This is a genomic window from Pseudomonas sp. NPDC087690 (genome assembly GCF_044743175.1).
Classification (GTDB): domain Bacteria; phylum Pseudomonadota; class Gammaproteobacteria; order Pseudomonadales; family Pseudomonadaceae; genus Aquipseudomonas.
The window spans coordinates 1-56,664 of record NZ_JBIUVX010000021.1 but is presented as its reverse complement, the minus strand read 5'-3'; the positions used below and the strand labels follow the sequence as shown (position 1 = coordinate 56,664).

General features: G+C 59.2%; 57 protein-coding genes and 1 pseudogene (1 of these 58 only partly in view). 12 read left to right on the top strand and 46 right to left on the bottom strand.

Translation table 11 applies throughout. The features are described from left to right. The 5 genes from mnmC to ACIPIZ_RS19135 form a co-directional block, all read left to right on the top strand. Positions 1-1,388, top strand: partial view of a bifunctional tRNA (5-methylaminomethyl-2-thiouridine)(34)-methyltransferase MnmD/FAD-dependent 5-carboxymethylaminomethyl-2-thiouridine(34) oxidoreductase MnmC gene (gene mnmC, locus ACIPIZ_RS19155; protein WP_401166725.1) — the 3' portion only. It extends 592 nt beyond the left edge of the window; the window shows 1,388 of its 1,980 coding nt (coding positions 593-1,980); its start codon lies beyond the left edge, outside the window; its stop codon occupies positions 1,386-1,388. A gap of 163 nt (positions 1,389-1,551) precedes the next feature. Then, positions 1,552-3,324 carry an N-acetylglutaminylglutamine amidotransferase gene (locus tag ACIPIZ_RS19150; protein WP_105705261.1) on the top strand — a complete coding sequence of 591 codons (1,773 nt, stop codon included), beginning with the start codon at positions 1,552-1,554 and terminating at the stop codon, positions 3,322-3,324. 3 nt (positions 3,325-3,327) lie between these two features. After that, positions 3,328-5,076 carry an N-acetylglutaminylglutamine synthetase gene (ngg, locus tag ACIPIZ_RS19145; RefSeq protein WP_401166722.1) on the top strand — a complete coding sequence of 583 codons (1,749 nt, stop codon included), beginning with the start codon at positions 3,328-3,330 and terminating at the stop codon, positions 5,074-5,076. Positions 5,077-5,243: 167 nt separating this feature from the next. Beyond that, positions 5,244-6,434: an osmoprotectant NAGGN system M42 family peptidase gene (locus ACIPIZ_RS19140; RefSeq protein WP_105705262.1), complete on the top strand. Its 1,191-nt coding sequence runs from the start codon at positions 5,244-5,246 to the stop codon at positions 6,432-6,434. Between the two features lie 201 nt (positions 6,435-6,635). Next, positions 6,636-6,863 (top strand): YheU family protein, encoded by a 228-nt coding sequence (locus tag ACIPIZ_RS19135; RefSeq protein WP_003192759.1) that lies wholly within the window; start codon positions 6,636-6,638, stop codon positions 6,861-6,863. Between the two features lie 6 nt (positions 6,864-6,869). Here ACIPIZ_RS19135 and csrA read toward each other — a convergent pair whose 3' ends face one another. From csrA to ACIPIZ_RS19120, 3 genes are all read right to left on the bottom strand, one after another. Further along, complete coding sequence (csrA, locus tag ACIPIZ_RS19130; RefSeq protein WP_401166718.1) at positions 6,870-7,055, bottom strand: carbon storage regulator CsrA; 186 nt, start codon at positions 7,053-7,055, stop codon at positions 6,870-6,872. Positions 7,056-7,202: 147 nt separating this feature from the next. After that, a complete protein-coding gene (locus ACIPIZ_RS19125; protein WP_064391467.1) occupies positions 7,203-7,535 on the bottom strand; it encodes a YnfA family protein in 333 nt (110 codons plus the stop codon). Positions 7,536-7,598: 63 nt separating this feature from the next. After that, complete coding sequence (locus ACIPIZ_RS19120) at positions 7,599-8,414, bottom strand: SDR family oxidoreductase (protein ID WP_105705264.1); 816 nt, start codon at positions 8,412-8,414, stop codon at positions 7,599-7,601. 324 nt (positions 8,415-8,738) lie between these two features. On the opposite strand from ACIPIZ_RS19120, the gene ACIPIZ_RS19115 reads away from it, so the two are divergent. Then, complete coding sequence (locus tag ACIPIZ_RS19115; RefSeq protein WP_169432680.1) at positions 8,739-8,897, top strand: DUF3309 family protein; 159 nt, start codon at positions 8,739-8,741, stop codon at positions 8,895-8,897. A 75-nt stretch (positions 8,898-8,972) separates the two neighbouring features. On the opposite strand, the gene ACIPIZ_RS19110 is transcribed toward ACIPIZ_RS19115, so the two are convergent. From ACIPIZ_RS19110 to ACIPIZ_RS19065, 10 genes are all read right to left on the bottom strand, one after another. Next, on the bottom strand, positions 8,973-11,066 hold the full coding sequence (locus tag ACIPIZ_RS19110; protein ID WP_064391469.1) for an LTA synthase family protein: 2,094 nt from the start codon (positions 11,064-11,066) through the stop codon (positions 8,973-8,975). 304 nt (positions 11,067-11,370) lie between these two features. Further along, a complete protein-coding gene (locus tag ACIPIZ_RS19105) occupies positions 11,371-11,976 on the bottom strand; it encodes an START domain-containing protein (protein ID WP_122661664.1) in 606 nt (201 codons plus the stop codon). A gap of 41 nt (positions 11,977-12,017) precedes the next feature. Next, complete coding sequence (locus ACIPIZ_RS19100) at positions 12,018-12,272, bottom strand: YkgJ family cysteine cluster protein (RefSeq protein ID WP_064391470.1); 255 nt, start codon at positions 12,270-12,272, stop codon at positions 12,018-12,020. A 166-nt stretch (positions 12,273-12,438) separates the two neighbouring features. Then, positions 12,439-12,915, bottom strand: a complete 477-nt coding sequence (locus tag ACIPIZ_RS19095) for a hypothetical protein (RefSeq protein WP_064391471.1) — start codon at positions 12,913-12,915, stop codon at positions 12,439-12,441. Positions 12,916-12,993: 78 nt separating this feature from the next. Further along, on the bottom strand, positions 12,994-14,433 hold the full coding sequence (locus tag ACIPIZ_RS19090) for a PLP-dependent aminotransferase family protein (RefSeq protein ID WP_064391472.1): 1,440 nt from the start codon (positions 14,431-14,433) through the stop codon (positions 12,994-12,996). Positions 14,434-14,723: 290 nt separating this feature from the next. Continuing rightward, entirely contained in the window at positions 14,724-15,536 is an 813-nt protein-coding gene (locus ACIPIZ_RS19085; RefSeq protein ID WP_064391473.1) for an OmpA family protein, read from the bottom strand. Continuing rightward, positions 15,533-15,889: a DUF4398 domain-containing protein gene (locus ACIPIZ_RS19080; RefSeq protein ID WP_082355479.1), complete on the bottom strand. Its 357-nt coding sequence runs from the start codon at positions 15,887-15,889 to the stop codon at positions 15,533-15,535. Before ACIPIZ_RS19080 ends, ACIPIZ_RS19085 begins: the two co-directional genes overlap by 4 nt. A 9-nt stretch (positions 15,890-15,898) precedes the next feature. Next, positions 15,899-16,720, bottom strand: a complete 822-nt coding sequence (locus tag ACIPIZ_RS19075) for an ABC transporter substrate-binding protein (protein ID WP_122853851.1) — start codon at positions 16,718-16,720, stop codon at positions 15,899-15,901. Positions 16,721-16,800: 80 nt separating this feature from the next. Beyond that, the gene (locus tag ACIPIZ_RS19070) at positions 16,801-17,730 is read right to left on the bottom strand and encodes an electron transfer flavoprotein subunit alpha/FixB family protein (protein WP_034155324.1); all 930 of its coding nucleotides are present in this window, start codon (positions 17,728-17,730) and stop codon (positions 16,801-16,803) included. Next, complete coding sequence (locus ACIPIZ_RS19065; protein ID WP_401166710.1) at positions 17,731-18,480, bottom strand: electron transfer flavoprotein subunit beta/FixA family protein; 750 nt, start codon at positions 18,478-18,480, stop codon at positions 17,731-17,733. Between the two features lie 551 nt (positions 18,481-19,031). Here ACIPIZ_RS19065 and ACIPIZ_RS19060 point away from each other — a divergent pair. Further along, entirely contained in the window at positions 19,032-20,696 is a 1,665-nt protein-coding gene (locus ACIPIZ_RS19060) for an electron transfer flavoprotein-ubiquinone oxidoreductase (protein WP_150648311.1), read from the top strand. 184 nt (positions 20,697-20,880) lie between these two features. Here ACIPIZ_RS19060 and ACIPIZ_RS19055 read toward each other — a convergent pair whose 3' ends face one another. Continuing rightward, positions 20,881-21,771, bottom strand: coding sequence for an AraC family transcriptional regulator (locus ACIPIZ_RS19055; protein WP_008085522.1), 891 nt, complete (start codon positions 21,769-21,771; stop codon positions 20,881-20,883). A gap of 191 nt (positions 21,772-21,962) precedes the next feature. Here ACIPIZ_RS19055 and ACIPIZ_RS19050 point away from each other — a divergent pair, with 191 nt between their 5' ends. Continuing rightward, complete coding sequence (locus ACIPIZ_RS19050) at positions 21,963-23,015, top strand: NAD(P)-dependent alcohol dehydrogenase (protein WP_105705269.1); 1,053 nt, start codon at positions 21,963-21,965, stop codon at positions 23,013-23,015. Here ACIPIZ_RS19050 and ACIPIZ_RS19045 read toward each other — a convergent pair. From ACIPIZ_RS19045 to ACIPIZ_RS18995, 11 genes are all read right to left on the bottom strand, one after another. Next, positions 23,012-23,815 carry an IclR family transcriptional regulator gene (locus tag ACIPIZ_RS19045; protein WP_007908330.1) on the bottom strand — a complete coding sequence of 268 codons (804 nt, stop codon included), beginning with the start codon at positions 23,813-23,815 and terminating at the stop codon, positions 23,012-23,014. The two genes, ACIPIZ_RS19050 and ACIPIZ_RS19045, sit on opposite strands and share 4 nt — an antisense overlap. A gap of 61 nt (positions 23,816-23,876) precedes the next feature. Continuing rightward, the gene (locus ACIPIZ_RS19040; RefSeq protein ID WP_064391478.1) at positions 23,877-25,187 is read right to left on the bottom strand and encodes an MFS transporter; all 1,311 of its coding nucleotides are present in this window, start codon (positions 25,185-25,187) and stop codon (positions 23,877-23,879) included. 174 nt (positions 25,188-25,361) lie between these two features. After that, a complete protein-coding gene (gene dgoD, locus ACIPIZ_RS19035; protein ID WP_064391479.1) occupies positions 25,362-26,510 on the bottom strand; it encodes a galactonate dehydratase in 1,149 nt (382 codons plus the stop codon). A gap of 46 nt (positions 26,511-26,556) precedes the next feature. Further along, positions 26,557-27,177: a 2-dehydro-3-deoxy-6-phosphogalactonate aldolase gene (locus ACIPIZ_RS19030; protein WP_105705270.1), complete on the bottom strand. Its 621-nt coding sequence runs from the start codon at positions 27,175-27,177 to the stop codon at positions 26,557-26,559. Between the two features lie 19 nt (positions 27,178-27,196). Next, positions 27,197-28,186, bottom strand: coding sequence for a 2-dehydro-3-deoxygalactonokinase (locus tag ACIPIZ_RS19025; RefSeq protein WP_401166705.1), 990 nt, complete (start codon positions 28,184-28,186; stop codon positions 27,197-27,199). A gap of 89 nt (positions 28,187-28,275) precedes the next feature. Continuing rightward, the gene (locus ACIPIZ_RS19020; protein ID WP_401166702.1) at positions 28,276-29,202 is read right to left on the bottom strand and encodes a hypothetical protein; all 927 of its coding nucleotides are present in this window, start codon (positions 29,200-29,202) and stop codon (positions 28,276-28,278) included. Between the two features lie 133 nt (positions 29,203-29,335). Next, positions 29,336-29,836, bottom strand: a complete 501-nt coding sequence (locus ACIPIZ_RS19015) for a hypothetical protein (RefSeq protein ID WP_236427530.1) — start codon at positions 29,834-29,836, stop codon at positions 29,336-29,338. A 3-nt stretch (positions 29,837-29,839) separates the two neighbouring features. Continuing rightward, the gene (locus ACIPIZ_RS19010) at positions 29,840-30,577 is read right to left on the bottom strand and encodes an alpha/beta hydrolase (protein ID WP_122853845.1); all 738 of its coding nucleotides are present in this window, start codon (positions 30,575-30,577) and stop codon (positions 29,840-29,842) included. Positions 30,578-30,582: 5 nt separating this feature from the next. After that, positions 30,583-31,077, bottom strand: coding sequence for a PAAR domain-containing protein (locus ACIPIZ_RS19005; protein WP_401166699.1), 495 nt, complete (start codon positions 31,075-31,077; stop codon positions 30,583-30,585). After that, positions 31,074-31,736 (bottom strand): hypothetical protein, encoded by a 663-nt coding sequence (locus ACIPIZ_RS19000; RefSeq protein ID WP_401166697.1) that lies wholly within the window; start codon positions 31,734-31,736, stop codon positions 31,074-31,076. The genes ACIPIZ_RS19005 and ACIPIZ_RS19000 overlap by 4 nt, the downstream gene beginning before the upstream one ends. A 159-nt stretch (positions 31,737-31,895) precedes the next feature. Beyond that, positions 31,896-32,375, bottom strand: coding sequence for a GNAT family N-acetyltransferase (locus ACIPIZ_RS18995; RefSeq protein WP_038364457.1), 480 nt, complete (start codon positions 32,373-32,375; stop codon positions 31,896-31,898). Positions 32,376-32,600: 225 nt separating this feature from the next. On the opposite strand from ACIPIZ_RS18995, the gene ACIPIZ_RS18990 reads away from it, so the two are divergent. From ACIPIZ_RS18990 to ACIPIZ_RS18975, 4 genes are all read left to right on the top strand, one after another. Beyond that, the gene (locus ACIPIZ_RS18990; RefSeq protein WP_401166694.1) at positions 32,601-33,254 is read left to right on the top strand and encodes an HD domain-containing protein; all 654 of its coding nucleotides are present in this window, start codon (positions 32,601-32,603) and stop codon (positions 33,252-33,254) included. A gap of 110 nt (positions 33,255-33,364) precedes the next feature. Then, the gene (locus ACIPIZ_RS18985) at positions 33,365-34,561 is read left to right on the top strand and encodes an MFS transporter (protein ID WP_401166691.1); all 1,197 of its coding nucleotides are present in this window, start codon (positions 33,365-33,367) and stop codon (positions 34,559-34,561) included. Between the two features lie 82 nt (positions 34,562-34,643). Continuing rightward, positions 34,644-34,985, top strand: a complete 342-nt coding sequence (locus ACIPIZ_RS18980) for a hypothetical protein (protein WP_007908306.1) — start codon at positions 34,644-34,646, stop codon at positions 34,983-34,985. Positions 34,986-35,029: 44 nt separating this feature from the next. Then, positions 35,030-35,284: a hypothetical protein gene (locus ACIPIZ_RS18975; protein WP_092279308.1), complete on the top strand. Its 255-nt coding sequence runs from the start codon at positions 35,030-35,032 to the stop codon at positions 35,282-35,284. Positions 35,285-35,468: 184 nt separating this feature from the next. Here ACIPIZ_RS18975 and ACIPIZ_RS18970 read toward each other — a convergent pair whose 3' ends face one another. The 21 genes and pseudogenes from ACIPIZ_RS18970 to fabF all read right to left on the bottom strand — a co-directional run bounded on the left by ACIPIZ_RS18970 (position 35,469) and on the right by fabF (position 56,502). Beyond that, complete coding sequence (locus ACIPIZ_RS18970; protein ID WP_401166687.1) at positions 35,469-36,398, bottom strand: PfkB family carbohydrate kinase; 930 nt, start codon at positions 36,396-36,398, stop codon at positions 35,469-35,471. Next, a complete protein-coding gene (locus ACIPIZ_RS18965; RefSeq protein WP_038364464.1) occupies positions 36,391-37,857 on the bottom strand; it encodes a cytosine permease in 1,467 nt (488 codons plus the stop codon). Before ACIPIZ_RS18965 ends, ACIPIZ_RS18970 begins: the two co-directional genes overlap by 8 nt. 227 nt (positions 37,858-38,084) lie before the next feature. Beyond that, a complete protein-coding gene (locus ACIPIZ_RS18960; RefSeq protein WP_064391492.1) occupies positions 38,085-39,083 on the bottom strand; it encodes an ADP-ribosylglycohydrolase family protein in 999 nt (332 codons plus the stop codon). Continuing rightward, the gene (locus tag ACIPIZ_RS18955; RefSeq protein WP_122661675.1) at positions 39,080-39,793 is read right to left on the bottom strand and encodes a GntR family transcriptional regulator; all 714 of its coding nucleotides are present in this window, start codon (positions 39,791-39,793) and stop codon (positions 39,080-39,082) included. The genes ACIPIZ_RS18960 and ACIPIZ_RS18955 overlap by 4 nt, the downstream gene beginning before the upstream one ends. 435 nt (positions 39,794-40,228) lie before the next feature. Beyond that, positions 40,229-41,197 carry an L-arabinose ABC transporter permease AraH gene (gene araH / locus ACIPIZ_RS18950; RefSeq protein ID WP_026000669.1) on the bottom strand — a complete coding sequence of 323 codons (969 nt, stop codon included), beginning with the start codon at positions 41,195-41,197 and terminating at the stop codon, positions 40,229-40,231. Positions 41,198-41,209: 12 nt separating this feature from the next. Then, on the bottom strand, positions 41,210-42,757 hold the full coding sequence (gene araG, locus ACIPIZ_RS18945) for an L-arabinose ABC transporter ATP-binding protein AraG (protein WP_105705282.1): 1,548 nt from the start codon (positions 42,755-42,757) through the stop codon (positions 41,210-41,212). A gap of 53 nt (positions 42,758-42,810) precedes the next feature. Beyond that, complete coding sequence (locus tag ACIPIZ_RS18940) at positions 42,811-43,815, bottom strand: substrate-binding domain-containing protein (protein WP_064120360.1); 1,005 nt, start codon at positions 43,813-43,815, stop codon at positions 42,811-42,813. A gap of 134 nt (positions 43,816-43,949) precedes the next feature. After that, positions 43,950-44,768 (bottom strand): SDR family oxidoreductase, encoded by an 819-nt coding sequence (locus ACIPIZ_RS18935; RefSeq protein ID WP_105705284.1) that lies wholly within the window; start codon positions 44,766-44,768, stop codon positions 43,950-43,952. A 271-nt stretch (positions 44,769-45,039) separates the two neighbouring features. Next, complete coding sequence (locus tag ACIPIZ_RS18930) at positions 45,040-45,915, bottom strand: SMP-30/gluconolactonase/LRE family protein (protein WP_150648316.1); 876 nt, start codon at positions 45,913-45,915, stop codon at positions 45,040-45,042. Between the two features lie 131 nt (positions 45,916-46,046). Beyond that, the gene (locus ACIPIZ_RS18925; protein ID WP_064391498.1) at positions 46,047-46,763 is read right to left on the bottom strand and encodes a FadR/GntR family transcriptional regulator; all 717 of its coding nucleotides are present in this window, start codon (positions 46,761-46,763) and stop codon (positions 46,047-46,049) included. Between the two features lie 136 nt (positions 46,764-46,899). Beyond that, positions 46,900-47,460, bottom strand: coding sequence for a DUF1285 domain-containing protein (locus ACIPIZ_RS18920; protein WP_122661677.1), 561 nt, complete (start codon positions 47,458-47,460; stop codon positions 46,900-46,902). A gap of 15 nt (positions 47,461-47,475) precedes the next feature. Further along, positions 47,476-48,081, bottom strand: coding sequence for a DUF4823 domain-containing protein (locus ACIPIZ_RS18915; protein ID WP_064120365.1), 606 nt, complete (start codon positions 48,079-48,081; stop codon positions 47,476-47,478). A gap of 168 nt (positions 48,082-48,249) precedes the next feature. Further along, complete coding sequence (locus ACIPIZ_RS18910) at positions 48,250-49,218, bottom strand: GTP 3',8-cyclase MoaA (protein WP_064391500.1); 969 nt, start codon at positions 49,216-49,218, stop codon at positions 48,250-48,252. Positions 49,219-49,355: 137 nt separating this feature from the next. Next, complete coding sequence (locus ACIPIZ_RS18905) at positions 49,356-49,994, bottom strand: TetR/AcrR family transcriptional regulator (protein WP_016986022.1); 639 nt, start codon at positions 49,992-49,994, stop codon at positions 49,356-49,358. 454 nt (positions 49,995-50,448) lie between these two features. Then, a complete protein-coding gene (locus ACIPIZ_RS18900) occupies positions 50,449-51,240 on the bottom strand; it encodes a TatD family hydrolase (RefSeq protein WP_122853838.1) in 792 nt (263 codons plus the stop codon). A 14-nt stretch (positions 51,241-51,254) separates the two neighbouring features. Next, positions 51,255-51,611 carry a PilZ domain-containing protein gene (locus tag ACIPIZ_RS18895; protein ID WP_064391502.1) on the bottom strand — a complete coding sequence of 119 codons (357 nt, stop codon included), beginning with the start codon at positions 51,609-51,611 and terminating at the stop codon, positions 51,255-51,257. 40 nt (positions 51,612-51,651) lie between these two features. Then, on the bottom strand, positions 51,652-52,635 hold the full coding sequence (locus ACIPIZ_RS18890; protein WP_095048608.1) for a DNA polymerase III subunit delta': 984 nt from the start codon (positions 52,633-52,635) through the stop codon (positions 51,652-51,654). Next, positions 52,628-53,260, bottom strand: coding sequence for a dTMP kinase (gene tmk, locus ACIPIZ_RS18885; protein WP_401166674.1), 633 nt, complete (start codon positions 53,258-53,260; stop codon positions 52,628-52,630). The genes ACIPIZ_RS18890 and tmk overlap by 8 nt, the downstream gene beginning before the upstream one ends. Positions 53,261-53,279: 19 nt before the next feature. Next, complete coding sequence (gene mltG, locus ACIPIZ_RS18880) at positions 53,280-54,461, bottom strand: endolytic transglycosylase MltG (protein WP_105705292.1); 1,182 nt, start codon at positions 54,459-54,461, stop codon at positions 53,280-53,282. Between the two features lie 3 nt (positions 54,462-54,464). Further along, positions 54,465-55,280, bottom strand: coding sequence for an aminodeoxychorismate lyase (gene pabC, locus ACIPIZ_RS18875; protein ID WP_064391506.1), 816 nt, complete (start codon positions 55,278-55,280; stop codon positions 54,465-54,467). Then, positions 55,280-56,502: pseudogene (fabF, locus tag ACIPIZ_RS18870) on the bottom strand (beta-ketoacyl-ACP synthase II). The gene pabC and the pseudogene fabF overlap by 1 nt, the downstream one beginning before the upstream one ends. Positions 56,503-56,664 lie beyond the last annotated feature (162 nt).

Genomic DNA, 56,664 nt, shown 5'->3' with positions numbered 1-56,664 from the left:
TCAGCACGTTTACCAGTACCGGGTGGGTACGGCGCTTGCTCAACGCTGCCGGGTTCAAGATGAAACGCACGCCCGGCATCGGCCACAAGTGGGAAATCCTCCGTGGCGAGTTCCTTGGCTGGCCGCCGGAAGTCGCCCCACCCGTCCCTGAAAAGCCCTGGTTCGCCCGCCCTGCTGCCGTCAACGGTGAACGTCGGGCGCTGGTGATCGGCGCCGGTCTGGCCGGTTGCGCCACGGCATCCAGCCTGGCCGCACGCGGTTGGCAGGTGAGTCTGCTTGAACGTCACGCTCGCGTGGCGCAAGAAGCCTCGGGCAATCCACAGGGCGTGCTGTATCTGAAGTTGTCTGCGCATGGCACGGCGTTGTCGCAGTTGATCGTCAGCGGTTTCGGCTACACCCGCCGTCTGCTGGAAAGCCTGCAACGCGGCACGGACTGGGACGACTGCGGCGTGCTGCAACTGGCGTTCAATGCAAAGGAAGCCGAGCGTCACGCGCAATTGGCGGCGGCATTCCCGGAGGATTTGCTGCAATGGCTGGAGCAACCCGAGGCGCAAAACCGCGCCGGGGTCGGCCTGGCCCACGGTGGTTTGTACTACCCCGAAGGCGGCTGGGTGCATCCGCCCGCGTTGTGTCAGGCGCAAGCGGCGCAGGCGAATATCGAACTGCTCAGCCATCAAGAAGCGCTGGAGCTACGCAAGATCGATGACCAGTGGCAAGCGTTCGACGGCGAGCGCTTGCTCGCCAGCGCTGCTGTGGTGGTGCTGGCCGGCGCTGCCGAGATCAAGCGTTTTGCGCAAAGTGCCGAATTGCCGCTCAAACGCATTCGCGGGCAAATCACCTGCCTCGCCGAAACGCCGCAAAGTCAGGCGTTGACTACGGTGGTTTGCGCCGAAGGCTACGTCGCCCCTGCGCGTTTGGGCGAACATACCCTCGGTGCCAGTTTTGACTTCAACAACGATGATCTGAATCCGACCACTGCTGAACACGTGGGCAATCTGGCGATGCTCGAAGAGATCTCTACCGATCTCGTCACGCGCCTGCACATCAGCGAACAGCTGGTCGAAGATCTTCAGGGCCGCGCAGCCTTCCGTTGCACCAGCCCGGATTATCTGCCGATCGTTGGCCCTCTCGCTGACCGCGAAGCGTTTCTCGAGGTGTACGCGGCACTGAGCAAAGATGCCCGTCTGGTTCCGGACATTGCCTGCCCATGGCTTGATGGTCTGTACGTCAACAGCGGTCACGGCTCGCGCGGCCTGATCACCGCGCCACTGTCGGGTGAATTGCTAGCCGCCTGGCTCGATAACGAACCGTTGCCGCTACCAAGAAGTGTCGCCGAAGCCTGCCATCCGAACCGCTTTGCCTTGCGCCGCCTGATTCGCGGCAAATGACTGGATACCACGGGCGCCGCAACGGTGCCCCGCCGGTCTGACGCCGTCACTTATAACTTATCGTTCTAAAACTCCCACAACCGCACCGGGTCAGTTTCTGAGTAGCGGCCATGTCGGCCGCTGAAGAAACACCCTCCCCAACGGAAAAACCGGTAAGGACTTTATGTGCGGATTAGCTGGCGAGTTACGTTTTGATCAACAACCTGCAGACCTTGCAGCCATCGAGCGAATCACCCATCACCTGGCGCCTCGCGGCCCCGACGCGTGGGGCTTTCATGCCCAAGGGCCGATTGCCCTGGGCCATCGTCGCCTGAAAATCATGGACCTGTCGGACGGCTCGGCGCAGCCGATGATCGACAGCCAACTGGGCCTGTCGCTGGCCTTCAACGGCGCGATCTACAACTTCCCGGAATTGCGCGCTGAGCTCGAAGCGCTGGGCTATGCCTTCTACTCCGGTGGCGACACCGAGGTGCTGCTCAAGGGTTACCACGCCTGGGGCGAAGCGCTGCTGCCGAAACTCAACGGCATGTTTGCGTTTGCCATTTGGGAGCGCGACGCCAAGCGTCTGTTCATTGCCCGCGACCGTCTCGGCGTCAAGCCGCTGTACCTGTCGCGCACCGGTCAGCGCTTGCGTTTTGCTTCGGCCCTGCCGGCGCTGCTCAAGGGTGGCGACATCAACCCGATCCTCGATCCGGTGGCGCTTAACCATTACCTGAATTTCCACGCCGTGGTGCCTGCTCCACGCACTTTGTTGGCGGGCATTGAAAAGTTGCCGCCAGCCACCTGGATGCGCGTTGAAGCCGATGGCACCACCGAACAGAAAACCTGGTGGACCCTGCCCTACGGCCCACACGACGATGAGAAAAATCTGACCCTGGAAGACTGGGTCGATCGCGTCCTCGACAGCACCCGCGAGGCGGTGGCGATTCGTCAACGTGCGGCAGTCGATGTTGGCGTGCTGCTGTCCGGCGGTGTCGATTCGAGCATGCTGGTCGGGCTGTTGCGTGAAGTCGGCGTCGAGAACCTCTCGACCTTTTCCATCGGTTTCCAGGATGCCGGCGGTGAGCGCGGCGACGAGTTCCAGTATTCGGATCTGATCGCCAAACACTACGGCACCCAGCACCATCAATTGCGCATCGACGAAAAAGAAATCATCGAGCAACTGCCCGCCGCGTTCCGCGCGATGAGCGAGCCGATGGTCAGCCATGACTGCATCGCCTTCTATCTGCTGTCCCGTGAAGTGGCCAAGCACTGCAAGGTGGTGCAGAGCGGCCAAGGCGCGGATGAGCTGTTCGCCGGTTATCACTGGTACCCGCAAGTCGACGGCGCGGCCGATCCTTACGCGGCCTATCGCAACGCGTTTTTCGACCGCAGTTACGACGACTACGCCGCCACCGTGCAACCGCAATGGCTGACCGAGAATGATGCTGCCGGCGACTTCGTCAAGGAACATTTCGCCCAGCCCGGCGCCGATGCCGCCGTGGACAAAGCGCTGCGTCTGGACAGCACGGTGATGCTGGTCGACGACCCGGTCAAACGTGTCGACAACATGACCATGGCCTGGGGTTTGGAAGCGCGTACGCCGTTTCTCGATTATCGACTGGTCGAACTGTCGGCACGTGTACCGGGCCAATTCAAGCTGCCCGATGGCGGCAAGCAAGTCTTGAAAGAAGCTGCACGCCGAGTGATTCCGAGCGAAGTGATCGACCGCAAAAAAGGCTATTTCCCGGTGCCCGGCCTCAAGCACTTGCAGGGCGATACGCTGAACTGGGTGCGCGAACTGCTGCTCGATCCGAGTCAGGATCGCGGCCTGTTCAACCCGGCCATGCTCGACAAATTGCTGACTGATCCGCAAGGCCAACTGACGCCGTTGCGCGGTTCGAAACTGTGGCAACTGGCGGCCCTGAACCTGTGGCTCAGTGAACAAGGAATCTGATCGATGAAACCCCACGCCACGGCCATTAACCAACGGCTGATACGCGGCCAGACGCCGTCCTACGAACGCTTGCAGGCGCGCCTGGCCGAAGATGGCAGCACCCTCGCTGCCGACCCGATTGCCGTGCATTGCGGCTGGGGCCGGTTGCTGATCGGCCACACCTTTCCCGATCCGGCCTCGCTGGCGCAGGAGTTGCTCAACGAGCAACCGGGCGAGCGTGATATTGCTTTGTACGTCGCCGCGCCGCAGCAGATTCTAGGGCTGGAACCGACGCAACTGTTCCTTGATCCATCCGATACCTTGCGCCTGTGGTTCAGCGATTACCGCCAAGCCACCCGGGTGTTTCGCGGCTTCCGTATTCGCCGCGCGCAGAGCGAGGCGGACTGGCAGGCGATCAATCAGCTGTATTCGGCACGCGGCATGTTGCCGATCGATGCCACGCTGCTGACCCCGCATCATCAGGGCGGCCCGGTGTACTGGCTGGCCGAGGACGAGGACAGCGGCGCGGTGATTGGCAGCGTCATGGGCCTGAATCATCACAAAGCATTCAACGATCCGGAGAATGGCAGCAGCCTCTGGTGCCTGGCGGTCGATCCGCAGTGCTCGCGTCCGGGCGTCGGTGAAGTGTTGGTGCGGCACTTGGTCGAACACTTCATGAGTCGCGGTTTGAGCTATCTGGATCTGTCGGTACTGCACGACAACCGTCAGGCGAAAAGCCTCTACGCCAAGCTTGGTTTTCGCAACCTCTCGACCTTCGCGATCAAGCGCAAGAACGGCATCAATCAGCCGCTGTTTCTCGGCCCCGGCCCGGAGGCGCAGTTCAATCCGTATGCGCGGATCATCGTTGAAGAAGCCCATCGGCGTGGCATTGATGTGCAGGTCGATGACGCCGATGCCGGGCTGTTCACCCTCAGCCATGGCGGCCGCCGCGTGCGTTGCCGCGAATCGTTGAGCGACCTGACCAGCGCGATCAGCATGAGCCTGTGTCAGGACAAAAGCCTGACGCACAAGGTGCTGAAAGCGGCCGGTCTGAATCTGCCGTCTCAGCAATTGGCGGGCAATGCCGACGACAATCTGGCCTTTCTCGATGAGCATCAACGCGTGGTGGTCAAGCCGCTCGACGGTGAACAGGGCCAAGGCGTGGCGGTGGATTTGCAGAGCATCGAAGAGGTGCAGCAGGCGATCGAAGCGGCGAAGTCATTCGACAGCCGCGTGCTGTTGGAGAGCTTCCACGAAGGCCTTGATCTGCGGATTCTGGTGATCGGTTTTGAAGTGGTCGCGGCAGCGATTCGCAAACCAGCAGAAGTGGTCGGCGATGGTCAGCATTCGATCGGCGCATTGATCGAAGCCCAGAGTCGGCGACGGCAAGCGGCCACCAGCGGTGAGAGCAAGATTCCGCTGGATCACGAAACCCAGCGCACTTTGCATGCCGCCGGGTATGACTACAGCAGTGTTTTGCCGGCGGGCGAGCATCTGTTTGTACGCCGTACGGCGAATCTGCACACCGGCGGCACACTGGAGGATGTCACGGCAATTCTGCATCCGACCCTGGTCGATGCGGCGGTGCGTGCGGCGCGGGCGCTGGACATACCGATGGTCGGTCTCGACTTGATGGTGCCGGCGGCGGATCAACCGGAGTACGTATTCATCGAGGCCAACGAACGCGCCGGGCTGGCCAACCATGAGCCGCAGCCAACGGCGGAGCGGTTTGTCGATTTGTTGTTTCCGCACAGTCAGCCGGCCATTTCTTGATCCTCTAGTGACTGGGCTGACGCCATCGCTGGCAAGCCAGCTCCCACAGGTTTCGCGGTGTACACAACACCTGTGGGAGCTGGCTTGCCAGCGATGCGGCCCGATCAGGCAATACAAAACGATCTCTCATCGAAACCATCGGTGTGCTCAACCCATCAGGAGTTTCCATGACCACGCAAATCCCCGAACCGGATCTCAACTACCTGCAAAAAGTCCTCCTGGAAATGCTCGCCATTCCCAGCCCTACCGGCTTCACCGACACCATCGTGCGCTACGTCGCCGAGCGTCTGGAAGAACTCGGCATCCCGTTCGAAATGACCCGGCGCGGCACCATTCGCGCCACGCTCAAGGGCAAGAAGAACAGCCCTGACCGCGCGGTTTCGGCGCACCTGGATACCATCGGCGCCGCCGTGCGCGCGGTGAAAGACAACGGTCGTCTGACCCTCGCCCCCGTCGGTTGCTGGTCGAGCCGTTTTGCCGAGGGCAGCCGCGTCAGCCTGTTTACCGACAACGGCGTGATTCGCGGCAGTGTGTTGCCACTGATGGCCTCCGGGCATGCCTTCAACACTGCAGTCGATGAAATGCCGATCAGTTGGGATCACGTCGAACTGCGTCTGGACGCCTACTGCGCGACCAAGGCCGATTGTGATTCGCTGGGCATCAGCGTCGGTGACGTGGTGGCCTTCGATCCGCTGCCGGAGTTCACCGAAAGCGGCCATATCAGCGCTCGACACCTCGATGACAAGGCTGGCGTTGCTGCGCTTCTGGCCTCACTGAAAGCCATCGTCGACAGCGGCCAGGAACTGATGATCGATTGCCATCCGCTGTTCACCATCACTGAAGAAACTGGCAGCGGCGCGGCGGCGGCATTGCCGTGGGATGTCAGCGAATTTGTCGGCATCGACATTGCGCCGGTCGCGCCGGGGCAACACTCCAGCGAACACGCGGTGAGTGTGGCGATGCAGGATTCCGGCGGGCCGTATGACTATCACCTGTCGCGGCATTTGCTGCGCCTGGCCAGTGAAAATGAATTGCCGGTGCGCCGCGATCTGTTTCGCTACTACTTCAGCGACGCGCATTCGGCTGTGACCGCCGGGCACGATATTCGTACGGCGCTGCTCGCCTTTGGCTGCGATGCAACCCATGGTTATGAGCGCACGCACATCGACAGTCTGGCGGCGTTGAGTCGACTGTTGGGCGCTTACATTTTGAGTCCGCCGGTGTTTGCCAGCGATGCGGCGCCGGCGAATGCATCGCTGGATCGCTTCAGTCATCAGATCGAACACGACACGCAGATGGAAAGCGATACACGGGTGCCGTCGGTGGACAGTCTGGTGGGGCAGCGTTCCGACAGTTAAATTTTTGTAGGCATAAGCATCGACTTCGCGAGCAGGTCGAATCGTCGCACCGTCGCTCCCACATTCGGAATGCGTTCCCATGTGGGAGCGACGGTGCGACGATTCGACCTGCTCGCGAATGGGCCGGCCCATCCAACACAAAACTGGCAGGCAAACAGCAATCGCCGTAGCATCCCGACATTGATTTGACCGAGGTGCCCCATGCTCATCCCCTACGACGCTCTTGAAGTCGACACCCTCACCCGCCTCATCGAAGATTTCGTCACCCGCGACGGCACCGACAACGGCGATGACACGCCGCTGGAAACCCGCGTGCTGCGCGTGCGCCAGGCATTGACCAAGGGGCAGGCGTTGATCGTCTTCGATCCGGAAAGCGAACAGTGCCAACTGATGCTCAAGCACGACGTACCCAAGCATCTGTTCGACTGAAAACCCTCAGCGGGCCTTCTCGGTGGCCTGCTTGCGCTTGATCCGGTCATAGACTTCTGCGCGATGCACATTGACCTTTTGCGGCGCTTCGACGCCAAAGCGCACGCTGGCACCGTTCACCGACAGTACGCGCAGGGTGATGTCGTCACCGATTGAAATCAACTCACCGACAACACGGCTGAGTACAAGCATGAGGGTCATCCTCCAGGGTTAGCGAACCCTGAAGATGCGCGGCTTGCGGCGGCTGTTCAATGCACGCCGGGCAAATCAGTAATGCCCTACACCGGCCTGCGCAACATCCTTCAGACCTTTCCTGCAAATCGTTAAACAACCTTCGACTCAAGCGGCGGAAAACCGTGGACCGAACAGAATCACGCTGGCGCCGATCACGCACAACGCCATGCCGATCCAGTCTGACCCCAGAGGCCGAACGCGCTCGACCACCGCCAGCCAGCCAACCGAAGCAACAATGTAGATGCCGCCGTAAGCGGCATAGGCGCGACCGGCATAGCCCGCTTCGACACGCGTCAACAACAGCGCAAACAAGGTCAGACTGAGCAGCGCCGGGATCACCCACAATGCACTTTTGCCCTGGCGCAGCCACATGTAAAAAGCGAAACAACCGGCGATTTCAAACAACGCCGCGAGGAAAAACCACAAGTAATTGAGCATTGACGCGTCTCGACAGGGTGACCATTGCGGCCACCCTAACGACGCCGTCTGCAATGGGCAAGGTCAGCCGTTGTTCTGTTTGGCCTTGGCGCGCATTTTCTCCGCCATCGAAGTCATCTCGTTATAGAGCAGTTGCGGGTTCTTCTGCTTGATCGCCCAGGCCATGCGTCCTTGTTCGTGCGGCAGGATCATGAACTCGCCGGCAGCGACTTGCTGGTAGATGTAGTCAGCGATGTCCGCTGCGGTAATCGGCGAGCTTTCCAGCAACTTGCCGACCGCCGCTTTCATTGCCGGAGTAGGGCCACGGAACGAGTCGAGCAAGTTGGTCTGGAAGAACGACGGGCACACCACATGCACGCCGACTTCCTGTTGCGCCAGTTCGATCAACAGACTTTCCGAAAGCGCCACTACGCCAGCCTTGGCCACGTTGTAGTTGCTCATCGCCGGGCCCTGCATCAGCGCCGCCATCGAGGCAATGTTGATGATCTTGCCTTTGCTTTGTTCCAGCAACGGCAGGAAGGCTTTGCAGCCCTTGACCACGCCCATCAGGTTGATCGCGATCTGCCAGTCCCAGTCTTCCAGCGACAGTTCACTGAAGAACCCGCCCGACGCCACACCGGCGTTGTTGACGATGATGTCGATGCCACCGAGTTTCTCTTCGCAGGCCTGAGCGAACGCAGTCAGTTGGCTGTAATCACGCACATCGCAACGCTGGATGAAGCCGTCGCCACCAGCCTCACGAACTGATTTGAGGGTTTCCTGCAGACCGGGCTCGCTGACGTCGGATAGCGCCAGTTGCCAGCCTTCGCGCGCCCAGCGCAGCGCGATTTCGCGACCCAGGCCTGAGCCCGCGCCAGTGATCATCATGCGATTTTGCATAGCAGAGAGCCTTGTTGTTCCGGGGAAGATGCGCGGAGTGTAGCGAAGGTTGTGCGCGCGCCCACGCTCCATCAAGTTGCTGAATGCAAGATCAAAAGATCGCCGCCTTCGGCAGCTCCTACATGGATTCGTGTAGGTGCTGTCGAGTGAAACGAGGCTGCGATCTTTTCGCTACAAAGGAAATAAGCGAGTGATCCAAATACATTAAAAAAACATTGAATTTTCTTTCACTCGCACCAGTCGGAATTTGTAAGCCGTCTGGAATTACTTAGTCTCCAGTCGCCCCTTGAACACCAAGACTTCTCGAACTCTCTCAACAAGGAAATCGACATGGGCACAATTCTAATCATTATCCTGATCCTGTTGCTGATCGGTGGTCTGCCGGTCTTCCCGCACTCCAGAAGTTGGGGTTATGGTCCTTCGGGCATTATCGGCGTGGTATTAGTAGTGCTGCTAGTGCTGCTGTTACTCGGTCGGATATAACGATTCAAGCGCAAAAAAAAGAGGCCCTGTTCAGGGCCTCTTTTTTATTGCGTGGGTTTTACTGTCGCCAGGCGATCAATCCGGCTTGCCGTGGATCACACCAGCGGTGTTATCCATCAGGCTCTTGGTCGCCGTTTGCAGAAACGCTTCAAGCTTGAGTTTCAACTCGGCGGTGCGCGGTGCATTCGGTACCACTTCGGCGTGCGGATTGGCGCCCAACTGGTACTGCCACATCTTCGGCCCCATGTCCTTGTCTCTCGGCAATACCAGAATCTGGTCGGCCGTGACGATGGCGGTGGTCTGCTCGCTGCCCGACGGTTTGATCACACCGAAACCGGTGTCGCCTTCCGGCAGATTGAGCAAATCGCGGCCCCAGCACTGATGACGCACTTCGCCACCCAGGCGGCCCATGATAGTCGGCACGATGTCGATCTGCGTACCGACGGTGTGGTCGCGGGTACCGAACTTCTCCTGGATGCCCGGAGCGATCATCAGCATCGGCACGTTGAAGCGGCCCAGGTCCATTTCGGTGATCTGGCGCTCGTTGCCGAAGCCGTGGTCGCCGACGATGACGAACAGGGTTTCCTTGAAGTACGGCTCTTTGCGTGCCTTCTCGAAGAACTGACCCAGCGCCCAGTCGGAGTAGCGCATGGCGGTCAAGTGTTCGTTGAGGCTGCCACGGTCGGTGACGCGCTCAACCGGCAATGGCGTCGGCAAGGCGTATGGCGTGTGGTTGGACAGGGTTTGCAGCAGCGCGTAGAACGGCTTGCCGTTTTCGCGCGCCTTGAGCTCCTGCAGGCCACGGTCGAACATGTCTTGGTCAGACACGCCCCAGGTCGGATCGGAGAACACCGGGTTGACGAAGTCGTTACGGCCAACAAAGTTGGTCATGCCCTGGTTGCTGAAGAAGCCTGACTGGTTGTCCCAGGCGAAGTCGCCGTTGTAGACGTACACGTCGTCGTAGTCACGGGCGCTGAGCACCTGCGGCAGGCCGGATAGCTTGTGGCTGCCTTCCGGGGTCTGCATCAGGTATTCGAAACCTGGCAGGTTCGGGAAGCAGGCCATGGTCGCGAACATGCCCTGGTGAGTGTGCGTACCGTTGGAGAAGAAGCGGTCGAACAGCAGGCCTTCCTTGGACAGCTTGTCCAGGTATGGCGTGATGTTGCCTGGCGCGCCCAATGCACCGACCGAGTGACCGGCCATGCTTTCCATCAGGATCACCACGACGTTCTTGATCGGCAGGGTCTTGTCGGCCGGCGGCGTGTAATCACGGCGCACGGCGGCAATATCGGCATCCACCAGTTTGTCGTCCGGCATCAGCAACATGTCACGCACGACTTTCTGCGCTTGCTCCTGCGGCAACGTCGCTTTCCAGATATTGTCGCGATCCTCGCCCATGCGCGACTTGGCAGCCTCGATCAGCGACAGCGTAGCGTTGAGGCCGAGCTGGTTGGCGAAGTTGGAATCGGTGGTGTACACGTCACCCCAACGCATCGGCGGGCCTTGACGCAGGGTGCCACGGGCGGCGACCACGCAGATCAGCAGGCAGACCACGAACACCGCCAGACGGGTGTACCACGGCGCAACCTGACGGCTGCTGACGCTACCACCGCTGAAAGGTCCGCGCGGACGTGTGGCGCGGTCGGCACCTTTGAACGCCAGGGTCAGAATGACAGTGCCGATGACCCACGCCAGCAGGTAACGCACCACCGGAAAACCGTACCAGAGCATGCTCATCACGGTTTTCGGGTCTTCCTTCACGTACTGGAACACCAGACCGTTGAGGCGCTGGTGGAACTCGCGGTAGAAGTCCATCTCCATCAGGCCGAGGAACAGCGCGATGCTCGAGGCGATGGTCAGCCACAGGCGAAAGAAACCGCGTGCGGCCATGGCGCGGGCACTGAACAGCGCCAGCACCAGCGGAATGCACACATAGACCACCAGGCGCAGGTCGAAACGCAGGCCGTTGGCGAAGGCTTCGAGGAAGGTCGAAGCCGGGGTGTCGAGGATCATCTCGCGGTTGTAGACCAGCAGCGCGAGGCGCAGCACGGAAAACATCACCATCATGACCAGCGCACAAAGCAGCGTGTAGGCCAGATGCGATTTGACGGTCGGTTGCAGCAGGCGAGCAGAAGATCGCTGCTGATTCAGGGCGTCCGGGTTTGCCATGTCGTTTTAGGACCCATTGGAAGTTGAAGTTGCAAAATACAGCGGCGCCATGCCCTCTATTGGTCATTCCAGACCCCGGGGCTTGCGCGGTGCGCAAATGTTGCACGATCACCCGCGCCATTGCCATTGATTACTGCCGCGCTGCCAGACACTTTCATTTAAAGCGATGACAGCCGGAAAACAGCGCGGGCGAATTGTCTTGAACGCTTTGTGAAAATTTCGTTCAACGCATATCTGGAAACACAATATAGATACAAAACAAAACGCCCCGTATCGGTCGGGGCGTTTCTTAGAGCGCGTTTGATTACTTCTCGGCGCGTTCTTTCAGGGCTTTGAGGGTGTTGAACGGTGCGTCGACCACGAACTTGTTGGCAACCATCGCCGGCACGCTGCCACCGGGCTCGGTGTGCACCTGGTAGGTCACTTCAACCTGGTCGCCCTTGGGTACGAACTTCCAGAAGCCTTTGACCTGCTGCACGCGGACAAAGCCTTTTTCTTCAGGAACGTACGTCGGCAGACCTTTGAGGTTGCGGGTCAGGCTGCCGTCGGCGCCTTCGACGGTGGTGACTTCGATCACCGAGTCACGTGGAGTTACCGGCCAAGGCGTGTTGAACTGGGTGTAGGTCCAGCTCTGATCGCCTTCGTGTTTGAGCAGTTTCTGGGTCTTGCACTCGTGAATCCAGGCGCAGGCACCGGACACGTCTTCCTGCAGTGCGCGCAGTTTGGCAACGGTGGTCTTCATCAGTGCAACGCCCTGATAGGACTTGTAGTCCGAACCCGGTACTTCGCTCAGGGAGACTTTGATGCCGTCCTCGTTCTTGGCGACTTTCCAGTCTTCAGCCTGAGCGACGGACGTGGCCAGCACAGCGGTCAAACCACACAACACAGCGATACGATGCAGCGAACCCATAGTCTTATTCCTTATTGTTGAAGTTCCGTTCGTTTGACACATCACGCCGCCGTCATTTGCTCCCACCAGCCGATCAGCCTGATCGCCTCTTCCGAGCTGCTGCCGCAGGTTTCGACATCCGCGGTAAAACCCGAGCAAACTGTCGGGCGCTCGGGGCGGCCGAAAATGCTGCACAGGTTTTCGACCGAGAGTTGCACGCAACGTTCGCCGGCAGGTTTGCCATCGGGCATGCCGGGAATCGGCGAACTGATGGAAGGGGCAATGCAGCAAGCGCCACAGCCTTCACGGCATTTCATGACGGAAAAATCCTCGCGACGGGCGATGTGTTAAAGAGACGCCGAACAGAGTAACCGCTAAAACGGCTGTTTTAAATTGCCGGTACCGGGGTTTTTAGCGATAAGCGAATGTGACTGACCAGTCTGCGACAAAGCGTCTGCTGTGCGGGTCACAGACCGGTGGAATTTACTGCTTGAATTCGAAATCGAGTGCCGCGCCTTCGACTTCGCGACGCTCTTCGTTGCGCAGTTGCAACTGCATTTCGTTGCTGAGCAAGCGACCGTTGAGTTGGAAACCGCTGTTTTTCTCGCCAAACATCTGCGGCAGGATCGGCTCGCGCTTGGGCAATTCAACAGTGCCCTTGGGTTTCAATTCCTGAACCATATCCTTGGGCAGGCTCAAGTCGAGCCTGGCCGCTGGCAATCTGGTTTTCGCCACTTCGCTGGCGGGTTTTGACTTGGAAGCGATCGGTGCTCGCTTCTTCACCGCAGCGGCTTTTTTCTTCTGGGCCTTGTTGACCGGCGTCTTTTTCTGGCTGGTTGCCTGCTTCTTGGCTGTACTCGTGACGGCGGGCTTTTCCTGCACTGCGGCCGCCACAGCAGGCGCATGGCCGATCATCAGCAGGCACAGCAGAACTCCGGCGGCAGGAAAAATCGCTTTCATGGACCCAACGACACTAACGGCAGAGGGCCATATGCTCGCTTGTTGAGCGTCACAAGACAAGCATCAGCCGCCTCTCGTTCAGAATCCGCCTGCTGTTTCCTGACACAGTTGAGTGGCCAACAGACCCAGGGTCATCAGCGCCCTCTCCGCTTCGCGATTCCACGGAATCCCGCAATTGAGGCGTATACAGTGGTTGAACTGCTCGGTATTACTGAAGATAAGCCCCGGCGCAATGCTGATGCCCTGCTGCAAGGCGCGAACATGCAATTCCTGCGTATTGACCCGCCCAGGCAGACTCACCCAGAGGATGAAACCGCCCGTGGGCCGGGACATTTGCGTGCCTTCGGGGAAGTACTGCTGCACCGCCAATTGAAAGGCACTGAGGTTTTTCCGGTATTCCTGGCGGATGTACCGTAAATGCCGGTCATAACCACCGTTTTCCAGATAGGCGGCAATGGCCATTTGCGTCACGCTGCACGCCGAATGCGTACTGAAGGTCTGCAAGCGCTGGATTTCCTGCTGGTATTTGCCGGCGATCATCCAGCCGATGCGCACCCCTGGCGATAACGTTTTGGAAAAACTCGAGCAGTAGATAACCCGATCCAGTCGGTCATACGCCTTGAGCGCTTTGGTGCGACCCTGCTCGAACATCAACTCGCCATAGATGTCGTCTTCGACGATCTGGATATCGAAGTCCGAGGCCAGGCGCAGCAATTGCTTCTGGCGCTCTTCGGGCATGGTGCCGCCCAAGGGATTGCTCAGGCGCGTGGTCAGCACCAACGCTTTGATTGACCATTGATTGGCCGCCAGTTGCAGCGCCTCCAGGCTCATGCCGGTGGCGGGATCGCTGGGGATTTCGATGACTTTCAGGCCGAGCAGGTCAGCCAGTTGCAACAGACCATAATAAGTCGGTGATTCAGCCGCGATCAGATCGCCGGGCCGGGTCAGTACCCGCAACGACATCTGCAAGGCGTCGACGCAACCGTGGGTGATCACTACCTCCGACGGGTCGACGACTACGCCGGCATCGCGCATGCGGATCGCCACTTGCCGGCGCAGCGGTTCAAAACCGGGGCTGAACATGTAGCTGAAGGCGCGCGGGCTATGGAAACGGGTAACTTTGGCCAGTTGCTGATGCAGCGCCCGAACCGGCAGGTAATCGACGCTCGGCACCGCAGCGCCCAACGGGAATACACCTTCGCGGCGTGATTCGACCAGAACCTGTTGAATGATGCTGCTGCGGGTCACCAGACCGGGACGCTCAACCCGGGCGATGTCGGGCGTCGGCGCAGTCAACGCGGGTGTCTGGTGCACGTAATAACCGGACTGCGGACGCGCGCGAATCAGCCCCTGATCTTCAAGATTGGCGTACGCCTGCAACACCGTCGCATGGCTGACGTTGAGCTGCGAACTCATCTTGCGCACCGAAGGCACGCGCTCCCCCGGTTGATAGACACCACGGCGAATGTCTTCGGCCAGTTGCTGAGCAATACGTTGGTAGAGCAAGAGATTGGTCATGACGCAGCACTCGATTTCACGGGCATTTTATTCTTGTGTGAAACAATACCGGAACAGTTTAGAAGTGTACTGGGACAGTTACCACTTTAGTCGACCATACAGTGCGGTGTCTGCCCCTGACTGTACTGATTTGCGAGCTAATCGACAGACGTAAAAAAGCCGGCACTGCATGACAGTCCGGGCTTTGTAGGAGCTGTGTAGGAGCTGCCGAAGGCTGCGATCTTTTGATCTTCAAAAAGAAAAGTCAAAAGATCGCAGCCTTCGGCAGCTCCTACAGGGTTTTGCCTTGCTTAGCGGGCGGCGCCGAGCTGGCCTTTTTCGTCGGAGAAGACAATTTCCACCCGACGGTTCTGTGCGCGCCCACGCTCGGAAGCATTGACGTCTACCGGGTATTCATCGCCGTAACCTTCGACCTGAATGCGTTTGTCGTCGATCCCGAGATCCATCAGCACGTCCGCCACGGCTTGTGCGCGGTCGCGGGACAGTTTGAGGTTTTCCTGCTTGCCGCCGGTGCTGTCGGTGTAGCCCTCGATGCGCACCACGCGTTTCGGATTCAGTTGCAGGAACTGAACGATCTTCAGCACGACACGGTTGGCCGAGTTTTTCAGCTCCGCTTCACCGGTGTCGAACAACACGTCGCCGAGGGTCATCACCAGGCCCCGGTCGGTCTGCGTGGTGGCCAGTGCGACGATCTGTTCTTCCAGCCACTTGCCCTGCTGCTGCACGCTGAGCAGCTTGGACTCACGCAAAGCCAATTGCAGACGCTGGCGTTCCAGTTCGAGCTTGGCCGCGCGCTCTTCGTTGAGCACCTGATTGGTGTGTTCGCGGGCGATTTCGCTGTAGCGCTGGCTCAGATAGGCGTAGTGCACCACGTCCGAACCGCTGCCCCAATAGGTCGACAGGCGATCGGCGCGAGCCAGCGATTCTCCTGCACGAATCACGTCTTTCGGCGCGATGCGCAGCACGTTGGAGTCTTCTTTGACTTTCTGGAAGTCGGCGCCGGCTTCTTGCAGAGCGGATTCGCTGTGCTGTCCGGCGCAGCCGTACAGGCTGGCGCAACCGGCGAGAATCAGCGCGCCAACGACTTTGGATTTGAGGCTCATTGGGCATCTCCCAGTTGCTTGCGCAGTCGGACGATGCGGGTGTTGAGCACGTTCACCTGTTCTTCGCTTTTTTGCGTCAGCACTTTGGCTTCAGCCAGACGCGCATCCAGCTCAGCCTGTTCGGCACGCATACGCGCATTGCGGTAGGACTCGTCGGCCATGTTGCCTTTGGCACGGTCGTATTTGGTTTCGGCCAGTTTCATTTCCGGCACTTCATCAGCGGTGGCGCCGACAGCCTTGGCCTGGGTAATGGCCTGCTCGGTCAGGCGCATTTGTTCAACGGGTGCCGGATCGGTCGCGCAACCGGCCAGGGCCAGAACGGCCACAGCCGCGAAAAGAGGTCGAATACTCACTAAGAATCCCTACTGTTTTGGGGCACTGACAGGTTGTTGCGGCTGTTGCTGCTGCGCCTTCCAGCGCTCGATATTGCGTTGCAGCGCGGCTTCCGTCAGTCCGGACGCGGGCAATTCTGTCATCTTTTTGGCTAGCTGTCCGCGCAACCACGGATCGTTGCAGGCCGAGTTGTGAGAAACCGCAAGAAACAGCCCCGGCCGGTCGACGGGTTGTTCGAACGCCAACAGGTCATTGGCCATACCCAACGCCTGCGCGGCGGCCATGCCCGAATAGCGGCCGGCGAGTACATATTCCACTTCACCAAGGAGCAATTTCTGTAGCGCTTGGGTGAGGTTGGCTGTCTTGGTCAGGGTCAGATTCTGCTCGGCGAACGTGCCAAATGCCTGGGTCATGCGAGACTTTTCCGACAAGGCTCCGGCATGGCCGTGCAGGTCTTTGGCTTCGCTGTAGACCAGTGTCGAGCCTTTGCGCGTCCACACCAGATAGTCGTTTTCCAGCAACGGTGGATGGATGTAGTCGAGGGTTTCCAACTCGTTGAGGGTCAGCGGTGCGTCAGCCAGCATGTCCATACGCCCGCTGCGCACTTCATCGAGGGCTTGCGAGCGTTTACCGGCGTAGAGCAACTCGACTTTGATGCCGAGGTCTTTGCCGATTTGTTGCAACAGGTCGGCACTGGCGCCGATCAACTGCTTGGGATTTTGCGGATCCTGCCACAGATACGGTGGCGCATCCGGGCTACCAGTGACGATGAGGCGCTCGCACTTGCCGGCGGCCGCGGCCAAACCTGGCAACAGGGCCAATCCCAACAACCATCCGCAGCGCAAATCCATGGCGAAACGCTCCCACTCAAATCCGAGACAAAAAAAAGCCCGGCCAACAGGCCGGGCTCTTTATAAGTGAAGCCGCTGGATTAGACCAGCTTCTCCAGCTCAGGGACTGCTTCGAACAGATCCGCCACGAGACCGTAATCGGCCACCTGGAAGATCGGCGCCTCTTCGTCCTTGTTGATCGCAACGATCACTTTGGAGTCTTTCATACCGGCCAGGTGCTGGATCGCGCCGGAGATACCAACGGCGATGTACAGCTGTGGCGCAACGATCTTGCCGGTCTGACCGACCTGCATGTCGTTCGGTACGAAACCTGCGTCAACCGCAGCGCGCGAAGCACCGACGGCTGCGCCCAGCTTGTCGGCCAGGGCGTACAGGTGTTTGAAGTTGTCGCCGTTCTGCATGCCACGGCCGCCGGAAACGACGATCTTGGCAGCGGTCAGCTCTGGACGATCGGACTTGGCCAGCTCTTCGCCAACGAAGCTCGAAGTGCCAGCGTTGTGCGCAGCAGCGACTGCTTCAACGGCAGCCGAACCGCCTTCAGCAGCAACCGGGTCGAAACCGGTGGCACGCACGGTGATCACTTTGATCGCGGCGGTCGATTGCACGGTAGCGATAGCGTTACCGGCGTAGATCGGGCGCTTGAAGGTGTCAGCGCTTTCGACCGAGATGATCTCGGAGATCTGGTCAACGTCCAGCTGCGCAGCAACGCGCGGCAGGATGTTTTTGCCGTTGGAGGTGGCAGCAGCCAGGATGTGGCTGTAGCCAGCGCCAAGCTCTGCGACCAGCGGCGCAACGTTTTCCGGCAGCTGATGCGCGTAAGCCGCGTTATCAGCGTTCAGGACTTTGCTCACGCCAGCGATTTTCGCTGCGGCTTCAGCCACGGCGCCAGCGCCTTGGCCTGCAACCAGAACGTGGATGTCGCCGCCGATTTTGGCCGCAGCAGCCACGGTGTTCAGTGTGGCCGGGGCCAGCACTTTGTTGTCGTGTTCAGCAATAACCAAGATAGTCATTTAGATTACCTTCGCTTCGTTCTTGAGTTTTTCAACCAGTTCAGCCACGGACTTGACCTTGATGCCTGCGCTGCGTGCCGCCGGCGCTTCGACTTTCAGGGTCTTGTTGGTGGAGGCGGTGGAAACGCCCAAAGCGTCCGGAGTCAGCACTTCGAGAGGCTTCTTCTTGGCTTTCATGATGTTTGGCAGAGACGCGTAGCGTGGCTCGTTCAAACGCAGGTCGGTGGTGACGATTGCAGGCAGTTTCAGCGAAACGGTCTGCGCGCCGCCGTCGATTTCGCGAGTCACGGCAACGCTGTCACCGGAGACTTCGACTTTCGAAGCGAACGTGCCCTGACCGTAGCCGCTCAGTGCCGCGAGCATCTGGCCGGTCTGGTTGTTGTCGCTGTCGATGGCCTGTTTGCCAAGGATCACCAGCTGCGGCTGTTCCTTGTCGACCACAGTCTTGAGCAGCTTGGCCACGGCGAGCGAGGTCAGATCTTCAGCGGATTCGACGAGGATGGCACGGTCGGCACCCAGAGCCAGTGCGGTACGCAGCTGCTCCTGAGCGGTGGTCGGGCCGATGGAGACGACGACGATTTCAGTCGCAACACCTTTCTCTTTCAGGCGTACGGCTTCTTCCACTGCGATTTCGCAGAACGGGTTCATCGACATCTTGACGTTGGCGAGATCGACGCCGGAATTGTCCGCCTTGACGCGAACCTTGACGTTGTAATCCACAACGCGTTTGACAGCTACAAGAACCTTCATGGATTCCTCGTTACTCTCCGGTGAAAAGAAAGTCGCCTAGGCGAACCTGGCGGTTGATGCTCATCAGGCTAAAAGGGCACCTCTAAAAACGCCGACCGGGGTGCGAAGTGATTCCACGATGTGAAGGGGGTGCGACCGTTCGTCAGTGGTGACCGACAAGTCATTGATCCTCACGCTGTGTAAACTGCGCGCCAGACTGCGCTGCGCATCACCTTTTACTGCCTGTGCCCTGTCTTTAGACGTGCTCTTGAAACCACCAGTCTGCCTACGACGAGCGCAAAACCGCCCGTATCTTGACCGGAACGCCTATTCCGGTCAATACAGCAAAATGACCATTCATAAGCCGCGCTTCTTTGATTTCTCTGGTCTGGAGCCGATTCAAACAAACGTTTGTATTGGACGCTAGGAGTGGTGTAGATATAATGCGCCGCCTAGAGAGAAAGGTGGTTTGCCCATTATTACCCTTGACGTTAACGTAAAGGCAATAACGGATCGACACCGAACCTCCAAATTAGAAAAAAAACTGTTGAGCCTTGAGTAGGAGATAGCCTGTGGAACGCGAATACATGGAATTCGACGTGGTCATCGTCGGTGCCGGCCCCGCTGGCCTGTCCGCCGCCTGCCGTCTGAAGCAGAAGGCCGCCGAAGCCGGTAAGGAAATCAGCGTCTGCGTGGTCGAAAAAGGCTCCGAAGTCGGCGCACACATCCTCTCCGGCGCCGTGTTCGAACCACGCGCTCTGAATGAACTGTTCCCGGACTGGAAAGAACTTGGCGCGCCACTGAACACGCCTGTCACCCGCGACGATATTTTCGTGCTGAAAAACGCCGACAGCGCGCAGAAGATTCCTGACCTCTTTGTGCCCAAAACCATGCACAACGAAGGCAACTACATCATCTCCCTCGGCAACCTGTGCCGCTGGCTGGCCCAGCAAGCCGAAAACCTCGGTGTAGAAATCTACCCGGGCTTCGCCGCTCAGGAAGCGCTGATCGACGAGCAAGGCGTGGTGCGCGGGATCATCACCGGTGATCTGGGCGTCGACCGCGAAGGCAACCCGAAAGAAGGCCTGTACACCCCCGGCATGGAGCTGCGTGGCAAGTACACGCTGTTCGCCGAAGGCTGCCGTGGCCACATCGGCAAGCAACTGATCAAGCGCTACAACCTCGACAGCGATGCCGACGCTCAGCACTACGGCATCGGCCTGAAAGAAATCTGGGAAATCGACCCGGCCAAACACCAGCCAGGCCTGGTGGTGCACACTGCCGGTTGGCCGCTGGACATCATGGGCACCGAGAACACCGGCGGCTCGTTCCTCTATCACCTGGAAAACAACCAAGTGGTGGTCGGTCTGATCGTTGACCTGTCCTACAGCAACACTTACCTGTCGCCGTTCGACGAATTCCAGCGCCTCAAGCACCACCCGGTGCTGGCTCAGTACCTGGAAGGCGGCAAACGCATCAGCTACGGCGCCCGCGCAATCTGCAAAGGTGGCCTGAACTCGCTGCCGAAAATGGTCTTCAAGGGCGGCGCACTGATCGGTTGCGACCTCGGCACCCTGAACTTCGCCAAGATCAAAGGCAGCCACACCGCGATGAAGTCCGGCATGCTCGCCGCTGAATCGGTAGCTGACGCACTGTTCGCTGAAAAGGACGGCACTGAAGAACTGACCACTTATGTGGACGCGTTCAAGAAGAGCTGGCTCTACGACGAACTCTTCGCCAGCCGCAACTTCGGCCCGGCGATCCACAAGTTCGGCGCCATCGTCGGCGGCGGTTTCAACTGGCTGGACCAGAACATCTTCGGCGGCAAACTGCCGTTCACTCTGCACGACACCAAGCCGGATTACGCTTGCCTCAAGCTCGCGGCCGACTGCAAGAAGATCGACTACCCGAAACCGGACGGCAAACTCAGTTTCGACAAACTCAGCTCGGTGTTCATCTCCGGTACCAACCACGAAGAAGAACAGCCGTGCCACCTGAAGCTGACCGACCCAAGCATCCCGATCAGCAAAAACCTGCCGTTGTACGACGAACCGGCGCAGCGCTACTGCCCGGCCGGCGTGTACGAAGTGATTACCAAGGAAGACGGCGAGAAGCGCTTCCAGATCAACGCCCAGAACTGCGTGCACTGCAAGACCTGTGACATCAAGGACCCTTCGCAGAACATCACCTGGGTCACGCCGGAAGGCGCCGGCGGCCCGACTTATCCGAATATGTAAATCGAAACGCTGAACACCAAGGCTCCCGAAACGGGGGCCTTTTTGTTGCCCACGATTCCTGCAACACCACCGAACCAATGTAGGCCTTCGCCTGCTCGCGATAGCGGTGTTTCAGTCAGCATCATCGTCATCTGACACACCGCTGTCGCGAGCAGGCTCACTCCTACAGGAGATTATCGTCGCATCAGGCAGCGCGCTCATCACCCGGGCTGCGCTCGAAGTAGCGCTTGTATTCGCGGCTGAACTGCGACGTACTCTGATACCCGACCCGATGCGCCACCTGCGCCACGCCCAAGCCCTCCGCCACCAGCAACGTCTGCGCCTTCAACAACCGCAAACGCTTCAGATACTGCACCGGCGACAACAACGTACTGCGCTTGAAATGCTCATGAAAGGTCGACACGCTCATGTTCGCGCAACCGGCGAGCGTCTCGACATTCAATGGCTCGGTGTAATGCGCATGCAGATGACTGATCGACGCCGCCACCCGCGCAAACTGCCCCTGCTGCTCGACCAACGCGCGCAACACGTCGGCCTGCGGCCCGCGCAACGCGACAAACAACAATTCCCTTACCCGCGCCGGCCCGAGAATCTGGCATTCCAGCGGATCGTGCAGGCAGCTCAGCAAGCGCTCGACACAACCGCGCATGTCATCGTCGAGCACCACCGAAGTCATCGACTCCGGCGTCTGCGCCGGAATATGCCGCCCCGGCGCCAGGCCCATGGCCAGCACCAACTCACCGAGCAACACCCGATCTATCGCCACCGACACCCCGAGCAACGGCGCATCCGGCAAGGCAAACGTCTCGCACTCGAACGGCACCGGCAGCGCCTGAATCAGGTAATGCCCAGCGCCATACTCCATCGTGCGCGGCCCAAGGAATGCCAGTTTACTGCCCTGGGCGATGATCATCAGGCTCGGTTCATAAATGTGCGGGCCACGGGCAACGTCGCAACTGGCGCGCAACACTTGCACACCGGGCAACCCGGTCGGGGAATAACCATCGCGCAGCGCCAACGGCTCGATCAACGAAACCAGCCGGGCATTGGCATCAAGATGACGGGTTAATTGCATCAAAACTCTTCACTAAAAATGTGGCGGAGAAAGGGATAAAAGCATCATCGCAGATCCTTTTGCCAATACGACCGATCAAACCCGCATCCCGGAGGATTAGGCATGAGACCCGGAGGAATCGTCATGGCCGACCGGTCAGTCGGCGCCCAGAATGCGCCGCCTCACTTGTTCCTGCTTTTGCGAGGTTTCACATGTACACCGCCATCGGCTATGCCGCCCAATCGGCCACCACCCCCCTCGCCCCGATGAAGTTCGAACGTCGCAGCCCGCGCGCCGACGACGTCGCCATCGAAATCCTCTACTGCGGCGTCTGCCACTCCGATATCCACCAGGCCCGTAACGAATGGGGCATCGCTGTTTACCCGCTGATGCCCGGCCACGAGATCGTCGGAAAAGTCACCGCGATCGGTGCGAATGTCACTAAACACAAAGTAGGCGATCTGGTCGGGGTTGGCTGCATGGTCGACTCCTGCCGCACCTGCGAAGCCTGCCAGTCGAACCTTGAGCAATACTGCCTCGAAGGCCCGACCATGACGTACGCCACCCCGGATCGGGTCGATGGCAGCAACACCATGGGCGGTTATTCGGACAGCATCGTGGTCAGCGAACACTTTGTCGTGCGCATCCCGGAAAGACTCGCGTTGGCCAGCGCGGCACCGATTCTCTGCGCTGGCATCACCACCTACTCGCCGCTCAAGCACTACGGCGTCAAGGCCGGCGACAAGGTCGGAATCCTCGGCATGGGTGGCCTCGGCCACATGGGCATCAAGTTTGCCAAAGCCATGGGCGCTGAAGTGACGTTGTTTACCCGCTCAGCGAGCAAAGCTGAAGAAGGTCGTCGTCAGGGTGCCGATCACGTGATCGTTTCCACCGACGCCGAGCAGATGAAAGCTGCCGCGGGTTACTTCGACTTCCTGCTCGACACCATTCCAGTGCAGCACGATCTCAACCCGTACCTCGACACCCTGCGCTTCGATGGAGTGCACATTCTGGTTGGCCTGATCGAACCGATCGATCCGCCAGTGCACGCCGGCAAACTGGTGATGAGCCGTCGCGTATTGGCCGGTTCATTGATCGGTGGCGTCGCTGAAACCCAGGAAGTGCTGGACTTCTGCGCCGAGCACAACATCACCTGCGACATCGAAATGCTCGACATCCGCCAGATCAACGAGGCTTATGCGCGCATGATCGCCGGCGACGTGAAGTACCGTTTCGTGATCGACATGGCGACGCTCAAGGTTTAAATCTTCAGACCGAGCTCCGCCGAGAGCCGGGCTGTGACCCCTTTGATCAGGGGAATCAGCTCGGCCATTTTTTCCAGCGGCATGTATGGCACGGTGCTGGCGATACTGATCGCCGCCACGATGCCCTTGCTCGCATCGCGAATCGGCGCCGCCACACAGCGGATCGACGGTTCGTTGTCTTCCAGATCGAAGGCGTAGCCACCTGCGACGTACTCGGTCATGCGCTGCTCAAGCTGTTCCCACGATTGCTGGGGATGCTGCGGCCAGAACTGACTTTTCCCACCGGCCGGCAGACTGATGTCGTACAGACGCTGCCAATCTTTCGGCGAGTCATCGAGCATCAACGCCTTACCGATCCCGGTGCGCGCCAACGGCATGCGATGGCCGACCCGCGAGCGCATTTCCGGGCCATTGCGCCCCGGGTTCTTCAGCAGATACAGCACTTCATCGCCTTCACGAATCCCTAAGTGCACGGTGTCGCCGGTCAATGCCGACAATTCGTCCAGATACGGCCCGGCCAGGGTCACCAGCGGCAACTCTTCGCGCGCCTGGAAACCCAGTTCGATCAGCTTCGGCCCGAGCAGGTAACCGACTTGCGGCACCACGCGCAGGTAGCGTTCATCGACCAGACAACTGGCCAGACGATGGGTGGTGCTGCGAGTGGTGCCGATCAGCCGGGCAATCTCCTTGAGATCACGGGCGCCACTGGCCACCGCTTGCACCACACCCAAGCCACGCAACAGCGTCTGCGTGCCGGTGGGTGCGGCGTCCTTGGTTTTTTCCGGGGCGTCTTCCTGCATATCCAGCCTTTTACCGTTGAGCGAAGGAACGGGCGGCATTATGGTCGCCCGACGCAGACCACTACAACTCGATACGCTCGACCTTGCCGACCAGCAGCACGTAGGACAGTGCACCGATCAAGGCGAGCACCGCGATATAGGTGATCGCCGGCGCGAACGAATCGCCGCTGGCAAGGAAACCGATCACGATCGGCGTGGCAATTGCCGACAGGTTGCCGATGAAGTTGAACACCCCGCCGGTCAGGCCAAGCAAGCGTGCCGGCGCCAACGTCGAGACCAGCGACCAAGTGATCGAAGCCAGCCCGTTGCCGAAAAACGCCAGCGCCAGAAAGGCAATCACCAGCGGCGTCGACTCAACGAAGTTGGCGCCGATGATCGAGGTGGAAATCAGCAGCCCGCCAATGATCGGCAACTTGCGCGCAAAACCGACCGTGTAGCCGCGCCGAATCAGGAAGTCTGAAAAGAACCCCGAACACAGCACGCCGACGAACGCGGCGAGGAACGGCAGCGACGCCAGCAGGCCGGACTTGATGAAGTCCATGCCACGATATTTCACCAGATACGTCGGGAACCACGTGAGGAAAAACCACAGCGTCGAGTTCAGGCAGAACTGGCCGAGGTAGATGCCCCACAACTTGCGTTTGGTCAGCACGATGCCCAAGTCGGTCCAGCTGAATTTGGCTTTGACCTTGGCCGTTTCCTGCTGAATATCAACCAGACCACCGCCCTCGCGGATCAGATCGATTTCCGCTTCGTTGGCGCCTTTGAAATCCCGTGGTTCGCGATACACCGCGTACCAGATCGCCGCCCAGATGATGCCCACCGCGCCGGTCGCGACGAACACCATGTGCCAGCCGAATTCGTGTTGCAGCCAAGCCAGAACCGGGGTGAGGAATGCCAGACCGACGAACTGCCCTGACGTGTAGAAACCGATGGCCGTGGCGCGCTCGCGCTCGGGAAACCAGGTTGTCACCACGCGGCTGTTGATCGGGTAAGCCGGGGCTTCCAGCGCACCGACCGCCATCCGCAGCACAAACAACGCGATGAAACTGGCAGCGAAACCGAGCATCACCGTGGCCACAGACCACAACAACAAAGCGACGCTGTAAAGAATGCGCGGCGGCACGCGGTCGACCAGCCAGCCACCGGGGATCTGCATGGCGGCGTAGGTCCAGCCGAACGCAGAGAAAATCAGGCCGACGTGAATCGGATCGATGCCCAGCTCACTGGTCAGCGCTGGCGCGGCAATCGACAGGTTGCTGCGGTCGAGGTAGTTGATGACCACGGTGATAAACAGCAACACCATGATGAAAAACCGCTTGCGGCTGGGCGTGACTAAAGACGCCTGCCCGGTGAGGGTTTGCGGTTGCATGGGGAGAGCCTCTTTTTATGTTTATTGAGGTCGGCCTGAGGCCTGATCGTTCCCACGCTCCGCGTGGGAATGCAGCCAAGGACGCTCCGCGTCCCAAAAGCGGACGCAGAGCGTCCATTGAGGCGTTCCCACGCAGAGCGTGGGAACGATCTCATCGGGTGTGTCAGGCAGGACTCACCACTCGGCAAAGCTGCCATCGGCATGGCGCCAGATCGGGTTGCGCCAGCGATGCCCGACTGCCGCACGCTCGATCACGTATTCCTCGTTGATCTCGATGCCCAACCCCGGCCCGTTCGGAATCTTCACGAAGCCTTTGTCGTAATCGAACACCCGTGGATCTTTCACATAGTCGAGCAAGTCGTTGCTCTCGTTGTAATGGATGCCCAGGCTTTGCTCCTGGATAAACGCGTTGTAGCAAACGGCATCCAGTTGCAAACACGCCGCCAGCGCAATCGGCCCCAGCGGGCAATGCAGCGCCAGCGCGACGTCGTAGGCTTCGGCCATGTTGGCGATCTTGCGGGTTTCGGTGATACCACCGGCGTGGGAAGCGTCCGGCTGAATGATGTCGACGTAGCCTTCGCTCAACACCCGTTTAAAGTCCCAACGCGAAAACAGTCGCTCGCCGAGGGCAATCGGCGTGCTGGTCAACGGCGCCAACTCTTTCAACGCTTCGTAGTTTTCGCTCAACACCGGTTCTTCGATGAACATCAGTTTGTACGGGTCGAGCTCCTTCATCAGCACCTTGGCCATCGGCTTGTGCACGCGGCCATGGAAGTCGACGCCGATGCCGACGTTCGGCCCAACCGCATCACGCACGGCGGCAACGTTGGCCAGCGCCAGATCGACTTTTTCAAAGGTATCGAGGAATTGCAGCTCTTCGGTGCCGTTCATTTTCACCGCGGTGAAGCCACGGCTCACCGCCTCTTGCGCCGCACGCGCAGTGTCGGCCGGACGGTCGCCGCCGATCCACGAATACACGCGAATCTTGTCGCGCACCTGACCACCGAGCAGATCGCTCACCGACACCCCGAGGGCCTTGCCCTTGATGTCCCACAGTGCCTGATCGATACCGGCCAGCGCGCTCATGTGGATCGCGCCGCCACGGTAGAAACCGCCGCGATACAGCACCGTCCAGATGTCCTCGATGTTGCGTGGGTCTTTGCCGATCAGGTAGTCGGACAATTCTTCGACGGCAGCGGCAACGGTGTGCGCGCGCCCTTCAACCACAGGCTCGCCCCAACCGGTCACGCCCTCGTCGGTTTCGACCTTGAGGAAGCACCAGCGCGGCGGGACGATGAAGGTGGTGAGTTTGGTGATTTTCATCTTTTTGTCTCTCTTATAGATGCAGCGCACGCAGCGCCAAAAAGTCTTAGCGAAGGGCCTTCCACGCGGCCACGTAGGCCTTGGCATTCAACGCCACTTGCTGCGGCGTCATGCCCGGTTTGAACAGGCCGGAACCGAGACCGAAACCTTTCACGCCAGCGTCGATAAACGCCTGCATGTTGTCCGGAGTGATGCCGCCGACCGGCGCCAGCACCGTCCCGGCCGGCAACACCGCGAGCCAGGCTTTGACGACGGCCGGGCCCATCTGCTCGGCCGGGAACAGCTTGAGAATGTCCGCGCCCTCCTCCAGCGCCGCGAACGCTTCCGTGGGCGTGGCGACACCCGGCGACAGAAACAGCCCCGCCGCTTTCGCTGCGCGCAAGACCTTGGCGTCGCTGTGCGGCATGACGATCACTTGGCCACCGGCTTCCTTCACCAAACCGACCTGTTCCGGCGTCAACACCGTGCCGGCACCGATCAGGCAATCGGCGGGCAAGGTATTGCGCAGGATGCGGATACTTTCGTACGGCGAAGGGGAATTGAGCGGTACTTCGATGACGCGAAATCCGGCTGTATAAAGGACTTCTCCGACAGCGGCGGCTTCCTGCGGATGCAGGCCACGCAGAATCGCGATCAGACCGTTTTGCGCCAATGCTTGCTTGAGCATGTCAGGCCTCCAGTCAGGGTTAACGGGATGAGGAATCGATCAGTCCGGCGGCCAGCGCCAGTTGCCACAAACCACGCTCGGTGGCCTGTTCGGCCAGCGTTACGTTGGCGAAACCGCAGGCATCGAGCGCGCGGCTGTAGCGCGCACAGAGTTGCGCGTTACCGATGAGGATGATCGAAGGGAGATTCGGATTGTTGCGGCGACGCCGCTGAATCGTGGCCAGCGCCGCCAGTTCATGACCGATCATCAGGCCGGACAGATAATCCGCCTGCGCGGTCGGGCTGAGTTCGCCGGTCAGACCCAGGGTTCGGGCACTGAACAACGTCGACAGCACGCCGAGTTCGCCATCCGCCGACAGAGCAATCTGCACACCACGGTCAAACGCCTGAGCATCGAACGCCGCGCCTTGCTTCAGGGTCCGGCCGAGAATGCTGTGCTCGCTGAGCACGGCGAACACTTCGCCAGTCATGAACGTGTCGAAATGAGTGATGCAGCCATCGACCACGTCGACCCATTTCGAGTGGCTGCCCGGCAGGCCGATCAACAGATCGGCACCCGCCTCAATCGGCAGATTCTGCAGCACACCGAGCACTTGGGTTTCTTCGCCACGCATCACATTCGGCAGACGCGAACGCTGAATCACACCCGGCACGATATGCACGAGAGTGCCGCGCAGACTGACAACTGTTCGTAGGGAGTTTCCGAGATTGGCGACGTTCGCCGGCGTCTCGCAGTAGGCCGCTTCACGCCAGCCCTGTGCGCTGCCAACCATGCCGCAGGCAATCACCGGCAGATCCGGTTGCACGTCGAGCCAGTCGCCGCACGCCTCGTCGAAGGCCAGTTCAAAACCATCGGCGCATTCGCGACCGTTGATGATTCGCGGGGTCTTGGGCAACTGCATGATCCCGGACGACAGCGCGCGCTGCTCCAGCACCACACCACCCGCCGCGAGTTTGTAAGCACGTAATGAGGTCGTCCCCCAGTCGAGCGCGATCAATTGCGCCAGCATCGCTTCACCTGTTTTGTTTTTGGCAGTGAGTGCGACGGACTATAGCCCTCCCGGAAGGGAAATCTCAATATGTAATTTTACATCCCATATTATGGGACGGAATCAGTCCATTTTGTCCAGCGCTGAACGACATCCAGATTGTTGTCGATCAGGATCCTCACTGTTTCGTACTCGCTGGATCCCACCTCATGTGTGCGGCCCTTGTCGTCAGTTACTCCGGGCTCCCGGCGTCCGTCAGCGCGAATAATGGTGTACGCCGCGAAGGGCGCCGGGTTTTCCTCTGAACCTGAAACAACCTTCAGCTTCGTGTTGTTCGGCGCAAACGAGGCCAGCATGCCGGTATAGGGCACGTCGCTACAGAGTCCGAGGCTGTCAATCTGGTCATAGCCGAGCGTCAGGTCATAGCGCCAGCGCACGATGCACACTGAGGCAAAAGGCAGCAACGACCTTGGTTGGTCGGGCTGTTTGAGCGAAATACGCGCGGGTGCCACGCGCGGATGTTCTATTGCGGCAATGAACCGCGATGTGGGCATGTACATGACTTTCGAGTAATACGCCACGAACGGGAACGCGGTTATTACCACCTTGCACGAAATGTATTCCTGCGGTTTGAGGATCTGCACCAACTCAACCGGTCGGATGTGGTTACGGCCGTCATTGACAGCGTGATTCTCGACACTGATATTCGCGAACATCTCATAGCGACGATCGCCTTCGATCAAGCGCATGCCGCTGACGATTCCCGAGGCTTCCAGGACGATTTCATGTTCGATGGAAAAATCCGCATCGCCATTCAACGAGCAATGGATCCAGGTGCCAATCTGCCCTCGTCGCCCATGATCCTCATACAGGTCAATGAGGTTTCGGTCTGAGGTGAAACGCAGGTCGTAAGAGGAAGATATCTTGTGATTGATCGAGACAAACTCAAGCCTGGCGGGTGGGACATTGAGGTGCAGGCAAGATGAACACAATAAAAAACCGGCAATCAATAAAACCTTGTAGATTTTTCGATTCATTAGCGGTGTTCCTCCTGAATCACACACGGTTGCAACTGTTGAAATGAATATTCAAGATCACCCGCCCAATATAAAGCTTGATCCCGAAACAATAACTCGGCTTATTTATCCAAAGAACAAAACAACTGACTCATCACTCCAAGCCATCGATTTCTTTTAAAAAATCTGCGGAAGGAATACGCATAAATTTCGAAAAGTAGGTTTTATATTTTGTCGTATGCACTCTGAATGTACACACAACAAAATCATTCGCCATTAAAGCTCCGCGCAGCCCATTACCATCAAGAATACGCTCCTTACCCTGCACTTCTCCGGTCTCTTTAAAAATAACTCTGGCGATATACTTTCCTTTCGACGGTTTTTCACTCACCTCAACGATACCGTTGCCGTAGAGCTTCTGATAATGACCTATAGAAAAATCCAGATCAGCACCCAAGGTGCAAACCAGTTCCTCGCCAATTTTAGACTGGAACAACCCCAACAAATCGGTATGACTTGAGAAGCCAATGAAGAACGAACTTCCGCTCGAGCTAAGTGAAACCGCTCTGTAATCAAGAGTGGCAATTGGCCTGCCATGATTCGAGGAACATGAGCAACAAAACAATAGGGCAAGCGTCAACAAAAATCTATTCAAAGTCTATTTCTCCCTTAGATAGCCAAGTATAGAGTCTGCCAACAGCTGGCGAGCGGACTTACCCCCATCCAGTTTTTTATCGAACATGACATCGGCATCTGCGTGATTGACATCAACTCGGCCACTGACATCAGGACCTGAAGTTATTTCCCATTGTTCACCAAAGTCCGCGACAGTATCAGATATGTCTCGATTCTTGATTTTATCCGCACGGATATTTACCCAGAACCCCGCCTTTGGCTCAGGTTTTCGCCTGTAAATGGTTGAAATACCATATACGATCTTTCCCTGCCCCACGGGATCTATCGTTATCAGCATTTTGACCTTATAACCCTTATCGGTCAAAACACTGGAGAGGTGTGCGCCGTTCCAACCGCCCAAACTGTGTCCTATGATATAAACAGGCGTGGATTTATCAGGAACTTCAACCAATACATTTTTGGCCAGGTCCTCATCGGTCAGGAATTTATTATAAGCCAGTGCTTTCATGTCGCACTTCGACAAATAGCACAGCGCTGCAGCATCAGCCTCTACTTTAGTTCGAACATGACTCACGTTCCAGTTCGGCCCACTGAGGTAGTAACTTTCCTGGTCTCCCGCACCACCGACAAACAAAATGAAGACTTTCTTCATGCTGATCGCAATGATTTTGGCGCACTTATCTTCTGGCTTGGTTAATTCAACGCTCCCCGCGTCTCTTTTAGCCAAAGGTTCCAGGCTCGCCGCACTCTCTCCTGCCATATCAGTCACTCAACAAATAATTTAATAGTTTCAGGTAAATGCGAGCTGACGGTATGGGTAAATCCCGACGCATCGGTAACGCCATGTTCTTCACTGCCATCGCCGCGCTGAATCGTGTAGGGGTGATAGGGCACCGGCTCTCCGGTGTCCTCATTCACCACTTGCAACCTGTCCGTAAAATGCACCGGCATCGGCAACAACCCGCTAAACGCCGCCCCTCCACCACTCTGGCCAATGATCACCGTCCCCGAACCACCCACCACGACATTGCCGTGGCCGCCGGTGCTGTCGAGCGTCGCGGCATTCAAGCCGTTGATGAAAACGGTGCCGGAAACGGCCCCGGTAATCGGGCTGCCGCACGCCGATTTATCGGTCATGCGCGCGGCGGCGAGGCCGTCGAAGAAGACGTTCGGCGAACCGGAAACAATCGGGTTGGTGCCATGACCAGGTAATGGGCAGGCGGTCGGGTCGGTGACGCGTGCAGCGGGTTTACCACTCAATTCAAAGCTCCTTGCTTCAGAGGTTCCGGGGGCGGCTGATGAATATCGACATCGGTCGCGGCGAAGCGCCAGCGGTTGTCGACGGGGTCGAACAGGGCGTGGCAATGCTCACGGCTGTCGGGGGGGCTAGCGAATTGCAGATGTTGCCAGGCTTCGTTGACCTGCCATGCCAGCTCGGCAGGCGTCGCATCGTCGAGTTCGTTGAGCCAGGCGTTGTAGTGGCGCAAGTGATTGCGCTCGTAAGTCGATTGCAGCAAATCGGCCATTTGTGTGCCGAGGTCGAGATGATGCTGGGCCGTCCACTGGCCGATCTCGGAATAGACGTACCAGCCCATCGGCATCAACCCGCCGTCCTTGAGCAGCGAATGCCCGGCGGGGGCGACAAAACCGCAACAGACATGTAGTGTCAGCCAGCCTTGATGGGCGTCGATAAACGCCGTCGGATCGAAGGTGCGCAGCGCTATCACGCGGTAATCGGCGAGCCCGGTACTGCGCGTCATCAACTCGGCATCAAGGCGTGACACGAACGCACGAATGGCAGTGCCGCCCGTGCTGTTCGTCGTACAGAGAATGTCGACCGGTTGGCGCTGGGGGTTGTCGCTCGAGCCTGAGTTTTTCACCAGGCCATACAGACGCATTGTCGCCCGTAGTCCGCTCATCGCCGGTCACTCGTTGACGCAGCGAAGGCTCCACGGGCGTGGAGAAGTTGTGCCAGAGGCATTGCAGGTGTCGTCCGTGAGCGCGCAAAAATGGCGCGTAGAATGCCGGACTAGAGCGCTGGCGACAATCGAATTAGTACTGGATTGCCATCATTGTTTTCAGCCCTCGGCAAACTCGCGCAGGACCTGGCCATCCATGCGGTAGCGCACCCACTCTTCCTGCGGTTGCGCGCCGAGGGATTTGTAGAATTCGATCGCCGGCGTGTTCCAGTCCAGCACACTCCATTCGAAGCGGCCGCAGTCGTTGTCGCAGGCGATTTTCGCCAAGTGCCGCAGCAAGGTTTTGCCGGCGCCGCCACCGCGTTGCTCGGGGGTGATGTAGAGGTCTTCGAGGTACAGGCAGTTGCTGCCGAGCCAGGTCGAGTAGCTGAAGAAGAACACCGCGAAACCGATGGGCAGACCATCGCGCAGGCAGATCAAACCGTGGGCGGTGGCGCCTTCGCCGAACAGGCTGCGTTCGATGTCGGCAACGCTGGCGATGACTTCGTGGCGGGCCTTTTCGAAATCGGCGAGTTCAGTGATGAAGGCGAGGATTTGCGGGGCATCGCTGGGGGTCGCCGGGCGGATGTCGATCGTCATGGACGGGCCTTGTCAGAAAAGGAAAACGCCATACTAAGGCGGTGAGCGGCGCTCGTCACATGGCAAAACACACACTACCCTGCGCAATGTTGCAAACACTGCAGTTACCTGTGGGAGCGAGCCTGCTCGCGAATGCGGACTGTCAGTGACATTGCGGTGAATGATACTGCCTCTTCGCGAGCAGGCTCGCTCCCACAAGAACTGGGACAATCTGAAAGGATGCTTATGAACCTTGAGCTTTTTACACCCGTGGAGGCACTGGCAGCAGAGTTGCTGCCCCACGCTCTGGAACCGTCCGACGACGGCGCCCACGACCTCGCGCACCTTCAGCGGGTCTGGCACAACGTGCGTACGCTGCATACAGAAGAAGGCGGTGATCTGGAGGTTCTGCTCGCTGCGGTGCTCCTGCACGATTGCGTGGCTGTCGAGAAAAACTCGCCACTGCGCGCGCAAGCCTCGCGTCTGGCGGCAGAAAAGGCTTCATCGGTGCTCGCCGAAATGAATTGGCCCAGCGAAAAAATCACGGCCGTCGCCCACGCCATCGAAGCCCACAGTTTCTCCGCCAACATCACTCCGCGCACCCTCGAAGCGAAAATCGTCCAGGACGCCGACCGCCTCGACTCGCTGGGCATGCTCGGCGTCGCCCGTACGTTCTACATCGCCGGGCGCATGGGTTCGGCGCTGTACGACCCGCAGGATCCCGAAGCGAAACAGCGCGACTACGACGACAAACGTTTTTGCCTCGATCACTTCCAGACCAAACTGCTGCACCTCGCCAACGGTTTCCAGACCGCAGCCGGCCGGCGTCTGGCGCAAGTCCGTCATCAACGCCTGAAAGGTTTCATGGAACAATTCAAGGAAGAGATCGGCATCGCCTGAGGGTTACTCCGGCGCACAGCGATCCTGACGTCGCCAAGCTCAGACCTAATCCGCTCACTTGGCGTGGTAAACAGATGACGCTTAATTTTTTCCGGTCAAGGAACCGCGTCATGTCGCAAGCAACACCCACGGTATCGAGCAAGCTGTTCGGCCTGTTCTGCCTCGCCAGTTATCTGTTGTCGTTGTCCTACGGTTCGACATTTTTGCTGTCGCTGCTGATCGGTTCACGCGGCGGCAATGAACACGATGCCGGCAGTGTGATTTCGGCGGCGATGCTCAGTACGTTTGTCGCGGTGCTGGTGTCCGGGCATTTGTCGGACTGGCTCGGGGCGGCGCGTTCGATTGCAGTGTTCGGGCTGTTGCTGGTGGTGGCGAGCCTAGGTTTTGCGCTGACGCCGGGGTTCGGTCATTTACTGCTGTTTTTCGGTTTGTTGTTGGGATTGGGCTGGGGCGTTTTTTACACCTTGGGGCCGATTATCGTTGCCAGTCTGGTGACGCCGGCGCAGCGGGCCAAATATTTCGCCTTGCTGTCCGGCAGCATGATGACCGGCATCGGCAGCGGGCCATTACTGGGTCGTGCGGCGAGTGCATTGGGGTTGCCGGTGACCTCGGCATTTTATCTGGCGGCGCTGGCAAGCCTGATCGGGGTGCTGCTGTTCTGGCAGCTTGGCGCAAAACTGAAAAGTACCCAAGCCACAACCGCTGCAAGAATCACCTGGCAGACGACCACTCAAGTGCTCGGTTCACGCGCCCTGTTTCCGATCATCATGGTCGGTCTCGGCGGCTGCGTATTCGGTGGCCTGTCGAGTTTTCAGACAAGTTATGCCGCCGCCCTTTCGCTGGATTATTCGTTGTTCTTTCTCGGCTTCATGAGTGCCGCGATCAGCAGTCGGATGCTGATCTCGGGATATGTCGTCAAGCGTGATCCATTACGCGCATCGTGCCTGCTGTCGGGACTGATGCTGGGTTCGATTGTGCTGTTCGCGTTCGGTGTGCACAGCGGATTCAGCTATCTGTTGGCGGCGCTGATGCTCGGTGTCGGTTATGGCCTGACCTATTCGGTGATCAACGGCCTCGCCGCCAACGAAGCACCGGCCGGCACCACATCGCAGGCGTTGTTGCTGTTCAGTCTTTCGTACTTCATCGGTGTATTTGGTTTCCCGCTATTGGCCGGGAAAATCATCGTCGAGCATGGGATGGCAAGATTGCTGCTCACGGTATTGGCAGTGGCGCTGGCCAACTGGCTGATCACCCTTGGTCGCTTGCTCTGGCGCCGAATCAACGCCAAAACCGCAGCGACGATCTAGACCGTTCGTCGTTCATCAGGCACCAATCCAATCCGAGGGCAGACCAACGACAGGTAAGGATTCCAATCACTGGAGAAGCCCTATGATCCCGTCAAGGTTGACCGCTTTCGTATTCAGCGCCCTGCTCTGCCCTGCGGTTTTCGCCGCATCCGCCACCGCTGCGGGCACCGGCCCTACCGATCCGACCCCGCCACGCGCGCCCGCCATCAACAGTGCCCCCGGCATGAATACCGATGGTTCCGGTGTACCCCTGATCAATCAGCCTCCCGCCACCGGCACCGATCCGCGCACTCAGGGCAGTGACCCGGGTCGTCAGGGCGGCATGAACACTCCCGATGCCCCCGCCACGCCAGACAACGCGGGCCCCGGCGTCGGTTCCAAAACCACCACCGGTGGCTCCGGTTCCGAAGGCTCCGGTCAGTAGTTCGCCGACGCGAGCGTCCTGTTCACATCCACGAAGAGGTAACCATGAACGTCGATAAAAACCTGGAAAAAGAAGTCCTCACCCGCCTGCTGCATGCTCATCCGAGTGGTCTGGGCAAGGAGGTGCTGGACAATTACCGGGGCGAGAAGGTTGTGGCCAGCGCCCTCGCCGCTTTGCAGGATCGTGGACTGATTCACCACGGGCATGTGACCTGCAACGAGGCTGGCGAACATTCGTTGAACCTGCCGATCAAGCTCAGTGCAGCCGGCGTTGAGGCGGCGCGCAAGCTGGATAGCTGAGCGATATGATCGTGTGATCGTGTGATCGTGTGATCGTGTGATCGCTAATCATGCAGGAGCTGCAATTGGCTGCGATCTTTGCTTTTAGAAGATCAAAAGGTCGCAGCCTTCGGCAGCTCCTACATTGGATCTGAGGCGAACATAAATCCCCTGTGGGAGCGAGCCTGCTCGCGAAAGCGGTAGATCAGGCGCCGCCGGAATCGAGGATAAACGCATCCACCTCAGCCGCTCCCGGCGAGGTCGCCGGCCCCCAGCGCGTCACCGCAATAGCCGCTGCCGCATTCGCCCGACGCGCCGCTTCATGGGCAGACAAACCCTGCGCCAATCCGGCAATAAACACCCCGGCATGGGCATCACCGGCGCCATTGCTGTCCACGGCTTTCACGGCAAACCCCGGCACATGCCGACGCTCGTTGGCCTGTTGAATCCAGCAGCCTTGCGGCCCGTCACGCACAACCATCAGCACGTCGCTGGGCAGATGCTCAGCGAGACGATCAAGCGCGACCGCGATGTCTTCAGCACCGGTAAACCGCAGCGCTTCAACACCGTTGCTGGTCCACACATCAATGCGTGGCAGCAGCGCTTGCATCATCGGCGAGTCGGGCGATTCCACCAACGGGCCCGGATCGAAAACCACGTTGATCGAGTCCGGCAACGCCAGTGTCCAGTCGAGCAACGCTTGCGCTTTACCCTCGTGCAACAGGCTGTAGCCGCTGAGATAAACATAATCGCCCGCCTCAACCGCGACGCTGTTCAGATCCTCTTCGGTCACCTCACCTTCAGCGCCGATATAGGAAATGAAACTGCGCTCCGCCGACGCATCGGTCAGCGCCACACACAAACCGGTGTCTTTCTGCGCGGGTTCGGTGATGCCGATGTGAATCCCCTCGGCGTTCATCGCCTGGCGCGCCAGATCGCCGAAACGTCCGGTGCCATGCCGGCCAAGATAAACCACCGGCAAACCATTACGCACCGCCGCCGCCATCACATTGAACCCGCCGCCCGCTTCAAAACCGGCCGACTGCGCCAGCACGTCACCGCCAATCTGCGGCAGCTTATCCACGGCCATGACCAGGTCGATGATGACCTGGCCGGTGTGCAACATCTTAGGCATGAGCATTCTCGGTTTGCGCGGCGCGGCGATCTTTCGCCCCGCCGAGGACGAAGTAAATGCCACCAGCGACGACGAAGGTCACGATCCAGCCGAGGCCGTTGTGGCCCAGCCACGAGTCGGACAGGAAGCCCTTGAACCAGACGTTCTCGGCAGTGGTGCCGATGGTGGTGAAACTGAAGCCGAGGACGATGGCAATCGCCCACGCGCCGAATGCGCGCCATTCGATGCCGCCGCGATACCAGTAGGCACTGCTCGGGCTGACGTCGAGCAGGTCTGTCGGGCTGTAGTAGTGACGGTGAATCAGGTCGACCACAAAGATCCCGACCCATGCGGTGATCGGCACCGCCAGCAGCGAAATGAAAGTAATGAACGGCCCGTAGAAGCTGTCCGCAATCAGCATGAAGTAGATCGAGCCGGCGAAGATCGCGACGATATCGACCACTACCGCGTAGACGCGCTTGACCTTCAGGCCGAGGGTCAGCGTGGTCAGACCGGCGGAGTACACCGACAGGTTGTTCGACAGCAGCAGGCCACCGAATGCGGTGATCAGATAAGGCACCGCCATCCAGGTTGGCAGCATGTCGCGGATCGCCACGATCGGGTCAGTCGCCGACGCCAGGTCGTTGTTGCCCACCGAGAGCAAACCGCCGAGGGTGATCAACAGCACCAGCGGAATACCCGCACCAAACGCGGCAGACGCGACCAGACGCACAGCCTTGACGCTGCGATGCTGGTAGCGCGACATGTCGGCGCCAGCGTTGGCCCAACCGATACCGGTACCGGCGGCCATGGTGCCGATGCCGATGATCATTGCGCTCATCGGTGCGGGCGTGGCGTTGAACACCGCGCTCCAGTCGATGGTTGCGCAGAGGAAGCCACCAACAAGTATGTTCAGCGCGCCGAACACGTAGGTCGCCCACTTCTGGATCACCAGCAAGGTCGCGTGGCCGAGGCCGGACACCGACAGGGTCAGCAGCACAAAAATCGCGATGAAGATCAGCGTCAATACCGGTGCGCTTTTCGCTTCGACCGGTGAGCCGAACAGGATCGAACACAACGACAGCAGCACGAACGCGGCGGTGGTTGTATTGACGGTTTCCCAACCGAGACGCGACATCAGCGAGACCAGCGTCGGGCCGATATTGCCGCGCACGCCGAAGATCGCTCGCGACAAGGTCAGGCTCGGCGCACGACCACGGCGACCGGCAATCGAGATGATTCCGACTACCGCAAACGAACCGGCAGCGCCGATGATCGCGACGATGATTGCCTGCCAGATCGCCAGCCCGCGAAACGCCACCAGCGTGGCGCCCAGCGGCAGACCGAGGATGGAAATGTTGGCGGCGAACCAGACCCAGAACAGCTGCAGCGGGTGGCCGTTGCACTCGGCTTCCGGCACCGGTTCGATGCCGCGGGTTTCCAGTTGCCCGGCGCTTTGCCCGGCGTTTGATGAACTCATGAAGGTGCTCCTGTTTGCCTTTTTTGTGGTTGTGGCAATTGATGCAAAACGACAAGACATCGCGGCCGTCCTCGGCCTGTCTGTGCGATCCATTGCGGGTGAATATTCGATTATGCGGTGCGCCTATCGCTGGCAAGCCAGCTCCCACAGGGATCAGGGTGTACACAAATGTGTGTTCACAGCAAAAACCTGTGGGAGCTGGCTTGCCAGCGATGGCGTCAGTTCACTCAGCGCAAGGCCAACAGCCCCTGCACCAACGGTTCAAGCTGCAGATGATTAACGGCCTTCACCGTATCAATCATCTCGGCAGGCCAACTCTCAAGGCCCAGGCAGGCCCCAAGCATTGCACCGAGAATCGCCGCAATGGTGTCAGTGTCGCCGCCCAGACTGGCAGCCATGCACAGCGCATCAAACGCGCTCATTTCACCGACCGCGACTTGCTGCGCCAGTGCAAACGAGACCACCACCGATTCCTGCGACGCCACCGATGTGCCGATCACGTCGTAAAGCAAATCGGCGAGCAGGGCCTTGTCGCTATCGACGCTGATGCTGCGTGCCCAACTGATGCGTGACGCGATACGTCCACCGGCAACCCAGTGGCCGTGCTTTTCCGCTTGCTGAGCGATTTGCTGACCGAGGTTCAACGCCTCGCCCAGATCCATGCCGTTGATGCCCGCAGACACCACCGCCGCCACTGCCGCCGCGCTGGAAATCCCCAGCGTGGTGTTGTGAGTCACTTGGCAGGCCTGCACTACCGCCGCAATAAAACGCTCAGAGTCGGTCACGTCTGACGCAATTCCCACCGGGGTAATACGCATCGCCGCGCCGTTGGTGGTGCCATAGCGTCCGGCCTCTTCCGGCGAATGCCCGGCAAGGATCATTTCGATCGCGCGCTTGGTCGACGGCCCAAGCAAATCCTGCGAGCCCTTGGCCTGCATCTCGGCTTCCCACTCGATCAAACGTTGCGCGAGGATCGCCGGCTCGATGCGACCCTTGCCTTCGACCAGCAACTCGCCGACCAGGATTGCCTGTTCGGTGTCATCGGTGATCGAGCCTTTGGGCATGTTCGCGGCAATCGGTTGCAACGGACCGGCGTCCTGCAAATCAGTGATCTTGCCGAAGCGGGTCTGGATGGTTTCGCGGTTCAGCGATTGCGTCGGCATGCCCAGCGCATCACCGAGGGCCAGGCCATAAAACGCACCGAGGGCACGGTTGAGCGCGGTCATTTCGATTCTCCAAATTGCAGGTGCAGACGAAAATGCACCGGGTCGAGCAGGCTTTCGACCAGCTCCATGAAACGGTTCTGGCGGTCGTAGGTGGTGCGCAGGGCTTTGAGGAACACCGTGCCTTCCGGGCGTCCGAGCAGTTCAGCGTCGACGGCATTCAACGGTTCGGCGCCGATCCATTGATCACCGCGCTCGCCGATGTAGCCGTAAGCGGCCAGGGTGATGGTCAGGGAATTGTCGATCAGACCGACGCGCGGCAGGCTCTCCAGGCCGCCGGTAGCCGGCATCAAAGAACGTTCAAGGGACACCAGCGTGCCTTCGGTGGAACGGCGACGACGGTCGAGGGTGATGAATTGATCGGTGCCGAAACGCGCCATGAGATCGGGCCGGGTCACGGCTTCCAGACGCAACACTTCGGTATTGATCAGCGCCCCGCTGTCGGCCAGCGCCTGCGCCCAGCCACTGCGTTGGTCGAGGGCGACACCATCGAAGGTGACGATCGAGCCGACGCCGCTTTGCGTGGCGATGTAGTTCCGCCGTTTCAGTTCGGCCAGCGCTTCGCGCAGCGTGCCTCGGCTGACCTGGAATTCTTGAGCCAACTGATGCTCGCCGGGCAACAGAAAGCCGTCCTCCATGAGGCCGCTTTCGATGCGCCGGACGAGTTCGTCGACCACCCGTTGTTTCTTGTCAAATCGTACCTGTCTAATCATGTACAAATTGATACCCGAAACAAGCGTGGGCGGGCAAGGGATATTTAGGGAGAGTGACGAAAGGCGGGAGAATCAAAAGCCCCTCACCCTAGCCCTCTCCCAGAGGGAGAGGGGACTGAATGGGGGATATTTGGGATATACATCGACCTGAAAGTGCTTTACCGAATCCACAATCGACGAGGTCTTTCAGGTCGACGGATCACCTCGGTCGGCCCTTCCCCTCACCCTAGCCCTCTCCCAAAGGGAGAGGGGACTGAATGGGGGATATTTGGGAGATACATCGACCTGAAAGTGCTTCACCGAATCCACAATCGACCTGAAAGCGCCTTGCTGAATCCATAATCGACACAATCTTTCAGGTCGATGTATCACGCAAGACCACTCGGTCGGCCCCCTCTCCCCCAGGGAGAGGGCTGGGGTGAGGGGCTCTTGATTCTAGCGTTGCTTCAGTCGGTCAATCACCACAGCCAACAGAAGGATCGAACCACGAATCACATACTGATAAAACGTGTCGATATTCTTCAGGTTCATCGCATTCTCAATGATCGCCAAAATCAACACCCCGGCAATCACATGCCGAATCATGCCGATCCCGCCGCTCAACGACACCCCGCCCAGCACGCAAGCCGAGATCACCGTCAGTTCAAAACCCTGACCAATCATCGGCTGCCCGGAGGTCATCCGCGACGCCAGAATCACACCCGCCAGCGCACCGATCACACCGTGCACGGCAAAGATAATGATCTTGGTCCGGTCAACGTTGACGCCCGCGAGCAACGCCGCTTCCTGGTTGCCACCGATGGCCATGGTGTTACGCCCGTAGGTGGTGTAATTCAGCAGCCAGCCAAAAAACAGAAAGCAGACGATGGTGATCAGAATCGGCACCGGCACGCCGAACAACTGGCCATTGCCGAAAACGAAGAACGATTCCTGCGACACGCCCACCGCTTTGCCGTTGGCAAAAATGTACGCCAGACCGCGAACAATCTGCATGGTCGCCAACGTGGTGATCAATGCATTGACGCGCAACTTGGCAATCACAATCCCGTTGATCAGCCCGACAATCAGGCCCATCACCAACGCTGCACTGACACCGAGAAACACGCTGTTGGTGTCACGCATCACCACCGCCGCGACCACGCCGGCGCAGGCAATCACCGAGCCCACCGACAAGTCGAAGTGCCCCGATGCCAGGCAGTACAACATGGTGCACGCGGCAATCCCGGTGGTGGAAATCGCCAGACCCAGACCACGCATGTTCAGCGGCGAAAGGAAGTTGTCGATCAGCAGCGTACAGGCAACGAAAATGCCCACAGCCGCCAGCAGCATGACCCAGTCGTCGAGGAAGCGGCGCATGTCCAGCGGTTTGCGCTCTTTGGGCAGGGTTTCGTTTTGGGTTGTCATCATAGTCACCTCTCAGTTCGCCACGCCGTCAGCGCGGTGGCGCGGCAAAGCCAGTTGCAGCAGGTTGGATTCATTGGCCTGGTCGCGGCTGATTTCGCCGCGCAGGGCGCCTTCGCAGAGCACCAGAATGCGGTCGGAAATACCCATCACTTCCATCAGATCGCTGGACACCACGATCACCGAAATGCCGTCGGCGGCGAGGTTATGGATGATCTGGTAGATCTCGGCCTTGGCGCCGATGTCGATACCGCGCGTCGGCTCGTCGAGCAGCAAGACCTTCATCGGCATCGACAGCCAGCGACCGAGAATGGCCTTCTGCTGATTGCCACCGGAAAGGAATTTGATCTGCTGGCCGGCATGCGGGGTTTTCACTTTCAGGGCTTTGATCTGTTTGTCGGCATTGCCCTTTTCCCACAGACCGCGAATCAGGCAACCGAGCCCCGAATGAGCACCACGTGCGCTGATGTTGATGTTCTCGGCGACGCTGGCCAGCGGGATGATGCCTTCCTTCTTGCGATCCTCCGGACAGAGCAAAATGCCCGCCGCAATCGCATCACGCGGTGAGCGCAACTTCAGTTCGTGACCGCGCAGTTCGAGGCGTCCGGCGGTGTTGCGCTCAAGACCACTGAGCAGGCGGAACAGTTCGGTGCGCCCTGCCCCGACCAGTCCGAACAGGCCAAGAATTTCGCCTTTGTGCGCGTCGAAACTGATCGGCTCGCGCAGGCCCGGGCCGAGCAAGCCGTCGACCTTCAGCGCGACGGCGCCGCGCGGACGATGGCGGTAATCGTAGATGTCCTGAATGTCGCGCCCGACCATGCAGGTCACCAGTTGATCGTGGCTCAACTGGCTCATGTCGTCGAAGGTGCGCACGTAGCGACCGTCCTTGAATACCGTCACCGCGTCGCAAATGCGGAACACTTCTTCCATGCGGTGCGAGACGTAGAGCACGACTTTGCCCTCGTCACGCAGACGGCCGATGATCGCCATCAAACGGTCGATCTCGCGGGCCGAGAGGCTGCTGGTCGGTTCGTCGAAGGCAATCACATGGGCGCCGCGTGACAGCGCTTTGGCGATTTCGACCAATTGCCGCTGGCCGAGGGACAGGCGTCCGACCTTGGTCTGCGGATCGATTTCGTCGGCCAGGCCTTTCAGGCAATTCAAGGCTTGCTGGCGCAGCGTGCCGCGATTGATCAAACCGAAACTGGCCGGCAGATGGCCAAGAAAAAGGTTCTCGGCGACAGTCATTTCCGGCACCAGATGCAATTCCTGGTGAATCACCGCGACGCCACTGCCGATGCTGTCGGCGGTCGACTTGAACGCCATGGTCTGTTCGCCGATCTGCAACTCGCCGCTGCTCGGGATGTAGGCGCCGCCGAGGATTTTCAGCAGGGTCGATTTGCCGGCGCCGTTCTCGCCCATCAAGGCATGAACCTGCCCCGGATGCGCGACGAAACTGATAGCGTCCAGCGCTTTCACGCCGGGAAAGGTTTTGCCGATCCCGCTGAAACGCAGGCTGCCGCTGGCGCTGTGTTGTGCTTGTGTCTGTACTTGCGCGTGCATAAAGCCACCTCTTCACACCGAAAAACGGCCCGGCTGCCCGGGCCGTCGCTACGTCAGTTCCACAAGCCGATTTTTTCCAGCTCTTGCTTGAAGTTCTCGCGGGTGATCAGGGTGACGTCGTCCATCGCGGTGTACTTCGGTGGCTCTTTACCGGTGGTGACCCACTCGTACATCATCTCGGCGGTTTTGTAGCCTTCGATGTGCGGGCTTGGCAGCATCGAACCGAAGAAGCCACTGTTGGGCTTTTTCAGTTCGCCGATGGCGTCGGTGCCGTTGATGCCGATGCCGATCACGTTGGCCGCAGCAAACCCGGCGGCTTCGGTGGCGCGCACGCCGCCGAGCACGGTGTTGTCGTTCATGCCGCCGATGATCAGGTTTTTCGCCGCGCTCGGCAGTTTCACCAGCGCCGAGTTGGTGGCGTCCATGCTGCCCGGTACATCGAGGGTTTTCAGCGCGGCAAAGAGGATGTGGTCTTTCGGCATCCCAGCGTCTTCGAGGGACTTCACCGAACCGTCGGTGCGCTTCTTGCCGGTGTCGAGTTCGTTATAGGTGTTGACCACCGCATAGGTGTCCTTCCAGTCCCAGTTGCGTTTTTTCGCTTCGGCAACCATCGCGTTGCCCTGCTTCTGGCCGACTTCGAATGCCGCCATGCCGAGGTACGGCACGTCTTCCATGAACTTGCCGTTGGCGTCGACGAAACGGTCGTCGACGGCAATCACTTTCAGGTCATTGAGTTTGGCTTTGGCCATGATCGCCGGGCCGAGCGATACATCCGGCGGGCAAATCACAAAACCCTTGGCGCCGTTGGCGGCGAGGCTGTCGATGGCCGACAGGGTTTTCTCGCCATCCGGCACGGCGATCTTGATCAGTTCAAAACCCTTGTCCTTGGCGGCTTTCTCGGCGAAGGCCCACTCGGTCTGGAACCACGGTTCTTCCGCCTGTTTGACCAGGAAACCGATTTTCACGGTGTCGGCAGCGAGCAGCGCACTGCTCAGGCTGAACGCGGTAACCGCCAGGGCGGTACTGCACAGGGTACGAATCCCGAAACGACGTTTCATAAGCTGACTCCTTGTTATTTTTTTGAGCAAATTTTGAAAAGCGTTAAAGCGTGTTCCTGCAAAGCCTGTTGAAAATAGTCATATCGTATGATGATTGAATTTCAAGCGGACTCATCCGCATAAAACCCGATCAATCAGTCGTGGTACATCACCGAGCGCCCACCATCGATGGTGATGCATGACGCGTTGATGAACGGCGCTTCGTCGCTGGCCAGGAACACCGCGGTCATCGCCACTTCAAGCGGCTGGCCGATACGTTTCGGCGGGTGCAGATCAAACGCGCGCTGACGTTCAGCGTGCGGATCGGCGAAACCGTTCCAGTAATCGACGTTCAGTTGCGTTTCGATATAGCCGGGTGCGATGGCGTTCACGCGGATGCCCTTCGCGGCGTACTCGATGCCGAGGGCACGGGTCAGGCCGAGCAAACCGTGCTTGGCCACCGGATACGGAAAGCAGCCGGGAATAATGTGGCTTGAGTGGGTCGAGGCAATATTGATGATGCTGCCGACGCCCTGCTCGATCATCTGCGGCAGCACCGCTTTGCAACCGAACCAGGCGCCATCGAGGTCGATGGCGAAGCAGCGATGCCAGTCTTCTTCAGTCATTTCCAAAGGATCACGGAAGACGTTGACCCCGGCGCAGTTGACCAGCACGTCGATGCGCCCGTGCAACTCAACGGCGCGTTTGGCCATGGCGTGCAGATCGTGCTGACGCGAGACATCCGCCTTCAGCGCCTGCACATCAGAGCCCTGGTCGCGCCAGTGCGCGGCCACCTGCTCGACCTTTTCGGCCTGAATATCGCTGATCAGCAGTTTCGCTTGCTGCGAGGCAAACGCAGCGACGATGGCTTCGCCGATGCCTTGCGCAGCACCGGTGAGCAGCACGACCTTGTTTTTCAGACGCTCGCCCTTCGGCGGTGCGGGCACCGGCGGCAGGGAAAGAGGTTCAGCCATGGAACAGGACTCCTGTTTCGCGAGCACAAAAAAACCGGGCATCTGCCGATGTCCGGTCTGGAAGGCGGTTGGAACGAAACAGGCAGGCGCGGCTGACGGCATCGAGCCGTTGCGAGACGCGGACTCCACACGGGAGTGCGATAGACATTCGCTGCATCACTTCACCTGTTTTGTTCTTTTTAAGTGTGAGTGCGTGTTACTGCTGGAGCCGACTATAAACCCGACTGCCAAATAATCTCAATATATAATTTTGCATCCCATATTTTGGGATTTAGTTTGCAAACCGTGTACAGAGTTTTCCTGCAACATCAACGCGCATCGACAGCACCGCGCCATCCAATGGATGGTTGTGCGGACTCTGGGCGCTGGTGATGAACAGGGTTTTCAGGTCTTCACCGCCGAATACGCAACTGGTCGGGCGGCTGATCGGCAGGTCGATTTTGCGCTCGACTTTGCCATCCGGTGTCAGCCGCAGCAGGCAACTGCCGTCCCAGCGGGCATTCCATACATAGCCTTCGGCGTCCATCGCCGAACCGTCCGGCCCGCCCTGCTGGTCAGGGCCGTACCAGGTTTCAGCCGCACCGAGGTTGCCGTCGGTGTGAATGAAATAGCGGTGCAGCGTGCTGTCGAGGCTGTCGCCGAACAGCACTGTTGTGCCGTCATCGCTCCACAGCAGCGTGTTGGGAATCCCCAGATTACGCAGTAAGGGTGTAACTCGTTTATCCGGATCAATGCGGAACAAACCACCGGAGCGCCGAATGATCGGCAGATCTTCCCCCTGCTCGCCGATGTTGTTTTGCATGGTGCCGAGCCACAGGCGACCTTGACCATCGCAACGCGCTTCGTTGGGGCGATTGCCGGGTTGCGGATCGGCGACGCAGAACAGCGTCAGGCGTGGCTCGAGGCCGGGAGAATCGAGGTCGAGACGGTAGACGCCGCTGCTCAGGGTCACCAGTGCATCGCCGCTGGCACAGGGGATGAACGCGGAAACGTGTTCGGGCATTTGCCAGATCTGCACGTTCTGGCCAATTAGGCGCAGGGCCTGTTTGCCAGCGATGTCGACCCAGTACAACGCCTGCGTCGGTGCGTCCCAGAATGGGCCTTCACCGAGTTGGGCACGGTGTTGGGTCAGGGCGGTCCACGGCATATAACAGTCTCCATTGTTCTTGTTTTTACTGTAGGAGTGAGCCTGCTCGCGATCGCGGTAGACCAGTCGAAGCTACTTTGCCTGATACGACGCTATCGCGAGCAGGCTCACTCCTACAGGGGATTTTTGTGTCAGCCCGCTTTTCTGTCAGCCATGACTTTCGGGTAAAAACGTTTGATCGCCAGATCGGCGTTATCAATCAGGGTCATGCACGCCCACACACCGCGCGCAGAATCGCGGGCGGCGATGGCATCGGCCATGTCCTTGTGGATCGGCAAAGTGCGGCGCAGTTCATCCGGATCGGCCGCAGAAACTTCAAATGACACCGCGAGCAACGCGCCGAGCGCCGGGACCATTTGTTCGATGAATTGGTTGTGGCTCGCCGCGAGGATGCATTCATGGAAGGACTGATCGGCGCGGTTGTAATCGGTGCCGCTGTCGACCGCACGCTCAAGGGCGTTGTAGGCCAGTTGCACCGCTTCGATCTGCTCCAGGGTCGCGCGCTCACAGGCCCAGCGCACGGCCATCGGTTCGATGGTGCGGCGCAGGTCGAGCAAGTCATCGACGAAGTTTTCCGGCAAGCCATTACGCGACAGCCAACCGACGACCTGCGGATCGAACAGGTTCCAGCGCCGCACCGGCAGCACGCGCGTGCCGACTTTCGGCCCGACTTCGAGCATGCCTTTGGCGACGAGGGTTTTGATCGCTTCGCGGATGACCGTGCGACTGACCCCGAGCTGTTCACCCAGATCGGCCTCGACCTTGATGGTCTGCCCCGGTTTGACCTGGCCGGCGGCGATCCAGCTGCCCAGCCAGTCGACCGTGGATGCGTGATAGCTGCTGGACATGAACACCTCAAAACGGATCGCGATGGGTGATCAAGCTAATCATCATATGATTAGCTGTCAACGACAAAAAAGATCGCAGCCTTCGGCAGCTCCTACAGGTGTACGCCATGTAGGAGCTGCCGAAGGCTGCGATCTTTTAAGGTTCGAGGCCGATGCGGAAGAACTCGCCGCCGCTCCACACACCCAGCCAGCGCTGGCCGTCGATTTCACGGCTGACCGCCAGTTCCACCAGTTGATAGAACACATTGCGATGAATCAGCGCTTCAAGGTTGGTACGCACATGCACGTAAGGCGCCGGCTCTTGCGTTGTCGGATCGATCTCGACGCGGATCGGATGCTCCGACCCGGCCTCGGCGGTTTCTTCAACGTTGGTGGTGAAGCGCAACAATTGCGCCTCCCCTTCGCCTTCAACCTCGACCGCAATCGCCACAAACGGCGCATCGTCGACCTTGATCCCGACCTTCTCGACCGGCGTGATCAGGAAATAATCATCACCATCGCGGCGGATGATGGTGGAGAACAACTTGACCATCGGCTTGCGCCCGATCGGCGTGCCCAGGTAATACCAGGTGCCGTCGCGGGCGATGCGCATATCGATGTCGCCGCAAAAGTCCGGGTTCCACAAGTGCACCGGCGGCAAGCCTTTGGTTTTCGGGATCTGTCCCAACAGGTCATTGGCTTTTTGCGGGCCACTCATGGCGTTCTCCTTGAATTATTGGTCGCCGACTCCCAACAGACTGCGCGCGTACTGTGCCAGCGGCGGGCCGATCAGGTCTTCGGGCTTGCTGTCGTGGAACGTCAGTAAACCGCCACGACTCTTGATCCGTGCAGTATCAATCAAATACTGGGTGCTGGTCTCGATCAACATGATCTGAATCACGCCGCCGTCGATGCCGAGACGATCCACGGCTTCCTGATCGAGCCACTCGTCAGAGTTGCCGATGCGGTCGTCAGCCTTGGCAAAACGCGTGTACAGCAGATAATGCGCGCCAGCGTCACGAGCTTCGCCCATTGCCTGATCGAGGCCTTCCGGCGCACGCGCGCGACGAACCATCGGGAAGTATTCGACGAAACCCTTGAAGGCTTCTTCGGCCACCACATTGGGGCGTGGATATGAACCACCCGGCGGGGCGAACGCACCTTGGGCGATGTAGATGAACGAGTCCGGTTGAATACGGAAGTTGTTCACCCGACGGCTGTCGCTGTGGTCCAGCAATCCTGCATCGCTCATCTGGTAGCGAGTGCCTTCGGCCATATCGCTGACAGTCATACAGCCGCCAAGCGCCAAAACGGCCAGCAGCAAAACCAGGCTACGCATCCTATTCCTCCAGAGGCCGGTGACGGAAAACCGGCGAATGGCCGTTGGATGCAGCTTTTGCGCCAGCTCGGGATCTTTGTCGAATGAAGGATGGCTTTCGCGAGCAGGCTCGCTCCCACAGGATTACGAAAACCCTGTGGGAGCGAGCCTGCTCGCGAAAAAGAGGTATCAGCCGCCGATAATCTTCATGACTGTTGCGCCGCCAGAAAACGCCACTTCCTGCTTGTCCCCTAACGCTTTGACCAGCAAACGCTGCAGCGCCGGCAAGGCTTGATGACGCGGTTTGTCGAGCAGATCGCCGACATAGTGGCGGTTACTCGACGACAGGCAACCGTGCAGCCAACCGGTCGACGACAGGCGCAAACGCGAGCAGGTCCGGCAGAACGGCACGCTTTCGTTGGCGATCACGCCAAAGTTGCCCAGCCCAGGGATCGCATAACGCACGGCCGTGGCGTCCACAGGCGCATCGGTTTGCGCATACTCGTAGCGCTCGCCAATCAGCTCCAGCAACTGTTGCAGGCTGACGAACTGTTGCAGGAACGCATTGTTGTCCTTGGCCAGATGGCCCATGCGCATCAACTCGATGAAACGCAGTTCGTATCCGCGCGCCAGGCAGTAATCGAGCAGCGGCATCACCTGATCAAGGTTCTGCCCGCGCAATGGCACCATGTTGACCTTGATCTTCATCCCAGCGGCGCTCGCCTGATCCATGCCATCGAGCACGGTAGCCAGGTCACCGCCACGGGCAATGCTGCGGAACGCGCCGGCGTCGAGAGTATCGAGGGACACATTAATCCGACGCAGACCGGCATCCACCAGCAGCGGGAGTTTTTTCGCGAGGAGTTGACCGTTGGTCGTCAGGCTGATGTCGTCCAGGCCCATCTTGCCGACAGCCGTCATGAACGATTCGAGTTTGGGGCTGACCAGCGGCTCACCGCCAGTAATGCGCAAGCGCTCGATGCCAGCGGCTTCGATCAGATACGCCACGCCACGTGCCATGGCTTCGGCCGACAGTTCATCCTGCGCAGCCACCAACCGCTTGCCGTTAGGCACGCAGTAGGTACACGCGTAATTGCAGGCTGAGGTCAGGCTGATGCGCAAATTGCGAAAACGCCTGCCTTGACGGTCAACGATCATGATCACTCCGGCGATAGAATTTCGAGCTGCTAAAACTTGACTCACAAATCAAGTTTTAGCAAGCCCTATGCCTGAGTATATTCCTGCGGTACCGCGTCATGTAGCGAAATCATGGCGCAATAAGGCAGCTGAATGGTTCAGCTGCTTGGGGTTTCCGGATCGCGCTTGCGCTTGTTGCCCATACGCACGCCGATGTCCATCAGGAACTGGAAGAAACCTTCCTGATCTTCCAGCACATTGCTCCAGAACGGCGAGTGATACAGCGCGACAGCGCCGTGCACCAGGGCCCAGGCCGCGCAATAGTGGAAGTAAGGCGGCACGTCTTCGAGCTTGCCTTCGCTGATGCGGCCCTTGATCAGCAGGGTCAGGCGTTCAAAGTTCGAGGCACGGATCTTGTGCAGCTCCTCGACCATTTCTGGTACCTGATTGCCCTTGACCACCTTCTCTTCGAGGCGGTCGAACAGGCGATAGCGCTGCGGGTCGCGCATGCGGAATTCGAAGTAGGCGCGGGACAGCGCTTCCTTGTCCTTGTCGACATCAGCCGAATGCAGCAGCTCGTTCAAATCACGCTCGTAGTCGAGCATCAGGCGCAGATAGATCTCGGCCTTGGATTTGAAGTGCTTGTAGATCGTGCCTTTGCCGATACCCACGGCATCAGCAATCATCTCGACGGTGACACTGTCTTCACCTTGGTCGAGGAACAGCTTGAGCGCGGTATCGAGAATTTCTTGCTCGCGGCGACGAAACTCACGGACCTTACGAGGTTCTTTGTGCATAAGAAAAGGTCTGAAGGGTCAAAATTCGAAGCCGCGTATTATGCCTAACTTGCGCAAAAATGCACGGATCATCCGACCATATCTGTGTTTCTTGTTCGTTTTGAGAACGTTTTGGGCGCAATGAGAACTCAACTGAAGCGAACGTATTCCAAATTTGTTTAAAAACCCCGACCAGCTAACTGGACTGCGCGCCAGACTGATCAATACTTGAACTGTCGGGCGACATCTCCCCCAAGTGTCGCGCCGATAAAGGTACCAAGGGACCGCGTGCCTTTGTTTTACTCCTAATGGTCTTAACCCGGATTCACCCCCCAGAACCCGGGTTTTTTTTGCCTGCGATTTAACGCGTGGCCCAGCTACCTGCACATCACAACTGTAAGGGCTGCCGCAGGCTTCGATCTGTGGCCTTTGCCTGTCAAAATCAAGATCAAAAGATCGCAGCCTTCGGCAGCTCCTACACGGCCGATTTAACGGAGGCCAGCGGAAACAGGCGCTTGAAGTTCTCGGTGGTCTGTTCGGCAAACCGCTCGTAGTTCTCACCGCGCAACATCGCCAGGAATTCCGCCACTTCACGCACGTATTGCGGCAGATTCGGCTTGCCGCGATAAGGGATCGGCGCCAGGTACGGCGAATCGGTTTCTACCAGCAGGCGATCCGCCGGCACCTTGCTCGCGACATCGCGCAGCGCATCGGCATTGCGGAACGTGACGATACCCGACAAGGAAATGTAATAGCCCATGTCCAGCGCAGCCTTGGCCATGTCCCAGTCTTCGGTGAAGCAATGCAGCACACCGGCCTGGGGCAACGCCGCTTCGCGCAGCAGTTCAAGGGTATCGGCGCGAGCGCCACGGGTATGGATGATCACCGGTTTGCCGGTCTGCTGCGCGGCTTGCAGGTGCAGGCGGAAAGACTCCTGCTGCAATTCGGCGGCTTCCGGCTCGTAGTGATAGTCCAGACCGGTTTCGCCGATCGCCACCACCTTCGGGTGATTAAGTTCGTGCAGCAACCAGTCCAGCGCAGGCGCCGCGCCCGGCTGTACATCCAGCGGATGCACGCCAACCGAACAATCAACGTCGTCGTAACGCTCAGCCAGCGCTTTGACGTCGGCGGCGTTATCGGCACTCACACCGATGCACAGAAAGTGCCCTACTCCGCGCTCGCGTGCCGCATCAAGTGCGGCATCCAGCGAGCCGTCATGGGCAGCGAGGTCGAGGCGATCAAGGTGACAATGGGAATCTACGAGCATAAAAAGACGGTTACTTACATCGTATGAGTGGGACGGTCGGATTTAAGCGCTCCGGCCAGATGGGTTTCGATGCGACTGCGCGCGGTGTTGTCGCCATCGTTGAACTGCACGCCGACACCGGCGGCGCGGTTACCTTGTGCACCTTTGGGAGTGATCCAGGTGACTTTGCCGGCAACCGGAATCTTCTCGGCCTCGTCCATCAGGTTGAGCAGCATGAACACCTCATCGCCCAACCTGTAGCTCTTGTTGGTCGGGATGAACAAGCCACCGTTCTTGATGAACGGCATGTAAGCGGCGTAAAGCACCGACTTGTCCTTGATGGTCAGAGACAAAATGCCGTTGCGCGGGCCCGGGCTGACAGATTCATTCATGTTGACCTCCACTGCTGATGCTCAGAGTCTAGGTACATTCTTATCTTTGACCAGGCAATCCCGCCCATTGCACCAACAATGCTTCAAGCAACAGTGCCGGATTGAGGTTGGCCTTGCTCATGACTTTCTGGCGCTGGGCGAGAATCCAGTCCTGAATCTCGAGAACTTTGCCCTGCGCGCTTTTCTGCGCCAGATACTGCACGACTTTACGCATATCGGTCAGACCGAGACCCGCTTCATCCTGCGTCAATTGATAGCGCAGGATCAGGCTCGACCAATCACAGAACCAGTCGAACAGCCGCAGCATCGGTATGCTTTTCCATTCTTCGGCCAGTTGTGTCGGCGATTGCTGTTGCTTGAGCAACTTCTTCACGCCCTCGACCACTTGCGCGCGCTGTTCGCGCACACCCTGCGACTGCAGACTGACCGCCATCAGCGGCGATCCGGCGGCCAGCGTCAGCAGTTCGACACGTTCGTCTTCGGAGCAATCCGGCAAAGCCTGAGCCAGCCATTGCAAGCTCATCGCCTCGCCCGGCAACGGACAGGCCTGCTGTACGCAGCGGCTCTTGATCGTCGGCAGCAAACGGCTGGTCTGATGGCTGACCAACAGCAAAACCGTATCGCCGGACGGCTCTTCAAGGCTTTTCAGCAAGGCGTTGGCGGCGTTGATATTCATCGACTCGACCGGCTCGATCAGCACCACTTTGCGCCCGCCCAGTTGCGCGGTCTGCACCACGAAGCTGACCAGATCACGCACCTGATCGACCTTGATGGCCTTGTCGGCTTCTTCCGGTTCGAGGATGTAATTGTCAGGGTGGCTACCAGCCTTGAGCAGCAGGCAGGATTTGCACTCGCCGCAGGCTTCCGGTGTCGGCCGCTGGCAAAGCAGGCTCGCCATCAAACGTTCGGCCAGCGCACGCTTGCCGATACCAGCCGGGCCGTGCAGCAGATAGGCGTGCGCGTGCTGCTTACGCCCGGCCAGTTGCTGCCAGAGACTGTCCTGCCATGGATAGGCCTCAGCCACGGGCCAGCTCCAGCAGATTCGGAATCAGGGTATCCAGCGATTGCTGTACCTTGGCCAACGGCTGACCGGCGTCAATGCGCACATAGCGCGCAGGATCGGCTTCAGCACGTTTGAGAAACGCATTGCGCACTGCCTCGAAAAACGCCCGGCCTTCCAGCTCGAAACGATCCAGACGACCACGGGCACTGGCGCGGGCCAGGCCGATTTCCACCGGCAGATCGAAAATCAGCGTCAGGTCCGGGCGCAGATCGCCTTGCACAAAGGTTTCCAGCGTGGCGATGCGCTCGAGCGACAAGCCGCGACCGCCGCCCTGATAGGCGTAAGTCGAATCGGTGAAGCGATCGCACAGCACCACGGCACCACGCACCAGTGCCGGGCGGATCACCTCGGCCAGGTGCTGGGCGCGTGCGGCGAATACCAGCAGCAATTCGGCATCCGGGGTCATGACTTCGTCAGCTGGCGCCAACAACACCTCGCGAATTCGCTCGGCCAGTGGCGTACCGCCGGGCTCACGGGTCAACACCACCTCGATACCGGCGGCGCGCAGGCGCTCGGAGAGGTATTCGCGGTTGGTGCTTTTGCCGGCGCCTTCCGGGCCTTCCAGCGTAATAAACAAGCCAGTCACAGGCAGTCCTTAATCAAAGTCATTGCGTGTTTTGTGGGGCGGCGGCTTCCGGTGCCGGGGTCGGCGCAGGCTCCTGAGCTGGAACCTGCGGCAACGCTTCCGGCGCCGTATCCGGTGATGCACCTGGAAGCGCTTCTTCCGTCGCCGGGGCCGCTTCAGGCGTCACCGCAGGCGCCGGGCTGGAACGATAATCCGCGCGGCGCTTGAGCTGATATTCACGCACCGCATTGTTATGCGCATCCAGATCATCAGAGAAGACATGGCTGCCGTCGCCACGGGCAACGAAATACAGGCTGGTACCTTCGACCGGATTCAGCGCCGCATGAATCGCTTCACGCCCGACCATCGCAATCGGTGTCGGCGGCAGGCCAGGAATCACATACGTGTTATACGCCGTCGGCTCTTTCAAGTGCGCACGGGTCAACTTGCCGGTGTAGCGATCGCCCAGGCCATAGATGACTGTCGGATCGGTCTGCAACTGCATCCCCAAGGCCATTCGACGCACGAAGACGCCAGCAATCTGCCCGCGCTCCTGGGGTACGCCGGTCTCTTTCTCGACCAGCGAGGCCATGATCAGCGCTTGATAAGGCTCGGTGTACGGCACATCGGCAGAACGGCTTGCCCACTCTTTCGCCAGGACTTCGTCGAGGCGATCAAAGGCTTTCTTCAGCAACTCGGCATCAGACATGCCACGCACGAAGCGGTAGGTATCGGGGAAGAAACGGCCTTCCGGGAACAGACCTTTATGACCAATCTTCGCCATGACGTCGCTGTCGCTCAAACCGTTCAGGGTCTGTTCGATTTTCTCGTCCTTGGCCAATGCGGCGCGCACTTGATGGAAGTTCCAGCCTTCCACCAGGGTCAGGCTGTACTGAACCACGTCGCCACGTTTCCACGAGTCGATCAGACCGTTGACGGTCATGCCCGGCTGCATGCGGTATTCGCCGCTGTGGATCGGTGTACCCGCGAGGTTGAAGCGCCAATAGACCCGCAACCAGAACGCGTCCTTGATGACGCCATCGGTTTCGAGTCCAAGAAAAGTACGGGTCGGTGTCGAGCCTTTCGGCACATCCAGCAGTTCTTCCTGCGTGATGTTCAGGGGCTGTTCCAGCGCGGAGTGAATCATCCAGGCGCTGGCGCCCAGCAACAGCCCTGCCAGAACCAGTCCGGTTTCCAGCAGCAGCAAAAGTTTACGTCTCACTAATCAGGCATCCAGTAGGGCGCGGGCAATGGTTTGCAGTTTACGGGTGAGCGGGCCAACCGGCCAGCTCAGTGCAGCGTAGGCGCGTACCGGCCAGACGCCATAAACGCTGTTGCAGAGAAACACTTCATCGGCCCATTGCAGCTGTTCGAGGCTGATGTCGGCGATTTGTGTGGGGATGGCCAAAGACTCGGCCTGAAACAATATTTCGGCACGCATCACGCCGGCAACGCCGCAGCGCTTCAAGTCCGGCGTGATCAACACACCGTCGCGCACCAGAAACACATTGCTGAACACTCCTTCGATGACTCGACCGGCCTGATCAAGCATCAAGCCTTCGGCGTGCTCGCTGTCCTGCCATTCGGCGCGGGCGAGCACCTGTTCAAGGCGATTGAGGTGTTTGAGTCCGGCGAGTAACGGCTGTTTGGCCAGGCGCGTGCTGCACGGAAACAGGCGCACGCCCTGCTCGGCATGAACAGCAGGATAAGCAGCAGGAGGATTGCCTTGCAGAATGCGTCGACCCGGTGCGGCAGGGTCGGGCGCATAACCGCGCAAGCCGTCGCCACGGGTGAGGATAAGCTTGAGCACGCCCTCGCCCATCGCTGCCGCATAACTCAGCAGCTCTTGGCGAATCAGCTCGATATCGGCCGCGATGGCCAGACGTGAACAACCATCGGCCAATCGCCTCAGGTGTCGATCCAGCAGGATCGGCTGACCATTGCGCACAGCGATGGTCTCGAACAGACCATCGCCGTAAGCCAGGCCGCGATCTTTCAGCGACAGACTGTCAGCCGGTTGACCGTCGACCCAGCAGTCCATCAGCCTGCGAACCGACGGAACGCCAGGGTGCCGTTGGTGCCGCCAAAACCGAAGGAGTTGGACAGCACGACATCGATGTCCATGTTGCGCGCGGTGTGCGGCACAAAATCGAGATCGCAGCCTTCGTCCGGCTCTTCGAGGTTGATGGTCGGTGGCGCCACTTGGCTGTTGATCGCCAGCACGCTGAAGATTGCTTCCACCGCGCCCGCCGCGCCCAGCAGGTGACCGGTCATCGACTTGGTCGAGCTGACTGCCAGTTTGTAGGCGTGTTCACCGAACACCGACTTGATCGCATTGGCTTCGGCAAGGTCGCCGGCCGGGGTCGAGGTACCGTGGGCATTGATGTACTGCACTTGATCGACGTTGATCTTCGCGTCGCGCAGGGCGTTGGTGATGCAGCGCGCTGCACCGGCGCCGTCGGCCGGTGGCGAGGTCATGTGGAACGCATCGCCGCTGGTGCCGAAACCGATCAGTTCGGCATAAATGGTCGCACCGCGTGCCTTGGCATGTTCCAGTTCTTCAAGAACCAGTGCACCGGCACCGTCGGACAGCACGAAACCGTCACGGCCCTTGTCCCATGGACGGCTGGCGCGAGTCGGCTCATCGTTGCGGGTCGACAGCGCACGGGACGCGCCGAAGCCGCCCATGCCCAGACCGCACGCGGCCATTTCAGCACCACCGGCAATCATCACGTCGGCTTCGTCGTACATGATGTTGCGCGCCGCCATGCCGATGCAGTGCGTACCGGTGGTGCATGCAGTGGCGATGGCGTAGTTAGGTCCCTGTGCGCCCAGATGGATGGACAGGAAACCGGAAATCATATTGATGATCGAGCCTGGCACGAAGAATGGCGAGATTCGACGCGGGCCCGTCTCATGCAGAGTACGGCTGGTTTCTTCGATGTTGGTCAGACCGCCGATACCCGATCCCATGGCCACGCCAATGCGTTCACGGTTGGCGTCGGTGACTTCGAGCCCTGCATTGCGCACGGCTTGAAAGCCGGCAGCGAGACCGTACTGAATGAACAGGTCGAGCTTGCGCGCTTCCTTGACCGACAGGTATTCCTCGACATTGAAACCCTTTACCGAGCCGCCAAAGCGGGTGGAATAGGCAGACCAATGCCACTGCGGCCAGCCAGAATGCCCTGCCAACTGCTCGGCACATCCGTGCCCAGTGGCGACAACATACCCATACCGGTGACTACGACGCGTCTACGCGACACAGCACTCTCCTTTTTCAAATGACGACGACTTTGCATCAGGCCTAAAGAAAAAACCGCACGCCATGATGGCAGTGCGGTTTTTCCATGACAGCAAACAACGATTACAAACTATTACGCCTGGTGGCTAGTAACGTAGTCGATTGCAGCTTGTACAGTAGTGAT

Bases quoted from the DNA above. Each gene is read 5' to 3' on its own strand.
- araH (WP_026000669.1), bottom strand. From the start codon at position 41,197: ATGACAACCCAAAACGAAACCCTGCCCAAAGAGCGCAAACCGCTGGAC.
- ACIPIZ_RS19125 (WP_064391467.1), bottom strand. From the start codon at position 7,535: ATGCTCAATTACTTGTGGTTTTTCCTCGCGGCGTTGTTTGAAATCGCC.
- ACIPIZ_RS19070 (WP_034155324.1), bottom strand. From the start codon at position 17,730: ATGACTATCTTGGTTATTGCTGAACACGACAACAAAGTGCTGGCCCCG.
- ACIPIZ_RS18960 (WP_064391492.1), bottom strand. From the start codon at position 39,083: ATGACCGCGCTCAACCGTGCCCTCGGTGCGTTTTATGGCCTGGCCCTC.
- ACIPIZ_RS19135 (WP_003192759.1), top strand. From the start codon at position 6,636: ATGCTCATCCCCTACGACGCTCTTGAAGTCGACACCCTCACCCGCCTC.
- ACIPIZ_RS18965 (WP_038364464.1), bottom strand. From the start codon at position 37,857: ATGAGTTCATCAAACGCCGGGCAAAGCGCCGGGCAACTGGAAACCCGC.
- ACIPIZ_RS18955 (WP_122661675.1), bottom strand. From the start codon at position 39,793: ATGATTAGACAGGTACGATTTGACAAGAAACAACGGGTGGTCGACGAA.
- ACIPIZ_RS19120 (WP_105705264.1), bottom strand. From the start codon at position 8,414: ATGCAAAATCGCATGATGATCACTGGCGCGGGCTCAGGCCTGGGTCGC.
- ACIPIZ_RS19150 (WP_105705261.1), top strand. From the start codon at position 1,552: ATGTGCGGATTAGCTGGCGAGTTACGTTTTGATCAACAACCTGCAGAC.
- ACIPIZ_RS18990 (WP_401166694.1), top strand. From the start codon at position 32,601: ATGAACCTTGAGCTTTTTACACCCGTGGAGGCACTGGCAGCAGAGTTG.
- ACIPIZ_RS19105 (WP_122661664.1), bottom strand. From the start codon at position 11,976: ATGGGTTCGCTGCATCGTATCGCTGTGTTGTGTGGTTTGACCGCTGTG.
- ngg (WP_401166722.1), top strand. From the start codon at position 3,328: ATGAAACCCCACGCCACGGCCATTAACCAACGGCTGATACGCGGCCAG.
- ACIPIZ_RS19085 (WP_064391473.1), bottom strand. From the start codon at position 15,536: ATGAGCCTCAAATCCAAAGTCGTTGGCGCGCTGATTCTCGCCGGTTGC.
- ACIPIZ_RS18915 (WP_064120365.1), bottom strand. From the start codon at position 48,081: ATGCGTAGCCTGGTTTTGCTGCTGGCCGTTTTGGCGCTTGGCGGCTGT.
- ACIPIZ_RS19095 (WP_064391471.1), bottom strand. From the start codon at position 12,915: ATGAAAGCGATTTTTCCTGCCGCCGGAGTTCTGCTGTGCCTGCTGATG.
- ACIPIZ_RS18980 (WP_007908306.1), top strand. From the start codon at position 34,644: ATGATCCCGTCAAGGTTGACCGCTTTCGTATTCAGCGCCCTGCTCTGC.
- ACIPIZ_RS19045 (WP_007908330.1), bottom strand. From the start codon at position 23,815: ATGCAGGAAGACGCCCCGGAAAAAACCAAGGACGCCGCACCCACCGGC.
- ACIPIZ_RS18930 (WP_150648316.1), bottom strand. From the start codon at position 45,915: ATGCCGTGGACCGCCCTGACCCAACACCGTGCCCAACTCGGTGAAGGC.
- ACIPIZ_RS18910 (WP_064391500.1), bottom strand. From the start codon at position 49,218: ATGATCGTTGACCGTCAAGGCAGGCGTTTTCGCAATTTGCGCATCAGC.
- ACIPIZ_RS19075 (WP_122853851.1), bottom strand. From the start codon at position 16,720: ATGGATTTGCGCTGCGGATGGTTGTTGGGATTGGCCCTGTTGCCAGGT.
- ACIPIZ_RS19010 (WP_122853845.1), bottom strand. From the start codon at position 30,577: ATGGCAGGAGAGAGTGCGGCGAGCCTGGAACCTTTGGCTAAAAGAGAC.
- ACIPIZ_RS19050 (WP_105705269.1), top strand. From the start codon at position 21,963: ATGTACACCGCCATCGGCTATGCCGCCCAATCGGCCACCACCCCCCTC.
- ACIPIZ_RS19110 (WP_064391469.1), bottom strand. From the start codon at position 11,066: ATGGCAAACCCGGACGCCCTGAATCAGCAGCGATCTTCTGCTCGCCTG.
- csrA (WP_401166718.1), bottom strand. From the start codon at position 7,055: ATGCTTGTACTCAGCCGTGTTGTCGGTGAGTTGATTTCAATCGGTGAC.
- ACIPIZ_RS18970 (WP_401166687.1), bottom strand. From the start codon at position 36,398: ATGCCTAAGATGTTGCACACCGGCCAGGTCATCATCGACCTGGTCATG.
- ACIPIZ_RS19055 (WP_008085522.1), bottom strand. From the start codon at position 21,771: ATGCAATTAACCCGTCATCTTGATGCCAATGCCCGGCTGGTTTCGTTG.
- ACIPIZ_RS18995 (WP_038364457.1), bottom strand. From the start codon at position 32,375: ATGACGATCGACATCCGCCCGGCGACCCCCAGCGATGCCCCGCAAATC.
- ACIPIZ_RS18905 (WP_016986022.1), bottom strand. From the start codon at position 49,994: ATGCACAAAGAACCTCGTAAGGTCCGTGAGTTTCGTCGCCGCGAGCAA.
- dgoD (WP_064391479.1), bottom strand. From the start codon at position 26,510: ATGAAAATCACCAAACTCACCACCTTCATCGTCCCGCCGCGCTGGTGC.
- ACIPIZ_RS18900 (WP_122853838.1), bottom strand. From the start codon at position 51,240: ATGCTCGTAGATTCCCATTGTCACCTTGATCGCCTCGACCTCGCTGCC.
- ACIPIZ_RS19065 (WP_401166710.1), bottom strand. From the start codon at position 18,480: ATGAAGGTTCTTGTAGCTGTCAAACGCGTTGTGGATTACAACGTCAAG.
- ACIPIZ_RS18920 (WP_122661677.1), bottom strand. From the start codon at position 47,460: ATGAGTGGCCCGCAAAAAGCCAATGACCTGTTGGGACAGATCCCGAAA.
- ACIPIZ_RS18895 (WP_064391502.1), bottom strand. From the start codon at position 51,611: ATGAATGAATCTGTCAGCCCGGGCCCGCGCAACGGCATTTTGTCTCTG.
- ACIPIZ_RS19100 (WP_064391470.1), bottom strand. From the start codon at position 12,272: ATGAAATGCCGTGAAGGCTGTGGCGCTTGCTGCATTGCCCCTTCCATC.
- pabC (WP_064391506.1), bottom strand. From the start codon at position 55,280: ATGGACTGCTGGGTCGACGGTCAACCGGCTGACAGTCTGTCGCTGAAA.
- ACIPIZ_RS19020 (WP_401166702.1), bottom strand. From the start codon at position 29,202: ATGAATCGAAAAATCTACAAGGTTTTATTGATTGCCGGTTTTTTATTG.
- ACIPIZ_RS19140 (WP_105705262.1), top strand. From the start codon at position 5,244: ATGACCACGCAAATCCCCGAACCGGATCTCAACTACCTGCAAAAAGTC.
- ACIPIZ_RS19000 (WP_401166697.1), bottom strand. From the start codon at position 31,736: ATGAGCGGACTACGGGCGACAATGCGTCTGTATGGCCTGGTGAAAAAC.
- ACIPIZ_RS19025 (WP_401166705.1), bottom strand. From the start codon at position 28,186: ATGCTGGCGCAATTGATCGCGCTCGACTGGGGGACGACCTCATTACGT.
- ACIPIZ_RS19090 (WP_064391472.1), bottom strand. From the start codon at position 14,433: ATGACCAATCTCTTGCTCTACCAACGTATTGCTCAGCAACTGGCCGAA.
- ACIPIZ_RS18940 (WP_064120360.1), bottom strand. From the start codon at position 43,815: ATGAAACGTCGTTTCGGGATTCGTACCCTGTGCAGTACCGCCCTGGCG.
- ACIPIZ_RS19040 (WP_064391478.1), bottom strand. From the start codon at position 25,187: ATGCAACCGCAAACCCTCACCGGGCAGGCGTCTTTAGTCACGCCCAGC.
- ACIPIZ_RS18925 (WP_064391498.1), bottom strand. From the start codon at position 46,763: ATGTCCAGCAGCTATCACGCATCCACGGTCGACTGGCTGGGCAGCTGG.
- ACIPIZ_RS18985 (WP_401166691.1), top strand. From the start codon at position 33,365: ATGTCGCAAGCAACACCCACGGTATCGAGCAAGCTGTTCGGCCTGTTC.
- ACIPIZ_RS18975 (WP_092279308.1), top strand. From the start codon at position 35,030: ATGAACGTCGATAAAAACCTGGAAAAAGAAGTCCTCACCCGCCTGCTG.
- araG (WP_105705282.1), bottom strand. From the start codon at position 42,757: ATGCACGCGCAAGTACAGACACAAGCACAACACAGCGCCAGCGGCAGC.
- ACIPIZ_RS18935 (WP_105705284.1), bottom strand. From the start codon at position 44,768: ATGGCTGAACCTCTTTCCCTGCCGCCGGTGCCCGCACCGCCGAAGGGC.
- ACIPIZ_RS19030 (WP_105705270.1), bottom strand. From the start codon at position 27,177: ATGCTCAAGCAAGCATTGGCGCAAAACGGTCTGATCGCGATTCTGCGT.